49 protein-coding genes (1 of these 49 only partly in view) are annotated in these 57671 nt (G+C 68.2%); 11 read left to right on the top strand and 38 right to left on the bottom strand.

Annotation, left to right across the window (positions count from 1 at the left end):
- Positions 1 to 35 precede the first annotated feature (35 nt).
- Entirely contained in the window at positions 36 to 500 is a 465-nt protein-coding gene (locus G6N32_RS11855; protein WP_115321105.1) for a GNAT family N-acetyltransferase, read from the top strand.
- Here G6N32_RS11855 and G6N32_RS11850 read toward each other — a convergent pair.
- From G6N32_RS11850 to G6N32_RS11825, 6 genes are all read right to left on the bottom strand, one after another.
- A complete protein-coding gene (locus G6N32_RS11850) occupies positions 487 to 951 on the bottom strand; it encodes a PH domain-containing protein (RefSeq protein ID WP_115319767.1) in 465 nt (154 codons plus the stop codon). The two genes, G6N32_RS11855 and G6N32_RS11850, sit on opposite strands and share 14 nt — an antisense overlap.
- Positions 948 to 1427, bottom strand: a complete 480-nt coding sequence (gene ribH / locus G6N32_RS11845) for a 6,7-dimethyl-8-ribityllumazine synthase (RefSeq protein ID WP_115319766.1) — start codon at positions 1425 to 1427, stop codon at positions 948 to 950. Before ribH ends, G6N32_RS11850 begins: the two co-directional genes overlap by 4 nt.
- A gap of 31 nt (positions 1428 to 1458) precedes the next feature.
- Complete coding sequence (locus G6N32_RS11840; protein ID WP_036337931.1) at positions 1459 to 2730, bottom strand: bifunctional 3,4-dihydroxy-2-butanone-4-phosphate synthase/GTP cyclohydrolase II; 1272 nt, start codon at positions 2728 to 2730, stop codon at positions 1459 to 1461.
- A 245-nt stretch (positions 2731 to 2975) separates the two neighbouring features.
- Positions 2976 to 7730, bottom strand: a complete 4755-nt coding sequence (locus G6N32_RS11835) for a beta strand repeat-containing protein (RefSeq protein ID WP_147292021.1) — start codon at positions 7728 to 7730, stop codon at positions 2976 to 2978.
- Between the two features lie 269 nt (positions 7731 to 7999).
- The gene (locus G6N32_RS11830) at positions 8000 to 10540 is read right to left on the bottom strand and encodes an Ig-like domain-containing protein (RefSeq protein WP_147292020.1); all 2541 of its coding nucleotides are present in this window, start codon (positions 10538 to 10540) and stop codon (positions 8000 to 8002) included.
- A 582-nt stretch (positions 10541 to 11122) separates the two neighbouring features.
- On the bottom strand, positions 11123 to 11722 hold the full coding sequence (locus tag G6N32_RS11825) for a riboflavin synthase (protein ID WP_115319761.1): 600 nt from the start codon (positions 11720 to 11722) through the stop codon (positions 11123 to 11125).
- 130 nt (positions 11723 to 11852) lie between these two features.
- On the opposite strand from G6N32_RS11825, the gene G6N32_RS11820 reads away from it, so the two are divergent.
- Positions 11853 to 12551, top strand: coding sequence for an LppX_LprAFG lipoprotein (locus G6N32_RS11820; RefSeq protein WP_170310593.1), 699 nt, complete (start codon positions 11853 to 11855; stop codon positions 12549 to 12551).
- An 11-nt stretch (positions 12552 to 12562) separates the two neighbouring features.
- Positions 12563 to 14119, top strand: coding sequence for an MFS transporter (locus tag G6N32_RS11815; RefSeq protein ID WP_115319759.1), 1557 nt, complete (start codon positions 12563 to 12565; stop codon positions 14117 to 14119).
- On the opposite strand, the gene lysA is transcribed toward G6N32_RS11815, so the two are convergent.
- The 11 genes from lysA to G6N32_RS11760 form a co-directional block, all read right to left on the bottom strand.
- Positions 14120 to 15373 (bottom strand): diaminopimelate decarboxylase, encoded by a 1254-nt coding sequence (lysA, locus tag G6N32_RS11810; RefSeq protein ID WP_115321104.1) that lies wholly within the window; start codon positions 15371 to 15373, stop codon positions 14120 to 14122.
- A complete protein-coding gene (locus G6N32_RS11805; RefSeq protein WP_115319758.1) occupies positions 15373 to 16098 on the bottom strand; it encodes a glucosamine-6-phosphate deaminase in 726 nt (241 codons plus the stop codon). Before G6N32_RS11805 ends, lysA begins: the two co-directional genes overlap by 1 nt.
- The gene (locus tag G6N32_RS11800) at positions 16095 to 17531 is read right to left on the bottom strand and encodes a xylulokinase (protein ID WP_115319757.1); all 1437 of its coding nucleotides are present in this window, start codon (positions 17529 to 17531) and stop codon (positions 16095 to 16097) included. Before G6N32_RS11800 ends, G6N32_RS11805 begins: the two co-directional genes overlap by 4 nt.
- Positions 17528 to 18892: an aspartate aminotransferase family protein gene (locus tag G6N32_RS11795; protein WP_115319756.1), complete on the bottom strand. Its 1365-nt coding sequence runs from the start codon at positions 18890 to 18892 to the stop codon at positions 17528 to 17530. The genes G6N32_RS11800 and G6N32_RS11795 overlap by 4 nt, the downstream gene beginning before the upstream one ends.
- 62 nt (positions 18893 to 18954) lie before the next feature.
- The gene (locus G6N32_RS11790; protein ID WP_115319755.1) at positions 18955 to 20367 is read right to left on the bottom strand and encodes an APC family permease; all 1413 of its coding nucleotides are present in this window, start codon (positions 20365 to 20367) and stop codon (positions 18955 to 18957) included.
- Positions 20367 to 21548 carry a M20 family metallopeptidase gene (locus G6N32_RS11785; protein WP_115319754.1) on the bottom strand — a complete coding sequence of 394 codons (1182 nt, stop codon included), beginning with the start codon at positions 21546 to 21548 and terminating at the stop codon, positions 20367 to 20369. Before G6N32_RS11785 ends, G6N32_RS11790 begins: the two co-directional genes overlap by 1 nt.
- A complete protein-coding gene (locus G6N32_RS11780; protein ID WP_115319753.1) occupies positions 21545 to 22567 on the bottom strand; it encodes an ABC transporter ATP-binding protein in 1023 nt (340 codons plus the stop codon). The genes G6N32_RS11785 and G6N32_RS11780 overlap by 4 nt, the downstream gene beginning before the upstream one ends.
- Positions 22564 to 23535, bottom strand: a complete 972-nt coding sequence (locus tag G6N32_RS11775; protein ID WP_197935826.1) for an ABC transporter ATP-binding protein — start codon at positions 23533 to 23535, stop codon at positions 22564 to 22566. The genes G6N32_RS11780 and G6N32_RS11775 overlap by 4 nt, the downstream gene beginning before the upstream one ends.
- A complete protein-coding gene (locus G6N32_RS28625; protein WP_115319752.1) occupies positions 23532 to 24449 on the bottom strand; it encodes an ABC transporter permease in 918 nt (305 codons plus the stop codon). Before G6N32_RS28625 ends, G6N32_RS11775 begins: the two co-directional genes overlap by 4 nt.
- Complete coding sequence (locus tag G6N32_RS11765) at positions 24446 to 25414, bottom strand: ABC transporter permease (protein ID WP_115319751.1); 969 nt, start codon at positions 25412 to 25414, stop codon at positions 24446 to 24448. Before G6N32_RS11765 ends, G6N32_RS28625 begins: the two co-directional genes overlap by 4 nt.
- A 6-nt stretch (positions 25415 to 25420) precedes the next feature.
- Entirely contained in the window at positions 25421 to 27064 is a 1644-nt protein-coding gene (locus tag G6N32_RS11760; RefSeq protein WP_115319750.1) for an ABC transporter substrate-binding protein, read from the bottom strand.
- 197 nt (positions 27065 to 27261) lie between these two features.
- On the opposite strand from G6N32_RS11760, the gene G6N32_RS11755 reads away from it, so the two are divergent.
- The gene (locus tag G6N32_RS11755; protein ID WP_163789238.1) at positions 27262 to 28095 is read left to right on the top strand and encodes a GntR family transcriptional regulator; all 834 of its coding nucleotides are present in this window, start codon (positions 27262 to 27264) and stop codon (positions 28093 to 28095) included.
- A 29-nt stretch (positions 28096 to 28124) separates the two neighbouring features.
- Positions 28125 to 28679, top strand: a complete 555-nt coding sequence (locus G6N32_RS11750; RefSeq protein WP_115319748.1) for a type 1 glutamine amidotransferase domain-containing protein — start codon at positions 28125 to 28127, stop codon at positions 28677 to 28679.
- Here G6N32_RS11750 and ribD read toward each other — a convergent pair.
- The 8 genes from ribD to G6N32_RS11710 are packed head-to-tail and all read right to left on the bottom strand — an operon-like array spanning position 28676 to position 37897.
- Positions 28676 to 29695 carry a bifunctional diaminohydroxyphosphoribosylaminopyrimidine deaminase/5-amino-6-(5-phosphoribosylamino)uracil reductase RibD gene (ribD, locus tag G6N32_RS11745; RefSeq protein WP_115319747.1) on the bottom strand — a complete coding sequence of 340 codons (1020 nt, stop codon included), beginning with the start codon at positions 29693 to 29695 and terminating at the stop codon, positions 28676 to 28678. The two genes, G6N32_RS11750 and ribD, sit on opposite strands and share 4 nt — an antisense overlap.
- Complete coding sequence (gene rpe, locus G6N32_RS11740) at positions 29692 to 30366, bottom strand: ribulose-phosphate 3-epimerase (protein ID WP_115321101.1); 675 nt, start codon at positions 30364 to 30366, stop codon at positions 29692 to 29694. Before rpe ends, ribD begins: the two co-directional genes overlap by 4 nt.
- Before the next feature lie 8 nt (positions 30367 to 30374).
- On the bottom strand, positions 30375 to 31853 hold the full coding sequence (locus G6N32_RS11735; protein ID WP_232077613.1) for an RsmB/NOP family class I SAM-dependent RNA methyltransferase: 1479 nt from the start codon (positions 31851 to 31853) through the stop codon (positions 30375 to 30377).
- The gene (fmt, locus tag G6N32_RS11730; protein WP_115319746.1) at positions 31850 to 32779 is read right to left on the bottom strand and encodes a methionyl-tRNA formyltransferase; all 930 of its coding nucleotides are present in this window, start codon (positions 32777 to 32779) and stop codon (positions 31850 to 31852) included. Before fmt ends, G6N32_RS11735 begins: the two co-directional genes overlap by 4 nt.
- A gap of 4 nt (positions 32780 to 32783) precedes the next feature.
- Positions 32784 to 33320: a LemA family protein gene (locus G6N32_RS11725; RefSeq protein ID WP_115319745.1), complete on the bottom strand. Its 537-nt coding sequence runs from the start codon at positions 33318 to 33320 to the stop codon at positions 32784 to 32786.
- Positions 33314 to 35116 carry a DUF2207 domain-containing protein gene (locus G6N32_RS11720; protein ID WP_115319744.1) on the bottom strand — a complete coding sequence of 601 codons (1803 nt, stop codon included), beginning with the start codon at positions 35114 to 35116 and terminating at the stop codon, positions 33314 to 33316. The genes G6N32_RS11725 and G6N32_RS11720 overlap by 7 nt, the downstream gene beginning before the upstream one ends.
- A 49-nt stretch (positions 35117 to 35165) precedes the next feature.
- Positions 35166 to 37163 carry a primosomal protein N' gene (locus G6N32_RS11715; protein ID WP_115319743.1) on the bottom strand — a complete coding sequence of 666 codons (1998 nt, stop codon included), beginning with the start codon at positions 37161 to 37163 and terminating at the stop codon, positions 35166 to 35168.
- Between the two features lie 32 nt (positions 37164 to 37195).
- On the bottom strand, positions 37196 to 37897 hold the full coding sequence (locus G6N32_RS11710) for a lysoplasmalogenase (protein WP_232077766.1): 702 nt from the start codon (positions 37895 to 37897) through the stop codon (positions 37196 to 37198).
- On the opposite strand from G6N32_RS11710, the gene G6N32_RS11705 reads away from it, so the two are divergent.
- From G6N32_RS11705 to G6N32_RS11690, 4 genes are all read left to right on the top strand, one after another.
- Complete coding sequence (locus tag G6N32_RS11705; RefSeq protein ID WP_115319742.1) at positions 37896 to 38834, top strand: alpha/beta hydrolase; 939 nt, start codon at positions 37896 to 37898, stop codon at positions 38832 to 38834. The genes G6N32_RS11710 and G6N32_RS11705 overlap by 2 nt on opposite strands.
- 94 nt (positions 38835 to 38928) lie before the next feature.
- Positions 38929 to 39324 carry a hemophore-related protein gene (locus tag G6N32_RS11700; RefSeq protein ID WP_163789237.1) on the top strand — a complete coding sequence of 132 codons (396 nt, stop codon included), beginning with the start codon at positions 38929 to 38931 and terminating at the stop codon, positions 39322 to 39324.
- Between the two features lie 61 nt (positions 39325 to 39385).
- Entirely contained in the window at positions 39386 to 40978 is a 1593-nt protein-coding gene (locus tag G6N32_RS11695; RefSeq protein ID WP_115319740.1) for an adenylate/guanylate cyclase domain-containing protein, read from the top strand.
- A 67-nt stretch (positions 40979 to 41045) separates the two neighbouring features.
- The gene (locus tag G6N32_RS11690; protein WP_115319739.1) at positions 41046 to 41789 is read left to right on the top strand and encodes a 3-oxoacyl-ACP reductase family protein; all 744 of its coding nucleotides are present in this window, start codon (positions 41046 to 41048) and stop codon (positions 41787 to 41789) included.
- A 76-nt stretch (positions 41790 to 41865) separates the two neighbouring features.
- Here the strand turns inward: G6N32_RS11690 and metK are convergent, their stop codons facing one another.
- The 5 genes from metK to mihF form a co-directional block, all read right to left on the bottom strand.
- The gene (gene metK / locus G6N32_RS11685) at positions 41866 to 43074 is read right to left on the bottom strand and encodes a methionine adenosyltransferase (RefSeq protein WP_115319738.1); all 1209 of its coding nucleotides are present in this window, start codon (positions 43072 to 43074) and stop codon (positions 41866 to 41868) included.
- 114 nt (positions 43075 to 43188) lie between these two features.
- Entirely contained in the window at positions 43189 to 44433 is a 1245-nt protein-coding gene (gene coaBC / locus G6N32_RS11680) for a bifunctional phosphopantothenoylcysteine decarboxylase/phosphopantothenate--cysteine ligase CoaBC (protein ID WP_163789234.1), read from the bottom strand.
- A 21-nt stretch (positions 44434 to 44454) separates the two neighbouring features.
- Positions 44455 to 44757, bottom strand: a complete 303-nt coding sequence (gene rpoZ / locus G6N32_RS11675) for a DNA-directed RNA polymerase subunit omega (RefSeq protein ID WP_036338010.1) — start codon at positions 44755 to 44757, stop codon at positions 44455 to 44457.
- An 81-nt stretch (positions 44758 to 44838) separates the two neighbouring features.
- Positions 44839 to 45456, bottom strand: a complete 618-nt coding sequence (gmk, locus tag G6N32_RS11670; protein WP_115319736.1) for a guanylate kinase — start codon at positions 45454 to 45456, stop codon at positions 44839 to 44841.
- Between the two features lie 7 nt (positions 45457 to 45463).
- A complete protein-coding gene (gene mihF, locus G6N32_RS11665) occupies positions 45464 to 45787 on the bottom strand; it encodes an integration host factor, actinobacterial type (protein WP_036338016.1) in 324 nt (107 codons plus the stop codon).
- Positions 45788 to 46256: 469 nt separating this feature from the next.
- Here mihF and G6N32_RS11660 point away from each other — a divergent pair, with 469 nt between their 5' ends.
- Entirely contained in the window at positions 46257 to 46688 is a 432-nt protein-coding gene (locus G6N32_RS11660; protein WP_115319735.1) for a hypothetical protein, read from the top strand.
- A 3-nt stretch (positions 46689 to 46691) separates the two neighbouring features.
- Here G6N32_RS11660 and pyrF read toward each other — a convergent pair whose 3' ends face one another.
- Genes pyrF through pyrR form a run of 7 tightly spaced genes read right to left on the bottom strand, consistent with a single transcriptional unit; the run spans position 46692 to position 55313 of the window.
- On the bottom strand, positions 46692 to 47528 hold the full coding sequence (gene pyrF / locus G6N32_RS11655) for an orotidine-5'-phosphate decarboxylase (RefSeq protein ID WP_172507281.1): 837 nt from the start codon (positions 47526 to 47528) through the stop codon (positions 46692 to 46694).
- Entirely contained in the window at positions 47521 to 50862 is a 3342-nt protein-coding gene (gene carB / locus G6N32_RS11650) for a carbamoyl-phosphate synthase large subunit (protein WP_115319733.1), read from the bottom strand. The genes pyrF and carB overlap by 8 nt, the downstream gene beginning before the upstream one ends.
- Positions 50863 to 51984, bottom strand: a complete 1122-nt coding sequence (gene carA, locus G6N32_RS11645; protein WP_115319732.1) for a glutamine-hydrolyzing carbamoyl-phosphate synthase small subunit — start codon at positions 51982 to 51984, stop codon at positions 50863 to 50865.
- Positions 51981 to 52511 (bottom strand): PH-like domain-containing protein, encoded by a 531-nt coding sequence (locus G6N32_RS11640; protein WP_115319731.1) that lies wholly within the window; start codon positions 52509 to 52511, stop codon positions 51981 to 51983. Before G6N32_RS11640 ends, carA begins: the two co-directional genes overlap by 4 nt.
- Positions 52508 to 53800, bottom strand: coding sequence for a dihydroorotase (locus G6N32_RS11635; RefSeq protein ID WP_115319730.1), 1293 nt, complete (start codon positions 53798 to 53800; stop codon positions 52508 to 52510). The genes G6N32_RS11640 and G6N32_RS11635 overlap by 4 nt, the downstream gene beginning before the upstream one ends.
- Positions 53797 to 54750 (bottom strand): aspartate carbamoyltransferase catalytic subunit, encoded by a 954-nt coding sequence (locus tag G6N32_RS11630; protein WP_115319729.1) that lies wholly within the window; start codon positions 54748 to 54750, stop codon positions 53797 to 53799. Before G6N32_RS11630 ends, G6N32_RS11635 begins: the two co-directional genes overlap by 4 nt.
- Positions 54747 to 55313 carry a bifunctional pyr operon transcriptional regulator/uracil phosphoribosyltransferase PyrR gene (gene pyrR, locus G6N32_RS11625; RefSeq protein WP_115319728.1) on the bottom strand — a complete coding sequence of 189 codons (567 nt, stop codon included), beginning with the start codon at positions 55311 to 55313 and terminating at the stop codon, positions 54747 to 54749. Before pyrR ends, G6N32_RS11630 begins: the two co-directional genes overlap by 4 nt.
- 122 nt (positions 55314 to 55435) lie before the next feature.
- Here pyrR and G6N32_RS11620 point away from each other — a divergent pair, with 122 nt between their 5' ends.
- The gene (locus G6N32_RS11620) at positions 55436 to 56638 is read left to right on the top strand and encodes a serine hydrolase domain-containing protein (RefSeq protein WP_115319727.1); all 1203 of its coding nucleotides are present in this window, start codon (positions 55436 to 55438) and stop codon (positions 56636 to 56638) included.
- A 23-nt stretch (positions 56639 to 56661) separates the two neighbouring features.
- On the opposite strand, the gene G6N32_RS29105 is transcribed toward G6N32_RS11620, so the two are convergent.
- Positions 56662 to 57671 carry the 3' portion of a hypothetical protein gene (locus G6N32_RS29105; RefSeq protein WP_147292019.1) on the bottom strand. Its footprint extends 481 nt past the window's final position, so only the last 1010 of its 1491 coding nucleotides appear in the window; its start codon lies off the right edge, out of view — the gene reads right to left on this strand; it ends in the stop codon at positions 56662 to 56664.

Here is a 57671-nt window from a genome sequence, read left to right as displayed (position 1 = left end):
TAGTCCGAGCGCCGACAGGCACTACCGTCGTGGGCGTGCCAGCAGCGCGCATCACTCGTCTCACCGAGTCGGACTGGGAGCAGTTCGCCGAGCTGAGGCTGCGCGCGCTCACCGAGACGTTCGGGACGACCGACAAGCAGTACCTCGTCGAAGCCCGGTTCACCGCGACCGACTGGCGCCGGCGGCTGCGCGACCACGCTCAGTTCGCGGCGATGCTGGACGGCCGAGCCGTCGGGATGGTGGCCGCCTATCAGGAGAGCGCTCAGGCGGCGTACGTGTACTCCCTGTGGCTCGAACCGGCGGCACGCGGGCACGGCCTGGCCCGCAGGCTGGTGGCCGCCGCGGTGGACTGGGCCCGCCGGCGCGGGGTGCGCACCGCGACCCTGCGGATGGCGCCCGACAACGCAGCCGCGCGAACGGTCTACGAAAGCCTGGGATTCACCGAGGTGCCGAAGTGCGGCGCCACGGGCGAAGTGGTGATGAGACTCACGATCCCGTGAGATCGGGCCGGTACTTGGCGAGCTGCGTCCGGACTGTGTCCATCGCGTGCACCGCGCGTTCGCCGTCTATCGCCTGGATGGCCAGCACCGCGGTGTATTCATAGTCCTCCAGGTCGACCCGGGCCCACCTGGCGCCCTGCGGGAACGACACCCCCACCACGTCACTCCACGGGATCACCCGCTCGAGCAGAATGTTGCGCACGCCGAGTCCGGCCGGTCCGATCCGCAGGCGCGGCATGGCCAGCAGCAGGATCGCGGCAGCCAGAATCACCCCGAGCACAGCCATCGCCACCTGATCAGCGGTCTGCAGGATCGCCCCGGTGTAGCGGATCTTCAGCAGGACACCGACGACGATCCCAGAGGTCGCGACCACGAACGCGGCGGCGTACGCGACATACGGCGTCCGGCGAGGCCGCAGCACGACATCCCAGCGGCTGGTGGTGTCGGTCATGCCCCGCGGAGGTGACGCAACGTCAACGCGGTCGACAACGCGGCAGCGGCGGCTTGGGCGCCCTTGTCCTCGGCGGAATCAGGCAGACCGGCGCGGTCGAGCGCCTGCTCCTCGGTGTTGGTGGTGAGCACCCCGTTGGCCACCGGCGTCGACTCGTCCAGCGACACCCGGGTCAGGCCCTGGGTGACGGCATCGCAGACATAGTCGAAATGCGGTGTCTGCCCGCGGATGACGACGCCCAAGGCGACGACGGCATCGTGGGTGCGCGCGAGTTCCTGTGCGACGACCGGGATTTCGATGGCGCCCAGGACGCGGACGACGGTCGGATCGCAAACTCCGGAGTCGTCGGCCACTCGGCGCGCGCCGTCCAGCAGTGCGTTGCAGATCTTCGAATGCCAGGTGCTGGCCACGATCGCCAGCGACAACTCCGAGGCGTCCATCTCCGGAAGTTCCGGGACGCCGGCGCCTCCGCTCATTCACTCGCTCCGCAAGCGTCGCTCGTGGCGCTCACAGGGCGCCACCGAGATCGCCGGGCACGACCTGGTCGTAGTCGTCGAGGCCGGTCAGGTCGTGACCCATCCGGTCCCGCTTGGTCATCAGATAACGGATGTTCTCGGCGTTGGCCCGCACCGGCAGCGGCACCCGCTCGATGATGTGCAGCCCGTAGCCGTCCAGGCCGACCCGCTTGGCCGGGTTGTTGGTCAGCAGCCGCATCGAGCGCACGCCGAGATCCACCAGGATCTGCGCGCCGATCCCGTAGTCGCGTGCGTCGGCGGGCAGGCCGAGTTCGAGGTTGGCGTCGACGGTGTCGGCGCCGGCGTCCTGCAGCTGGTAGGCCTGCAACTTGTGCATCAGGCCGATGCCGCGGCCCTCGTGGCCGCGCATGTAGAGCACGATCCCGCGACCCTCGCGCGCGACCATCGCCAGCGCGGCGTCCAGCTGGGGGCCGCAGTCGCAGCGCCGCGAACCGAACACGTCACCGGTCAGGCATTCGGAGTGGACTCGCACCAGCACGTCGTGGCCGTCGTTCTCCGGACCGCTGATATCCCCCTTGACCAGGGCGACGTGCTCCACCTCTTCGTACATGCTGGAGTAGCCGACGGCGCGGAACTCACCATGACGGGTGGGGATACGGGCCTCGGCGATGCGCTCGATGTGCTTCTCGTGCTTGCGCCGCCACTCGATCAGGTCGGCGATGGAGATCAGGGCCAGGTCATGCTCGTCGGCGAAAACCCGCAGCTCGTCGGTCTGGGCCATCGAGCCGTCGTCCTTCTGGCTGACGATCTCGCAGATCGCACCCGCAGGCTGCAGACCGGCCAACCGGGCCAGGTCGACAGCGGCTTCGGTGTGGCCGGGGCGGCGCAGCACGCCGCCGTCCTTGGCGCGCAACGGAACCACGTGGCCGGGCTTGGTGAAGTCCTCCGACACGCTGCCCGGGTCGGCGAGCAACCGCATCGTCGTTGCCCGGTCGGCAGCCGAAATACCGGTTCCCACACCGTGTTTGGCGTCGACGGTGACGGTGTAGGCAGTGCCGTGCTTGTCCTGGTTGACCGCATACATCGGCAGCAGGCCCAGCTTGTCGCAGATCTCGCCGGACAGCGGCACACACAAGTAGCCCGAGGTGTAGCGGACCATGAACGCGACCAGCTCCGGCGTCGCCTTCTCGGCGGCGAAGATCAGGTCACCTTCGTTCTCGCGGTCCTCGTCATCGATGACGACGACGGCCTTGCCTGCCGCGATATCGGCAACCGCCCGTTCGACGGTGTCCAGCCTCGTCATCCTTGCCCGCTCACTTCCGCTGTTGTACTACCAGACAGTATGAACCACCTGTGGCAGGTGATTATTGCCCGTCCTGTTGAGCGGTCCGCTCACTCGGTGGGCGAGGGTCCGCGACACCGGTATGCGCAGGCCAGGGCGTGGTGTGACGTGGGCGACAGGACGGCCGCCGCCGGATCAGGCTGGTCGACCACGCGGCCTTCTGCAACGCGCTGCTGCGGTGGGCCTACCGCACGGCGGGGCGCAGATCAGACCTGCTTCTGACCCGGGGTGCTGGTCACCACACCGTTGGAGGTCCTCCAGTACCCGTCGTAGACGGTGATGGTGAAGGAGGAGAGCTTGGTGTAGGTGGCGGTGCCGCCGGCGAGGGTGCCGCTACTGAAGGATCCCCCGCCGGAAATGATGTACCCCGAGCCGGGGTTGGCGTCAGTGGGCGCGGAGCTGAGTTTCGTGGTCGAGATCGTCGGGCCATCGGGATCGGTCGCTTTGATGAACGTCCAGCTATTGCCGACCTTGTTGGCGCTCGTAACCGGGTCCTGGTTTTCGGCGTAGATCGGGACGACGACCTTGACGGTGCTGGTGCCGCCGTAGCCGTCGGTGACGGTGAGGTTGAACCAGTCCGTCTTTTGCGCAGCGCTGGCCCCCATCTTGGCCGCGGCGTTGAAGTAGGCCGCGGTCTGGCTGATCGAGTACGACATCGTGCCGTTGGAGTTGACCGTCACAGTGCCGCCGTTAGCGGTGGTGATGGTGCCGCCGCTGGCCAGGGCGAAGGTCGTGCCGGTGCCATCGAACTTGTTGTTGATCAGCAGTGCGTCGGAGTCGGGGTCGCTGGCGGCGAATGTCATGCCGGTGACCGTCTGGACCCCGGCCGCGTTGGGGTTGGTCTTGGATCCCGGACCGGCCAGCGTGACCGTACCGGAGCTACCGTTGACCGTCACCGTGGGCGCATTGTTGCTCTCCGACGGGGCCACGTTGATCGTCGCGATGATCACGGACTTGCCGGTGGCATCGGTGGCCTTGATCGTGAACGAATCGTCTGTTGTGGTGCTGTGACCCAGGCCCGCGGTCCGGGTGTAGGTGTAGGTGCCGTTGGCGTTGACCACCACGCTGCCCTTGGTCGGGCCGCTGCCCAGGCTGTAGGTCAACCCCAGTCCGGTATCGCCGGCCGGGACGTTCAGCGAACCGGTCGTGACGCCGGCCACCCCGTTGGTGTTGGTCTGCGGCGAGGGCGTGGTCAGGCCGTTGAGCGTGACCGTCGCCGTAGTGACACCACCGTGGTTGTCGCTCACCTGTACCTGGAACGTGTCCGACGTGACACCCGACTTCGGAATGTAGGTGAACGAGGTTCCGGACATCGTGATGATGCCGCCTCCTGTGCCGTACACCGAACCACCTGTCGCGCCGACCAGGGTGTAGGTCAGGCTGTCGCCGTCGCCGTCGGAGCCGCCGTTGATCGTGCCGCGCACCACGCCGAGGCCGCTTGTGTTCGAGCTGGCCACGCCTCCACTCAAAGTCGGTGCGGTGTTTTGCTTTTCGATCGGAATCCCGTAGGTCACCGCGGTGGTGCCACCAAAGGCGTCGCTCACATTGATCGTGAACGTGTCACCCGGATCGCCCGTGACGGCATGGTCGTGCCAGTAGCTGTCCGAGACGCCGAACCACGCGTACTTCTTGATCGTGTAACTGAACGTGCCGTTGGCGTTGACCGTGATGGTCCCGCCCTGCGCGGTGCTGTACGTGCCGGCCGCCCAGGTGACCGCATCACCGTCGGCGTCGGTCGCCTTCAGCGTGCCGGTCGTATCCTGCTGATCGTTCGGGCCGACGACGCGGGTCAGCGACGAACTGCCCACTGTCACACCGTTGCCCACAGGCGCGGTGTTCGCCACCGTCGGGGTGACATTGATGGTCGCGATCGTCACCGTCTTGCCGGTGCCGACCTCCGTCGCGACGATGGTGAACGAATCATTCGGCGTCGTCGTGTGACCCAGACCCGCCGTCCGGGTGTAGCTGTAGGTGCCGTCGGCGTTGACCGTCACGGCGCCCTTCGACGGTCCGGTGCCCAGACTGTATGTGTACAAGCCACTTTCGCTGGCCGGGACATTCAGCTGGCCGGTGACCTTGCCCGGGGTTCCGGTATTGACATTCGTCGTCGGCGACGGCGTCGTGAGCCCACCGAGGTTCACCGTCGCCGTTGTCACGCCGCCGTGGCCGTCGTTGACGAGCACCTGGAACGAATCCGACGTGACGCCGACCTTCGGGGTGTAGGTGAACGAACCGTCCGAATTGATCTTGACGATGCCGCCGCCGGCGCTGTACACCGAGCCGCCCGTCGCACCGATCATGGTGTACGTCAGGCCGTCGCCGTCGCCATCGGAGCCGGCGATGTTGCCGCGCACCACACCCAGGCCCGAGGTGGTCTTGTTGTTGATCGTTCCGCTGTCCACCGTCGGCGGCGCGTTGAGCTTCGCGATCGGGACCGAGTACGTCACCGCGGTGACGCCACCGAAGCCGTCGCTGACGTTGATGGTGAACGTGTCACCGGGATCACCGTCGACGGCGTGAGTGTGCCAGTAGGCGTTGTGAACTCCGAAGGGGGCGAACACATTCTTGTCGTACGTGAATCGCCCGTTCGCGTCGACCACGATGGACCCACCCTGGGTGGTCGTGTAGGTGCCGGCAGCGAACGTCACCGGATCGCCGTCGGCGTCCGTCGCGTTGAGCTGACCCGTCGTGTGCTGCTCGTCGCGCGGACCGCCCAACGCGTTGTAGGTCGGCGCACCGACGGGCGAGTCCGTCGTCAGACCGGCACCCACAGGCGCACTGTTGCCGGTGGTCGCATTGACGTTGACCACGGCGACGGTCACGGTCTTCCCGGAGCTGTCGGTGCCCAGGATCGTGAAAGAGTCCGTCGTGGGCTGCGATCCGGCCGTCGCCGACCTGGTGTAGACGAACGTGCCGTCGGCATTCACAACCACGCTGCCGCGCAACGCATTCGGGCCGGTTCCCAGGCTGTAGTTCATCAGCCCGGCGTCGGCGGCGTTGACGATCATGCCGCCGGTCACCTTGCCGGTCTTGGTGTTGAAGGTGGTCACCGGCGACGCGGAACTCACCGGCACCGTCACGCTGGTCGTGTAGGTATGGCCGAAGCTGTCGGTGCTTGTCAGCTGGAATGAATCCGTCGTCGCGCTCGATGAGCGGTTCGGGATGTAGGTGTACGCACCGGTCGTTGAGTTGAGTTTGACGATGCCGCCGTTGGCGGTGTACGCCGATCCCCCGCTGGCGCCGTTGAGCGAGTAGGTCGTCGGGTTGTCCGGGTTCGCCGGTGATGAGACCACACCGCGCACCACGCCCAGCCCGGAGGTGCTGTTGACCGTGTTGGTCATCGTCCCGATGGCCTGGTTGTAATAGACGGTCACGGTGACCGTTTTTTGGGTTTCGTTGCCGTTCGGCATGTACGGCTTCGAGACGCTGATCTGACCGTCGCCCTGCGCCAGGACGGTCAGGGTGAACGTCAGAGTCTTGGGGGTCGAGGGGCCCAGCGGATTCCAGTCCCACACAGTCCAATTCATCCGCCCGTTGGTGCCGTCGACAACGGTGACGGTGAAGCGGCTGTCGTTGGGTTCGGTGAATCCATACGAGGTGATCGGGTCGCCGTCGGCGTCGTAGAACTGCACATAGCCCGAGACGGTGGTTCCGCTGGCACCGGGGAGATGCTGGCTGGTCTGCTGCATGTCGGTGACGACAGGCTGGTGATCGGTCGCGACGTCCGCGAAGCGCCGGAAGATCGCGACCACGACGACATACATCGCCAGCGATACCGGGTTCGGGGCCTTCCCGAGTGTGATGTCCATGTCGAGAACGGTCTTCGGCGACAGGAAGGCCCCCCTCGCCGCCGCGACGACGCCATCCAAGTCGTTCGCAGTGAGCCCGTTGACCACCGGGTTCGCGGCGATATCCTGCAACGCCCCGGCAAGGCTGATCGCCTCGTCGATCCAATGCGGGATGTCGACCGTCTGCGAGGTGTTGAACAGCACGATCGCGCCTGCGAGGACGGCGGCCGTCACCGACGCCTCCGTGATGATCGAGGGAGCGCCGTCGACCATCTTGAATGGCGGCACGAACTGGTCGATCAGGGTGGCAAGGCCGTTGAGGCCGTAGGAGAACCGGGTGACCACGATCGAGGGCTTGAAGAACTGATTCAAGAAGGTGACCGGAAACTTCAGCCAGCCGTTGACAGGCGTGAGCGGTGCCGCCAGCAGCGCATCGAGTTGCGCCGCCCAGGCGTCGAGCGTGGTCTGGATGTCGTACTGCGCCGGCGTGGTGATCGGACCTGCGCCGTCCTGGACGGCGGTCAGGTCGCCGCTCATCGAATAGGCGGCAGCCGACGGGGCGACGGCGGCCCTCGCGGTGGTCGACTTGCGGACGAGGATCGGCGTCGGCGTTGCGGCGGCTGACGGGGTGTCCCCCGCCGGTGCTGCGGTCGCGGTATCGACGACGGCAGTGGTGGACGTCGCCGGTGTGGTGACGGTGGCAGTGGTGGACGTTGCCGGTGTGGTGACGGTATCGGTGGCAGTGGTTGTCGTGGTGGATGATTCGGGCTCGGCAGTCGTCGTGGTGGTCGCCAGGACGGTGCTGTCCGCCGATGGGGTTCGGCCGGTGGTCGACGACCGGACGGTCACCGAGGAACCCCCGTTGGAGTCCGACGACGTCGGCTGCTTGGCCGCCGAGCGGGTGCGTGCGGGACCGGCGTTCTTGGGTCCACGGGTCGAGTTCGACGAGTGACCGGAATTGCTGCCGGAGTTGCTGGCCGACGAGGATCCGGAATCCGAGCCGCCGTCGGTCGACGCCGCCGCCATACCGTTTCCGACGCTTACCGCCAGACCCAGGCCTACCGCAGCGGCCAGAATGCCGTTGCGTGCTGCACGCTTGCCGCTACCGCCGGCACGCTTCCGATGGCGCCCCGCCAGCTTCCGATGGCGAGCCGCGTGCTTCTTGGAACTCAAGAAATCTCCCGACGCGTGTCCTACGTGACGGTGCTCGCACATTGCTGCGTGGGAGACGTACGCCACTTTGACTGGCCCGCAACGTAACATTGCTTACAGGTTTTTGCCAAAGGTTGTCTCAGTCAAATTTGAGGGAAATTCCTCCACCTGGCGTTTTAGGTCCAAAATGGCCGGAAACGGTTCGCGTGTCGCGCTGAGCATGTGCCTAGCATTAGGAATCTAGCAAATTTGCACACGCGCAAGTCCTGATTGAGGTAATGGACCGGCGGTCAGGCGACCGTGTACGTCCTCGAGTTGCTCGACAAGACGCCGGTCACGACACCGCCCGATACCACGTAGTAGCCGTCGTAGACCGTGATCGTGACGACCGTGCCGCTACTGGCGCCGCTGGTGGACAGGGTCAACCAGAACGAGTCGTAGGTCGCGGTGCCCTGCGTGGAGGTGACGACGTACGTCAGGCTGTCGCTGTCGCCATCGCTCGCGTTGCCCACGCCGGTCCAGTAATTGCCCCACCGGGTCCCGCCCGAGGTGGTGCCCGGTGTGGTGTTGACCGCATAGATCGGCACGGTCGCCGTATAGGTCGTCGAGCCGCCGAAGGGATCGCTGACCGTCGCGGTGAACGTGTCACTGACCGCGTTGCCGGTGGCCCCGACCTTGGCTGCACCGTGGTAGTACGAATAGCCCTTGTCGATGCTGTAACTGAACGTTCCGTTGGCGTTGACGACCACCGTGCCGCCGTTGGCGGTCGTATACGTGCCGGCGGTGTAGGTGAGCGGGTCGCCCTCGGCGTCGCTGGCATGCAGTGTGCCGGTGGTCGTCTGCTTGAGATTGCCGATGCCCAGGATGCGGTTGTCCTGCAGGTTGGACGAGCCGATCGCCGTCGCGCCGGGCGTTGGGGCCGTGTTGACCACCGTCGGCTTGACGGCCAGCGACAGGGTGACGGCACGGCCGCTGGCGTCGGTGGCGATCACGGTGACGACATCGCCGTTGGCCGTCGTACGCCCGACATTCGAGGTGTAGGTGAATGCGCCCGTGGCCGGGTTGAAGGAGGTCACGGTGCCCTTCGTCGGGCTGGCACCAAGGGCATAGCTGGTGAAGATGCCGGCATCACCACTCGGGATAGGAACCGAACCGGTCACGACGTACGGCGTCGAGGTGTTGAGGTTGCCCGGCGTGATAGACGTGGTGTTGGCCACCGTGACCGTCGAGACGGTGGCGCCACCGTGTCCATCGGTGATCTGCACCTGGAAACTCTGCGTCGCACCGGCATTGGCCGACGAGACATAGGTGAAGGCGCCGGTGGTCGAGTTCAGGGTGACGATGCCGCCATTCCCGGCGCCGTTCTTGGTGTAGCCGGAGTTGTTGCTCAGACCGTTGACCGACGACCCGACCAGCGAGTACGTCAAGGTGTCGCCGTCGGAGTCACTGCCGCCGACGCTGCCGCGGACCACGCCCAGACCGTCGGCGGCACCCATCGTCGGAGACGACGTCGGAGGAGTGTTCGATCCGTCGATGATCTGGATCTTGAAGGTCAGGGTGTACTTGACGCCGTCCGCGGACGTCACCGGGATGTTCACGGTGTCGTATCGGTCGTCCGGGTTCTCCGACGTCGCCCGGTGAAAAAACGCCTTGCCGGGAAGCGTGTTCGTGTAGGTGAATCCACCGTCGCTGGTGTTGATGGTGACCAGCCCACCACCTGCTGAGGTGAACGTCCCGAGGAGCGACGTACCGAAGTCCACCGATCTGCCATCGGGATCCACCGCATGGAACGTGCCGGCCGCGTATTCGGAGCGCGAGCTGTCGCCGCCCAAACTCAGTGTGTAGAGCCAACTGTCGTACGTGGTGCTCGTCGTGAACGGCGTCAGGACGGCCATTTCCTGGAACCGCTTGTAAATGGCGACCAACGCGACGTACGCCACGACCGTGAACGGATTCACTTGGGCCGCAGTCCACGTCGGCAGCGTGATGTTCCAGGCCCGGGTGGGGTCGTAGTACGCGCCCCCGTCGCTGAGTCCGAAAGTGGCGATCGCTGCGGCCTGCGCCGCGGCGATCTTCGTTTCGAGACTGGTGGAGTTGGTGAGGTCAGCTCTGGTGACAGTGGCGCCGGTGGTCGTCTTGATGACGTCAATCTCCCACTGAGCCGGGTCGTAGACACCGTTGAGCATGTCCGTCAAGACCGTCGCCGTTCCGACCACGGCAGCGCCCATGATCTTGTACTGCGTGATGATGCCGAAGGTGCCCGCCCCCGGGCTGATGTTGAACGGCGGCACGATCCGATTGAGGAAGTCGCCCCACGCGTTGAGCGTGTCCGAGAACGTATAGCTGGGGATCGCGGGCTTGATGAAAAGACCCAGAATGCTGGACAGATCGGGGACCCACCGGGCCGGGCTGCCCGCGACCGCAGCGGCGACCAATGCGTCGAGCTGATTGTCGAGAGCGTCCAGGTTCTGGTCGGTGACGTAGTTGGTGACCGTGACGAAGTTGTGCGGCAAACCGGGCCAACCGGCGAGGCGGTCGACCGCCCGGGTCAGCACCCCCATGAAGTACCAGGCCGCCGACCCTGTTGCGGGGGTGTCAGCCGCGACGGCCGGCTTGACCGCGGCCGTTGCGGACTTCTCCACTCGCGCTGGGGCGGAAGCGGTTTCGACGGCCGCCTCCGGAGTTTTCACCTCAGCGGCGGTCGGGGTGGTCGAAGTGGACGAACTGTCGGTGGCCGTCTGATCGCCGGTCGCGGGGACGGCCGTAGCGGCTGTGGTCGTGGTGGCTGGGGTCGTCGTGGTGGCTGGGGTCGTCGTGGTGGCTGGGGTCATGGTGCCGGCTACCGCAGAAGACGGTTTGGGAGCTGTTGACGATCGCTTGACCGACGGACGCGTGCGCGCAGATCCGGCCGTAGTGGTTGCACGCGTCGATTTCGAGGAAGTGCCGGCGTCACTGGCTGTACTGGCCTTGGACCCGGAATCCGGCGAACCGCCATCGGTGGCGGCCGAGGCCACTCCTTGCCCCGTCGCGACCGCCAACCCCACCCCCACGGCCGCTGCGAGGATTCCATTGCGAGCCGCGCGCTGCCGATTGCGGGCCACCTGTTTCCGATGGCGGGCCGCCCGCTTCCGGTGGCGACCGACGCGCTTGTGAGAACTCACCGATCCTCCGACTCATCGAGGCGTGCCGACACTTGCGTGAGGCGGCTCACACACTTTGCTTGGGAGAGACGCAGCGATATTCGCTGTCCGCAACCTAACATCGCCCGGCATTTTCGCCAAGGACAATTTCAGAGCCGCAATTAGATGGCTTCTGATCAGCGAATTCGATAGATCAGAGGCGGTTTTTCCTCAGTTGTGTCTAATTGCGCAGCAAATGTCCGTACTGATCAATTGATCAGTCGGCCCGAGGCGTCAGCGCTCGCGGTCGGCGAGCAAACGTTCCACGTATTTCGCGATGACATCGACTTCGAGGTTCACCGGCGTGTCGACCGCCGCGCGACCGAGTGTGGTCAGCGCCAGCGTCGTGGGAATCAGCGAGACCTCGAACCAGTCGTCACCCAACCCGGACACCGTCAGGGAGATGCCGTCGACCGTGATCGAGCCCTTCTCCACCACGTACCGGGACAGCTCCGGTGGCAGCGCGATCCGCACGATCTCCCAGTGCTCGGACGGTGAGCGGGAGATGACGCGGCCGGTCCCGTCGACGTGACCCTGGACGATATGTCCGCCGAGCCGGCTGTTGACCGCCGCAGCGCGTTCCAGGTTCACCGCACTTCCGACGTCGACCGCTGCCAGGCTGGACCGGTTGAGCGTCTCGGCCATCACGTCGGCACTGAACTGTCCGCCGGGCAGCACCTCGACGACGGTCAGACAGACACCGTTGACGGCGATCGAGTCGCCGTGGCGAGCATCGGCGGTCACGACGGGTCCGCGGATCACGAACCGGGCCGAGTCGGCCAGCTCATCCTTGCCGACGATCTCACCCAGTTCTTCGACGATTCCGGTGAACACGCGCCCAATCTAGTCCGGCCGTGACGACACTCGCTTAGGTGCACTAAATCTGCAGTTCACGGCCCATAACGCAGACGGAGTGCAGCCTGGCGCCGCAGGTCCGGTCACCGCGACCCTCTACGATGCACCTATGCCGACGCGCCGCCGAATGTTCGCCGTCCTCACCGCCCTCCTCGCAACAGCAACCCTGTTCGTCGCGGGCTGCTCATCCTCATCCAAGCCCTCAGAGCCCCTACCGGAGGCCGCTGGACTGCTGCAGCAGTCCATTCAGGTCACCAAGGCTCTCAAGAGCGCCCACCTCGAGATCACGGTCGGCGGCAAGATCGAGGGTCTGCCGGTCAAGAAGCTGTCCGGCGATCTGACCAACGTGCCCGCCACCGCGGTGTCCGGGAACTCGACCATCTCGATGGGCGGCTCGGACGTCGACATCCAGCTGGTCGTGCTCGACGGCACCCTCTACGCCGCGCTGACCCCCAACAACTGGCTCGACATGGGCCCGGCCAAGGACATCTACGACCCGTCGGTGGTCCTCAACCCGGACAACGGGCTGGCCAACTGGCTCGCCAGCATCACCGACGCCAAGTCGGAGGCCAGCGAGACCATCAACGGTGTGGACACCATCCGCATCACCGGCAAGGTCAGCGCCGACGCCATGAACAAGCTGATTCCGCTCAAGGCGTCCAGCCCGCTGCCCGCCACCGTGTGGATCCAGAAGGCCGACCCGCATCAGCTGGTCCAGGCCAAGGCCGACACGGGTAACGGCAGCAGCATCCAGATCACGCTGTCGGAGTGGGACAAGCCGGTCACCGTCACCAAGCCCGCCGTCTGACGGGCCCGGTAATGGCTGAGTCTCTGGACACTGCCGCCCACCGGGCGGGGACCTCCGGCCGCAGCCGCCGGATCGTGATCAGCGCGGGTAGCCTCGCCGTTCTGCTCGGGGCGCTCGACACCTATGTCGTCGTCACGATCATGGTCGACATCATGTCGACGGTCGGTATCCCGGTGAACAAGCTGCAGCAGGTCACCCCGATCATCACCTGGTACATGCTGGGCTACATCGCGGCGATGCCGCTGCTGGGCCGGCTGTCCGACCGCTTCGGGCGCAAGCTGATGCTGCAGCTGTCGCTGGTCACGTTCGCGGCCGGCTCGGTGGTGACCGCGCTGTCCACCGACCTGACGATGCTGGTGATCGGTCGGCTTGTCCAGGGTGTCGCCGCAGGTGCCCTGCTGCCCGTGACACTCGCGCTGGCGGCCGACCTGTGGGCTGCCCGCAGCCGCGCCGCGGTGCTCGGCGGCATCGGCGCCGCCCAGGAGCTGGGCAGCGTGCTCGGCCCGCTCTACGGCATCGGCGTGGTGTTGCTGCTGGGCAAGTGGCAGGACGTGTTCTGGATCAACGTGCCGCTCACCGTGATCGCGATGGTGGCGATCCACTTCAGCCTGCCCTCCCATGACCGCAGCGAGAACCCTGAAAAGGTCGATCTGGTCGGCGGCATCCTGCTCGCGATCGCGTTGGGCCTGGCCGTGATCGGGTTGTACAACCCGAACCCCGACGGCAAGACGCTGCTTCCGCCGCACGGCCTGATCCTCGTGATCGGCGCGGTCATCGCAGCCATCGCATTCTTCGTCTGGGAGCGGTTCGCCCGCACCCGGTTGATCGAACCGGCCGGCGTCCGCTTCGTGCCGTTCCTGGCCTCGCTGGGCACCTCGCTGTGCGCGGGTGCGGCGCTGATGGTCACGCTGGTCAACGTCGAACTGTTCGGTCAGGGTGTGCTGGGTAAAGACCAGACGCAGGCCGCGTTCCTGCTGCTGCATTTCCTGATCGCGCTGCCGGTCGGAGCGCTCATCGGCGGCTGGGTCGCCACCCGGATCGGCGACCGGATCGTCGCCGTGGTCGGCATGCTGATCTCCTCGGGCGCATACCTGCTGGTGTCGCACTGGGGCACCAATGTGGCCGGCGCCCGCCACGATTTCGGGTTCGTGTCGCTGCCGGTGATCGACACCGACCTGGCGCTGGCCGGCTTCGGCCTGGGTCTGGTGATCGGCCCGCTGACCTCCGCTGCGCTACGGGTGGTGCCGCCGGCTCAGCACGGCATCGCCTCCTCGCTCGTCGTCGTGGCCCGCATGACCGGCATGCTGATCGGCGTCGCCGCGCTCAGTGCGTGGGGCCTGTACCGGTTCAACCAGATCCTGGCCACGCTGCCGAGTCCGGGCGGCAACAGCCTGGCCGCCAAGATCGCGGGCGAGGCCGAGCGGTACCGCACCGCCTTCGCGATGCAGTACGGCTCGATCTTCTTCGTCACCGTGATCGTGTGCCTGGTCGGCGCCGCGCTGGCGCTGTTCATCGGCGGCAGGCAAGCGCACGCCGAGGAGACGGTCGAGGAGACGGTGGCCGCGTAGCTAGACGTCGCGGGCCAACAGGTCGGCCCAGGTGTCGCGGCGCACCACGACCCGGGCGTCCCCGTTCGCGGCGAACACCACCGGGATGCGGCGCGCACCGTTGTACTGGTTGGACATCGTGTAGCAGTACGCCCCGGTCACCGGGACGGCCAGCAGATCGCCCACCACTGGATTGTCAAGCGGGACACCGTCGATCAGCTGGTCGCCGGATTCGCAGTGCCTGCCGACGACGGTGACGTCCGCGCCCCCGCCCACCCGGTCGACCAGCGTCGCCTCGAACCGTTGGCCGTACAGCGACACCTCCAGGTTGTCCCCCATTCCGCCGTCGACCGCGACATGGGTGACCACTCCGTGTTTGACGGTCGTCACGCGGTAGACCGTGCAGGCTGCGGCCGCGGTCATCGACCGGCCCGGCTCGACGATGATGCGGGCGTCGGCGGGAACCAGGCCGCGGGCCTTCTCGATCATGGCGTGGGCGTAGGCGTCCACCGTCGGCGGGTGATCGGCGTAGGTGTAGCGCACCCCGAGCCCGCCACCGAAGTCGTAGACGTCGAAGCTGCCGAGTTCGGCGACCGGGGCCACGGCTGCGGCGAGCTGGTCGGCGTCGAGTAGCTGCGAGCCGACGTGGGTGTGCACGCCGTCGCAGCGCAGCACCCGGCTGCGGCGGATCCTCTCGATCGCCACCCCGGCATCGGCAGGCAGCAGCCCGAATTTCGAGCCGGCATGCCCGGTCGCCACTGCGGAATGGGTATTCGCCTCGATACCCGGCACGACGCGCACCAGGCAGGGCTGCCTGCGGCCGGGTTCGACGATGCGCTCCAGCCGGTCGATGTCGTCGAAGTTGTCGACGACGATCAGGCCGACGCCGCTGCTGACGGCCATGCCGAGCTCCTCGTCGGTCTTGGCGTTGCCGTGCAACAACATCCGTGCCGGGTCGGCCCCGGCGGCCAATGCGGTGACGATCTCTCCCCCGCCGGCCACGTCGAGCAGCAATCCCTCCTCACTGGCCAGACGCTGAATTGCGGTGCAGGGGAATGCTTTCGACGCGAACGCCACATCCGTGCGGGCCCACCGGCTACGGAACGCCTCGAGGTAGTCCCTGGCCCGCTGCCGCAGGGCGTCTTCGGCGACCACCATCAGCGGGGTGCCGAATTCGGCAGCCAGCGCATCGAGCCGGCAGCCGCCGACGGTCAGGACGCCATCCGAGCGCTGCGAGCCGGGCGGAAACAGACCGAGTACATCGGGATCGTTCATCACGCCATCCTGCTCCATGCCGCGCGGTCCGCGATCACCGTGACATCGCTGTGCTGCTGCAACACCGATGCCGGTACAGACGCGTCGACGGGTCCGCGCAGTGCGGCCGCCAGCGCGTCGGCCTTTGCCCGACCGGCCGCCAGCAGCAGGATGCAGCGGGCCCGACCGATCGTCGCCAGTCCCTGGGTGATCGCCCTGCGCGGGACGTCGTCGACCCGGCCGCCGAAGAACCGGGCATTGTCGTGCCGGGTCTGGTCGGACAGGTCCACCACCCGCGTGGTCGAATCGAGCGGCGAGCCGGGCTCGTTGAACGCCAGGTGCCCATTGGAGCCGATCCCGGCGATCTGGACATCGACACCACCCGTCTCGGCAATCCGCTGCTCGAACGCCTGAGCCACAGCCGCCGGATCGGCGCCATTTCCCTGCGGCACATGAACATTGGCGACCGGGATACCGAGCGGATCGGCGACGCGCGAACGCACGTAGGCCGTGTAGCTGCGTGGGTCACGCTCGTCGAGACCGACGTACTCGTCGAGTGCGAGCACCGTGGCACCGGAGAGGTCGAGCTCGCCGTGACGGCTGCGCGATGCCAACTCGGCGTACACCCGCATCGGGGTACCGCCGGTGGCCACCCCGAGCGTGGGCGCGGCGGACGGCAGCCGCTCCAGCAGGGCGGCGGCCGCGGTGGTCGCGAACATGTCGTCGTCGACGACGGTCACGTTCATCGGTTCACCTTCGCGCTCGCCCGCAGCCGTGCGTCGTCATGGCGGGCCAGGCAGTCGGTCCACCAGCCATGCCGGTCTGGTCGGGGCGCGACGATCCGCGGGGCATCGTCGCGGATGATCGGATTCCCGGTCACGCCCGCGGCGAACAGCGCCGCGCCGATCGCCGAATGGTCGGTCACCGCCGGATCCACCCACACCTCTCGTCCCGTCGCATCCGCGATGTCCTGCCACATCAGCGGGCTCACCGCACTGCCGCCGCCGAGCCGGACCGGACCTGACTGACCCGTCGCCGCGGAAAGCACGTCGATGCACCGGCGCAGTTCGACCACGATGCCGGTCAGCAGTGCCCGGCCGATATGCCCGATGCCCATCCCAAGCCGGAGGCCCTGCAGGGTGCCGGTCAGGCTCGGGTCCCACAAGGCGCCCTGCTCCCCCGGCGATAGATACGGCAAGAACAACGGCGCGTCGGCGAGCGCCACCGTTGCTGCCGCCTCGAGGAGATCGGCCGGTCCATCCAGGCCGAACAGCGCGGCGATGGCGTCGAACGCCGAACCCATTGCCAGCAGATCCATTTCGAGGCCCCAGCCGGACCCGGCCAGCGGGGTGACCAGGTAGCGCATGTCGGGATCGCGGGTCGGCCGATCAGAGACACCCAGCACGACTGCACTGGTACCGGCGATCACCCCCACCTCTCCGTGCGCCCGCGCCCCCACTCCCAGCACACCGAGCACCGAGTCCGCCGCGCCCAGCACCACAGGCAGCTCGCCCGGCACTCCCCACCGCTGCCGCCATCGTTGCGTGAGGGGCAGTGCGGTGGCCGAATCGGCCACCTCGGGCAAGCCCGGCAGACCGGACGCGGCGACCAACTCCGCACTCCAACAACCACGTTCGAGATCGAAGACGGCGCTGCCCGCCGCGGTGCTGGGGTCGGTGAGCAACGCCCCGGTCAGCTGGTGGAACAACACGTCCTTGGCGCCGGCGACGGTCGTCCCTGCGCAGCCGAGCCCCTGAAGCCGGGCGTGCATCGGCGCCAGGTACCGCCCGTCGACCCGCTGTCCGGTGATCCGATAGAGCTCGGCGTCCCCGACCATGGCGCGCAACTGGTCGGCCTGCCGCTCAGCCCGGCCGTCCTCCCAGGTGATCGCCGCCCCCACCGGCTCGAGCATGGTGTCCAGCTCGACCAGTGTGGGCAGCATCGCGCTCAGCCCGATCGCACTCCACCGCCGCGGCGGCACCAAGCCCGCAACGACGTCGCCGGCCGCTCCCAGCGCCTCCCACCAATGGTGCGGATCTTGTTCGGCCGCTTCGTGTTCGGGCCGTCGGGTGGGGTACTCCGACCGCGCCGATGCGATGACCGCACCGTCGTGATCGACTGCGACGACCTTGACCGCCGAGGTGCCGAGGTCGACGCCGATGACTACCGGTGCGGTCACGACCGGGACGCGGCCGTCCGGGTGCGGGCAACGACGGTCAGCGCGTCAGCGGCGGCCTGGAGCGTCTCGTCGATGTCGCGGTCATCGTGAACCAGCGAGACGAACAGATTCTCGAACTGCAGCGGATGGAACAACACCCCGCGAATCACCATCTCCTCATACCACCGGGTGAACAGAGCCTCGTCGGCACGGCTCACCGCGTCGCGCCAGTTGTGGATAGGACCGTCGGCGAACCACAACTGGAACACCGTGCCGAGTCCTTCACAGTAGGCATCCAGGCCGCGCTCGGCGGCCAACTCGCCGAGACCCGCGGCCAGGCGGTGCCCCAGTGCCCGCTGACGCTCATACAACCCCGGTTCGGCCAGCAGGTCCATCGTCGCCGACACCGCGGCGCATTGCACGACGTTGGCGTTGTAGGTACCCGAGTGGGAGTAGATGCCGTCGGCGACCAGGTGCATGGCTTCCGTCGAGCCGCCGACCGCGGCGACCGGGAACCCGCCGCCGAGGCCTTTGGCCAGGGTGGTGAGATCCGGTGTGACGCCGAACCATTCCTGGGCCCCGCCGCGGGCGAACCGGAACCCGGTGATCACCTCGTCGAAGATCAACAGCGCGCCGTGTTTGCGTGTCTCGCTGCGCAGAAGTTCCAGATAACCCGGTTCGGGCAGGATGCACCCGGTGTTGAACACCGCGGGTTCGGTGAGCACCGCGGCGATCTCGTCGCCGCGCCGGTTCATCAGCTCCACGAAGCTGTCGGCGTCGTTCCACGTCAGCACCACGAGAGTGTCTTCCAGTTCGGCCGGGACCCCGGGTCCCATCGCAACCGGTCGTGGATGATCGGCCGGTCCGGCCAGCACCGGGTCGACGTGGTTGGACCAGTACACGGTGTCCTGCCAGCCGTGGTAGTGCCCCTCGAACCGGACCACGATTCGCCGTCCGGTGGTGGCCCTGGCCAGCCGCACCGCCGTGCCCACCGCCTCGGATCCGGAATTGGTGAAGCGGACCTGTTCGATACCCGGTACGGCGGCCACCACCTTTTCGGCGGCCTCGATCTCCAGCTCGTACGGCAACCCGAAGCACGTACCGAGATCGCGGACGGCCTCGGTGACAGCGCTGGTCACCACCGGATGGCGATGCCCGAGGATCATCGGCCCCAGCCCCAGCAGATAGTCGATGTAGGTGTTGCCGTCCACGTCGGTCAGGCGCGATCGGCTGCCGTGCGCCATCACGATCGGATAGGGCTTCCACCCGTTGCGCGGCAGCCGGGCCGTCGAGCCCGCACCGCCGGGAATCGTTCGCTTGGCCCGTTCGTACAGCGCCTTGGTGACCGGGGTCCGGGCCGCATAAGCATCGGTGAAGTGCATCAGGACATCTCTTTCATCGTTGAAGGTCGTGGTAAGTGCAGTGGCCGGCTCATGCCGGCGGGTCAGTGCGGATTTCGCGGCGCGGTGTAGAACGGCGCCTTTCCGACCGTGGCCGAGACGGCGGACAGCAATAGCCCGACCAGCGCGAGGCCGACGCCGAACCCGAGTTCGATTCCGTTCAGCGACCCCGAGGTGATCGAGTAGACGACGACGAACGCCATGAACGCCGCGCCCAGACCCGGCATCAGTCCACCGATCACGAAATCCTGTACCGAGGAGACGATCTGGCGCCGGTAGCACCAGATGGCGGTCACCGCGGTCAGCAGATAGAAGATCGCCGCCATCAAGCCGAGCGTGCTCACGATGTTGGCCAGCGCCTCGCCCACCGCGCCGATAAGCGTTGAGCCCCAGAGGAATGCGATGTTGAGCAGGCCGAACAGAATTGTCGCGTTCAACGGCGTGCCATACTTGCCGCTCACGTCTGCCAGCCAGGATGGCACGACGCGGTCTCGTCCCATGGCGAATCCGATCCTGGAGGCACTGACGATCGCCGCAAGCAACGACGCGAGGGTGCCACCGAGTACCGCGACGATCATCACGTTCGCCCAGAAGCCGCCACCGATCCGTTCACCAACGAACGCAAGGATGTTGGCTGCGTGATCTTGCATGTCCTGCATCGGCGCGATCCCCTGGAAAGCCAGCACCGACACCGAGTAGATGACGAACAGCAGGACAACGCTGGTCACGGCGGCTCGCCCGGCAGTGCGACCGGAAGCTTCCTCACCGACGTAGGCAGCGGTGTCCCAGCCTGAATAGAGGAAGATCGCCAGCAGCACGCCCGATATCAACGACTTGAAGCCGCCCGCCCCCTCGACGGTGAACCACGAGATGCCAGGCTTGACCACGTCGCCGTTGCCGCGCGCGATGAATATCACGGCCAGGACGGCGAACCCGATGAGCAGCGCGTATTCGAAGATCGCCCAACTCAATTGGAACCGGGCTGACAGGGCCACGCCCAATGCGGCCACTGCGGTGACGATCAGGTCGAACACGGTCCCCACGGCAGCCACCGCGACCGGGCTGTCGGCGGCGTGATCGGAGAAGAAGCTGAGCAGGTAGCTTCCGAGCGGGATGGTCAGGCTCGTCGTGCCGACCGTGTAGTACAGCAACATGATCCAGCCGGCGAAGAACCCGGCATGCGGGTTGAGCACCCGGCCCACCCAGGTATACGTCGCCCCCGCACTCGGTTGCCAGGCATGTAGGCGTTGGTAACCGAGTGCGATGCCCAGCATCGGGACGAAGCAGATGAGAATCGGCACGAAGCCGGCGTAGGCGACGGTCGCCAGGATCGCGGCCAGCGAGACGGCCACGCTCTGAATGGGTCCCGAACTGGCCAGCGCCATCACCACGACGTCCACTGCGCGCAGCGCTCCCGACCGCAGTCCCCCAGCCGGGGCAGCCGTGTCCTGGGCCATCAGGAGTCGCCGTCCGTGCGACCGATGAGCGTCACGAGAGTCTGGCGCAGGATCTCGGCGGTCGCGATCATGTCCGGAATGGACACCCACTCCTGGGCCGCGTGGTAGTTGCCGCCTTCCGGCCCGAACAGGACCGTGGGGATGCCGGCACCTTGGAACAACGCGGCGTCGGTCCACGCGTTGAGACCGGTCACCGGTGAGCGGACGCCGTTGACGGCTTCCGTTGCGTCGCCGAGTGCGTTCAGCAGCTCCTCGTTGCCCGCACCGGTGAAGGGGTCGCGGTCCAGGCGGACGACGACCTCGCCGCGAAAGCGCGGTTCGGATTCCGTGACCTCGGCGAAGATCGCCTCGATCTCGGCGACTCGGTCGGCCAGTGTCTCGCCCGGCTGGGTGCCGATCTCGATGCCCAGCACGGCCTGGTTGGGATAGGTGGCGTAGTCGGTGCCGCCGCGGATCGTTCCGGTGTGGAACACGGTGCGGCCGTTCTTGGGATCGGGGTTGGGTTTCCAGCGTGTCTCGTCGAGCCGGTGCAGGCGGGTCACCACCTCGGCCATGTGCACGATGGCGTCGACGCCCTTGTCGGGCGCCGAACCGTGCGCAGGCTCGCCGTGCACCACGATGTCGATCCAGCCGAACCCCTGATGTTCGCCGTAGATGGTGTGGGAACCGTCGGGTTCGAGGTTGATCGCCAGGTCGATCTCGGCGGCATGATGGGCGACCAGGTGCTCGGTGCCGATGCTGACACCCTCCTCGTCGATCACCAGGGCTACCAGCACGTTGCCTGCCAATTCTGTTCCGGAGCGCACCAATTCGCGTACCGCGAGCATCGCGGCGGCGCACCCGCCCTTGTCGTCGGCCACACCGAGTCCGATCATCCGGTCACCGTCGACGACGGGGTGCAGTGCGCTGTCGGCCCAGTTCGCGTAGCCGACGGTGTCGCTGTGTGCGGACAGGCAGATCGTCGGGCCCGGCGCGCTGCCCCGCAACCAGGCCAGCACGTTGGGGCGGCCGGGTTCCACCTCCTCCAGCGTCGCCTCCAGCCCGAGGTCGGCCAGCCAGTCGCGCATGAAGCGGGCGACGTCACCCTCGCCGGCCCCTCCCGGGATCAGCCAGGGCGTCACGGAGTCGATTCGAACCATCGCCTCGAGTAGCTCGATCGCTTCCTCACGAGTGACGGTCATGTGGTGTTCTCCTTCGGTGTTGGTGATTCTGTGACGTCTGAAAAATGGCACGCCACTTGGTGTTCCGGCGTGGCATCGGTGAGCAGCGGTTGCTCGGCACGGCAGCGTTCGGGTTCACCGAGCTGCCGGTAGAGCGGACAGCGCGGCGCGAACCGGCAACCCGGTGCGGTGGCGGTGGCGTTGGGCGGCTCACCGGTCAACAGCGCGCGGGCCGCCCGCCTGCCGCCACCTGCTTTGGGCATGACGTCCACCAGCGCACGGGTGTACGGATGCCGGGGTGTACCGATCACATCGGCGGCGCGACCCTGCTCGACCACCCGGCCCAGGTAGAGGACGGCAACCCGATCCGCGAAAACCCCGGCCAGTGCGAGATCGTGGGTGATGAAAAGGATTGCCACGTCGAGGCGTTCGCGCATATCCAGTAGCACCCGGATAACCCCGGCACGCAACGAGACATCGAGCATGGACACCGGCTCGTCGGCCACCAGCAGCCGGGGCTGCAGCGCGAGTGCGGCCGCGATCGCGACCCGCTGGCGCTGCCCACCGGACAGTTGGAAGATGCGGCGCTCCGCGATCGCCGCGGCCGGTGTCAGCCCACACATCTCCAGTGCCGCCAGCGCCACCCCGCGTCGCGCCGCGGCATCCAGGTCACGTCGATGGATCGCCAGCCCCTCGCTGACGAGGTCGACCGCGGTCGCGTTGACCGGCAGGCTTTCGAACGGGTCCTGGAAGATCATCTGGAACTCGCGGCGCTGTCGGCGCAGCGCGGCGCCGCGGGCGTGGGTGATGTCCACACCGCCGACCGACACCGTGCCCGAACTGGGGTCGACCAGCCGCATGAGGGTGCGCGCGACAGTGGTTTTCCCGCAGCCGGATTCACCGACCAGTGCCACGATCTCACCCTCGTGGACGGACAGGTCGACACCGTCGACGGCACGTGCGGTCAGCCGTCGCCGACCGTGCCGGACCGGAAAGTGCACATGCAGGTCGCGTACCTCGGCGACCACCGGCTTGGTCATGCGCGGGCCTCCACCATATGGCATGCCGCGAGGTGAGCGGCAGCGCCGGCAACCTGGTGCAGCGCGGGGTCGTCGGTCGCGCACCGTGCCAGCTTTTCGACACACCGGTCATTGAATCGGCAGCCCGCGGGCGGGTGTGCGAGATCGGGTGGACTGCCGGGTATTCCGCTGATCGACGCCTGCCCGGCGTCCAGGCGCGGATAGCAGTCCAGCAGTCGGCGGGTGTAGGGATGCGCAGGCCGCGAGTCCGAGCTCAAGATGTCCTCGGCACGACCACGTTCGACGATGCGCCCGGCGTACATCACCGCGACCCGGTCGCAGAGTTCGGACAGCACGGTCAGGTCGTGGGAGATGATCAGCATCGACAAACCCAGTTCGTCGGCCAGACCGCGGATCAACTCCAGGATCTGGGCCTGGGTCATGACGTCGAGCGCGGTCGTGGGTTCGTCGGCGATCACCAGGTCCGGGCGGCAGGCCAGCGCCATGGCGATCATCGCGCGCTGCTTCATGCCGCCGGAGAGCTGGTGGGGATAGTCGGCCGCCCGCCCGGAGGAGATCCCCACCTGCGTCAGCAACTCGGCAACACGGCGCCGCACCGCTTTGCGGTCGGCCTCCGGTTCGTGCGCCCGGATCGCCTCGCGCACCTGATCGCCGATCGTCATCACCGGGTTGAAGCCGTTCATCGCGCCCTGGAAGACCAGTGACAGCCTCCGCCAGCGCAGTGCCCGGAGTCCGGCCTCGTCGACGGTGCTCAGATCCGTGCCTGCGAAGGTCATCTCGTCGGCGGCCGCAACAGCGCCGGGCGGCAGAAGACGCGCCACGGCGAGCGCCAATGTGCTTTTCCCACAGCCGGACTCGCCGGCCAGCCCGACCACCTCACCGGCGGACACGTCCAGGTCGACACCGTCCACCGCGCGCACGCCACCGCGGTAGGTGACGCTCAGGTTGCGAACGCTCAACAGGCTCATTCGGCCACCGCCAGCCGAGGGTTGAGGATGCGTTCCAGACTCTGCCCGACGAGCGAGAACGCCAGCACCACCAGCACGATGCCGACGCCCGGTGGCAGGAAGTACCACCAGAAGCCGTTGCCCACAGCACCGGCGGCGAAAGCGTTGTGCAGGATCTGGCCCCACGAGGTTCGGGTCGGATCGCCGAGGCCGAGGAAGGACAGCGTGGCCTCGGCGAGGATCGACCCGGCGATGACAAGAACGGCGTTGGCGATCACCAACGCCAGCACCCCGGGCAGGATCAATCGCCACAGGATGCCCGCCGAGGACAGACCGACGGTCTTGGCGCGGGCCACCACTTCGCGTTCCCGCAGCGCCAGCGCCTGAGAGCGGACGATGCGCGCCGTACTCGGCCAACTGGTGATCGCGATGACCAGAACGATCATCGGCAGGCTCTGCCCGATGATCGCACCGAGCGCGATCATCAACGGCAGGTTGGGCAGCACCAGGAAGAAGTCGGTGATCCGCATCAGCACGGCGTCTATGAAGCCGGTGAACCAGCCCGCCAGTACCCCGACCAGGGTTCCGATGAGCACGGTGATGACGGTGGCGATCAGCCCGATCTCCAGTGACACCGATGTTCCGGCCAGTACCTGCCGCAACACGTCGCGACCGAGTTCGTCGGTGCCCAGCCAGTGGGCGGCACTGGGCCGCAACAGGATTCCCGCGCGGGTGTCGGCGACGTCGGTGCGGTCGTAGGGCGCCAGCAGCGGACCGAGGATCGCGACGACCATAACCGCGAGAACGGTCAGCAGTCCGGTGCGGCCCATCGGGTCGGCGAAGAGTTGGTGTAGCACTCCGCGCCAGCCGCCCGGCACGTGTGCCGCGGCGGGTTCCTCGGGTTCGAGGGTGGGGTCCATCAGCGGTCCGGTCATGTCAGCCGCACCCGTGGGTCGAGCATCCGGTAGACCAGGTCACTGGCGAAGTTGGCCAGCACGACCACTACCGCGAAGATCAGGAAGCAGGCTTCCATCACGGGGTAGTCGCGCCGGATCACCGACAGATAGATGAGCTGCCCCATACCGGGCCAGGAGAAGACCGTCTCCACCTGGATGGTGCCGCCGACGGTGGCGCTGGCGTACAGCGTCGTGGCGGTCACGACGGGCAGCAGCGCATTACGCACGCCGTGTCGCCAGAGCACCCGCCGCGGTGTCAGGCCCTTGGCCCGGGCAGTGGTCATGTAATCCTCGGACAGTGTCGCCAGCAGTGAGCTGCGGGTGATCAGGACGAACTGGGCGATGTCGACCAGAACCATGGCGACCGTCGGCAGGACGAGATGCCGTGCCAGGTCAGCCATTCGGGTGAACACCGTGGGGTACAGCGCGTCGGCGGTGTACATGCCTGCGATCGGAAACCAGCCGAGTGACACAGCGAAGACGAAGATCAGCAGCATGCCCACCCAGAACGTGGGCAGACTCCAGAACACCAGCGATCCGATGACCAGCCCGGAGTCGGTGCGTGAGTTGCGCCGGGAGGCGGCGAACACCCCGATCAGGACGCCGAGGAGGATCACCAGCAGCGTCGAGACGGTGACCAGGATCAGGGTGTTGGCAAGGGCTTTCACCACGATCGGGCCGACCGACGCCTGGTAGGTGTAGGAGAAGCCGAGGTCACCCTTGAGCAGGTTCTGCAGATAGGTCACGAACTGCGAGGCCATCGGCTGGTCCAGGCCGTAGTAGGTGCGCAGCCTGGCGATCGCCTCGGCGTCGAGGTGTTGACCACGCGCGATGTGGGTCACCGGGTCTCCCGGCATCAGGTGGAAGAGAACGAAATTCGCCGCAACCACCGCTACGAGCGTGAGCACCAGGTACGAGATCTTTTGGCTCAGATACCGAAGCATCGATGCTCAGGCCGGCTTCACGTCGAGGTAGTTCACCCGCGGGAAGTTGAGGATCATGCCGCCGTTCATCGGCTGCCAGCCCGTCCAGGTATTGGTCCGGGTGCCGGTCAGCTTCTTCTGGTACCACATCACGATGTACGGGCAGGCGGCATAGTGAATCGCCTGCATCTCCTGCACCAGTGCGACCCGGGCGCCGCGGTCGATGGTCGTCGATTGCTGGTGGTAGAGATCGTCGTAGCGCGGGTCGGTCCAGAACGTGTCGTTGTTGCCACCGATCTGGTCGGTGGTGGCGATGCCCAGAAGGTAGGACGGGTCGTAGAACGAGGAATCCCAGCCCCAGATCATGACGTCCCAGTCCGGCGTTTCGGCGTTGTAGACCGTCGCGGTCATGCTGTCGGCGTCGGTACTGGACAGCTTGAGGTCGACACCGACAGCCTTGGCGGCCGTGATGAACAGGTCGGCGGCTTTCATGTCGACGGTGGTATCGGCGATCACCAACAGCCGGAACTCAAGCGGCGCACCGTCTTTGGACTCTCGAATACCATCGCCGTTGCGGTCGGTGTAGCCGGCCTTGTCGAGCAGCTCTTTGGCCTTGCCCGGATTGTTGTCCAGTACCGCGTCGGGCGCTGGGACGAAGTGGAAGTCGCCGAAGGCAGGTGGCAGCAGATCGGTGCCGGGTTCTCCGTAGCCGGCCAGCGCGAGCTCCACGAACTGTTGCCGGTTGACGGCACAGGCCAGCGCCTGACGGACCACCTGGTCCTTCAGGATGGGATTGCCCTTCGATCCCGGCGCGGTCGAACAGTTGAAGCCGATCATGTGGAACGAGAACGATTCCATGGCAGTGGTTTTGACATCCGCGGCGTTCTGCAGTCCGGTATAGATCGTCGGCGGCACCTCGGGGACGATGTCGATATCTCCGGTGCGCAGCGCCTGCGTGACCACGTCGTCGGAGCCGAACTTGGTCCAGGTGACCTTCTGCGCCGCCGGTTTGGTGCCCCACCACGAGTCGTTTCGGATGACGGTGGCAACGCTGCCCTTGTCCCACGACACGAAACTGAACGGTCCGGTTCCGACCGGTTTGTCGTTGGCGTACTTGGGCAGGTCGTCTTTGGCGACGCCCTCCCACAGGTGCTTGGGCGCGATCGGCATGATGACGCCGGGCTGCAGTGTCTGCGGCTGCGAATACGTGAGCCGAACCTGGTTGTCGCCGACCTTGACCACGTCGGTGAGGTCCTTGAGATAGGCCCCATACGTGCCATAGTCGTTGTCGCGCACCATCAGGAAGGTGAAGACGACGTCGTCGGCACTGAAATCCTTGCCGTCGTGCCACTTCACCCCCGATCGCAGCGTGTAGGTGAAGGTTTTACCGCCGTCGGTCGTCTGCATGTCGGTGGCCAGCGACGGTTGGATGTTGAGCTGCGCGTCGTAACCCATCAACCGGTCGTAGACGAGTTGCAGAACGTCGTCGGACTGAGTGGAGTCGGCGGTGAACGGGTTCAGCGAGTCGATGTCGGTGGTGGAACCGACCCGCAGCACGGTGCTGCTGGCCGTCTGAGGCGCACACGACGCGAGCGCGGCCGCGCCGCCGAATGCGGCCGCCACCACCGCCGAGGTCCGCAGAAACTTCCGACGATCCATCGCTGAAGCCATGACAATCCCTTCCGATCCCACTCTGTATACAGAGTAGTATGAGTGAAGATGATTGCCGGATAATTGCGCAAATGTTTCGGAAACTTTTCCGATGGTCCGCAAGAAATTCCAGCTCTTCCAGCATGATTATGGAAGTACCGGGGTAACTGCATACTGAGTGCGTAAACCTCATGGTTTCAGGACGGGAGGACGTGAGGATGCCGACGGCGAAGCGAGCCGACACCGCGGGGGCGTCCACCGAACGCAAGCTCCGCTACCAGCACGTCTATGACCTGGTGCTCGGGATCATGGCCGAGCGTGGGTTGCAACCCGGTGATCGACTGCCGTCGACCACCGAGCTGGCCGAGATCGCCGGCGTCAGTGGGATCAGCGTGCGGCGTGCTCTCGACGAGCTCGAACGGGCCGGCAAGATCACCCGACGGCAAGGTCTGGGCACGTTCGTCGCCGAGCCGCGCATCGCCAGCGACCCGACACGTCCGGGAGAGCTGCTGCACACTCTGCTGGACAACGAACTCGGGTTACCCACGGTCAGAACGGCTCTGATCTCGATCGGTGTCGGTCTGCCCAGCATGACGATCGCGACCGCTCTGGGCGTCGACCCGGGCCAACCGGTCTGGGAGATCTGGCGCAAACGCGAGATCGGCGGCACGGACAAGATCCTCGAACGTGCCGTCCTGCCGCTGGACCGGGTACCGGCGATCGACCACGAGCTGCTGGCCGACGGCGGGTCGCTATATCGCTTCATCGAGGAGCGCTACCAACTCACCGACGAATACACCGAGCAGGCATTCGAAGTCGACACCCCCAGCAGCTGGGAGGCCGAACATCTCGAGATGCCGGACGGTGACCCGATCGTGCGAGTCCGTGGGGTCAGCTTCGACGCCGACGGGCGGGCCTTCGACTGCTTCGAACAGTGCTACCGCGCTACGAAGTTCACGTTCTACACCGCGGGGCAGACCCGCCACCGCATTCTGGGCCCGACGGAGCTGTCGAACTGGTCGGTGGCACCACTGACCAACCCGGGGTATTGACCGCGCGGTCGGCGGGTACCCGACTGACCATGAGCAACGAACTTTCCGGCAAGAAGATCGCATTCCTGGTCGCCCCCGAGGGCACCGAGCAGGTCGAATTGGCCAAGCCGTGGGAGGCCGTCAAGCAGGCTGGTGGCACCCCGGAACTGGTGTCGACCGAGGTCGGCAAGGTCCAGGCGTTCAACCACCTCACCCCGGCCGACACCTTCGAGGCGGACAAGGCGGCCGACTCCGTCTCGGCGTCCGACTACGACGGTCTGGTGCTGCCCGGCGGAGTGGCCAACCCTGATCTGCTGCGCACCAACTCATCGGCGGTCGACTTCGTCAAGGGCTTCTTCGGTGCGGGCAAGCCGGTGGGCGTGATCTGCCACGGGCCGTGGACCCTCATCGAGGCCGACGTGGTCGAGGGCCGTCAGATCACCTCCTGGCCGAGCGTGCAGACCGATCTGCGCAACGCCGGGGCCGAGTGGGTCGACCAGGAGGTCGTGGTGTGCACCAGCGGCCCGAACACGCTGGTCTCCAGTCGCAAGCCGGACGATCTGCCGGCGTTCTGCGCGACACTGGTCGACACGTTCGCCGGCTAGCCGGGCACCAGGCTCAGCAGCAGGTCCGGCCCGATCCGGTCGACGCCGTCGTAGCGCCAGCGCAGCGCGCGGGCGATGCTGGGCACGCCGACGTCGTCGACGGCGGTGACCGGACCGCCCAACAGGATCGGGCCGACATAGGCCAGGATCCGGTCGATGACCCCGGCCCGCAGGAAGGCGCCGGCCAGCGTCGGCCCGCCCTCGAGGAGCACATCCGTGCGGTCGGAAAGCGCCTGGATCACCTCATGCGGATCGTGGGTGCGGATCACCATCGTGTGCGAATCCTCGTTCAGCACATTGGCTTCCGGAGAGATCTCCCGCATACCGACCACCACACGCAGGGGCTGGCGCTCGGCGAGGCCGCCGCCCGGCAGCCGGGCGGTCAGCGTCGGGTCGTCGATGTCCACCGTGCCGGTGCCGACGACGATCGCATCGCATGCGGCGCGGCGCACGTGCAGGTCCGCGCGGGCGGCATCACTGGTGATCCACTGCGAGGATCCGTCCGCGGCAGCGCTGCGGCCATCCACGCTGGTGGCGAATTTCCAGGTGACGTGTGGGCGTCCGGCGCGCTGCTTGTGCAGCCACTCCCGCAATGGGCCGGCGGCCACCTCCTCGGCGCACACCCCGCCGACGACGTCGATTCCTGCGCCTCGCAGGCGATCAGCTCCTCCGGCGGCCATCGGGTTCGGATCGGCGACGGCGTACACCACGGTGGCCACCCGGGCCTCGATCAAGGCATCGACGCAGGGCGGGGTGCGCCCGTGGTGGTTGCACGGTTCCAGCGTCACGACGGCGGTGCCGCCGGCCGCCCGCTCCCCCGCTTCGCGCAGCGCGACCACCTCGGCGTGCGGGCCACCGGTCGGCGCTGTTCCTCCGGCGCCGACGACTTCACCCTCGGCACTCAGAATGACCGCTCCCACAGGCGGATTCGGATACGTCGAGCCTTTTACCCGCTGCGCCTGATCGATGGCCAGCCGCATCGCGGCGTCGACCTCCGCCGACGTGGGTGCGGTCATATGCGCAGATGCTGCGACGCGGTCGCGGCCCGCCTGCGCAATGCCTCGACCGCAGCGGCCGGGTCACCGGCGCCGTAGACCGCCGACCCGGCGACGAAGCAGTCGACGCCGGCCTCGGCGGCTTGCTCGATAGTGTCCGCGTTGATGCCGCCGTCGATCTCCACCAGGATCGTCAGCTCGCCCGAGTCGACCAGCCGGCGCGCGGTCGCGACCTTGGACAGCACCTCGGCGATGAAGCTCTGGCCGCCGAAGCCCGGCTCGACCGACATCACCAGCAGCGTGTCGAAGTCGCGCAGGATGTCCAGGTACGGCTCCAGCGGGGTGCCCGGCTTGACCGACAGGCCGGCCTTGGCTCCTGCGGCGCGAATGTCGCGGGCCACCGCGACCGGGTTGTCGGTCGCCTCGGCGTGGAACGTCACGTTGTACGCGCCGGCCTCGGCGTAGCCGGGCGCCCAGCGGTCCGGGTCGTCGATCATCAGATGGCAGTCCATCGGGATGTCGGTCGCCGCCAGCAGGCTCTCCACCACCGGCAGACCCAACGTGAGGTTGGGGACGAAGTGGCCGTCCATCACGTCGACGTGCAGCCAGTCGGCGCCCTCGACCGCGGCGGCCTCCTCGGCCAGGCGCGCGAAGTCGGCGGACAGGATCGACGGGGCGATCAGGGGTCGCATGGCAGCCATTAAACAGTCTTCTGCAGAGCGGCCGCGAACATGGCGTCGGTGCCGTGCCGGTGCGGCCACAGCTGCACGTGCGGACCGTCGCCGAGTTGGTCGGCCGGGGCGAACAGTGGCCGGGTGTCCAGCGCGGTGACCGGATGGCGGCGCAGCGCATCGGAGACCACCCCGACGGTCTCGGCCAAGTGCGGGGAACAGGTCGCATAGAGCACCACGCCGCCCGGGCGGACGAGGGCGATCGCGGCAGCCAGCAGCTCGCGCTGCAGCTTGGCCAGCACCGGTACGTCGGCCGGGGTGCGGCGCCAGCGGGCCTCCGGGCGGCGACGCAACGCTCCCAGCCCGGTGCAGGGCGCGTCGACCAGTACCCGGTCGAAACTGCCCGGCTGCAGCGACGACTCGCGGCCGTCGACGCGCAGCACCTCGACGGGCAGGCCGCGGGTGTTCTGCTCGACCAGGTCGGCCCGGCGCGAGGCCGGCTCGATCGCGGTGACGGTGCCGCCCTGCTGCGCGGCGATCGCCGCGATCAGCGCGGTCTTGCCACCCGGACCCGAGCACAGGTCCAGCCAGCGGCCACCGTCGTCGCCGACCAGCGGGGCCAGCGTCAGCGCCCGGGCCACCAGCTGACTGCCCTCGTCCTGCACCAGAGCCTTGTCCTCGCGCACCGCGGCCAGCCGGCCCGGGTCACCGCCGCCGAGGTATACCGCGTAGGGCGAGTAGCGGCCGACGGTGCCCTCGACCGCGGCGGCCAGCTCGTCGGCGGTCAGCACGCCGGGGCGGGCCGCCAGGTGCACACCGGGTCGGGTGTTGTCGGCGGCCAGGGCCGCGTCCAGCTCGCCGGCATGGGCGCCGAGCGCATCAGCGAACGACTGGGCGATCCAACGTGGGTGGGCGTTGACGAACGCCAGGTGACCGACCGGATCGGTGTCCTTGGGCGGGGCCAGTTCGGCCACCCAGCCGGCCTCGTCGCGGCCGGAGATCGTACGTAGCACACCGTTGACGAAACCTGCCCGGACACTGTCGAATTCGATACCTGCCTGCTCGACGGTGGTGGACACCGCGGCATGCCCGGCCACATTGGTGCGCAACAGCTGATAGCTGCCGAGGCGCAGCAGGTCCAGAAGTACCGGATCGATCTGATCGATGGGGCGTCCCGCGGCGGCCGCGATCACGGCGTCCAGCAGGCCCAGGGTGCGGCAACTGCCGTAGGCGAGTTCGGTGGCGAACGCCGCGTCGCGGCCGTGGATACCGCGTTCGGCCAGCATCGCGGGCAACACCAGGTTGGCGTAGGCATCGCGCTCCGACACCGCGCGCAACACGTCGAACGCCGCCTGACGGGCCGGGTCCAGCGGGGTGCGCCGCGGCCGGCGCGGTGGGCGCTGCTGGGCGCGATCCCGGCCAGGGGGTGCCCCGGTGCGGTCACGCTTCTGAAAACCCTTGCCGCCCTGCGGTTTACCGCGTCCTGCCCGCTCCGGTCGCTCAGTCATGACGCCCGCACCGTCTCGTCGAGCCGCGCACCGCGTGCCCAGTCCGCCGCGTTCATGAGCTTCTTGCCGGGCGGCTGCACCTGGCCGAGCAGCACCGGCTGCGACCCGGTACCCACCCGAACCCCGGACCGGTCCACCGTCATCTCCCCGGGCGGCAACGGGGCCGCCGCCTCGTCGACGCTGACCGGGCCGACCTTGACCCGCAGGTCGCCGATCATCGTCCACGCACCGGGGTTGGGGGTGACCGCCCGGATGCGGCGGTCGACGACATGAGCAGGGAGTTCCCAGGAGATTCGGGCCTGCTCGACGGTGATCTTCGGCGCGACGCTGACCCCGTCGGCGGGCTGCGGCACCGGGGTCAGGGTTCCGTCGCCGATGCCGTCCAGCGTCGCTTCCAACAGACCTGCGCCCGACACTGCCAGCCGGTCCAGCAGGTCACCGGAGGTGTCGGTGGGTCGCACCGTTTCGGTCACCACGCCGTACACCGGCCCGGAGTCCAGGCTCGGTTCGATCAGGAAAGTCGTTGCGCCGGTGACGGAGTCGCCGGCCGCGATAGCCGCTTGCACGGGCGCCGCGCCGCGCCAGGCGGGCAGCAGCGAGAAGTGCAGGTTGATCCAGCCGTGCGGGGGAACGGCGAGCAGCGCCTCGGACAGCAGCGCGCCGTAGGCCACCACCGCGCAGCACTCCGGCGCCAGCTCGGCCAGCTCGGCGATGAACTCCGGCGAGTTGGGCCGCGCCGGGCGCAGCACCGGGATGCCCGCCTGGTCGGCCAGCCTGGCCACCGGTGACGGCGCGGGTTTGCCGCGGCGTCCGGCGGCCGCGTCCGGACGGGTGAGCACGGCGATCACCTCATGGCGTGGTGAGTCGATCAGCCGCTGCAGCGACGGCAGGGCCGGTTCTGGTGTGCCGGCGAAAACGATTCGCATGCCTCTACTTTGGCACCTGGTAGAACTCGCGCTGCGACACCCCGGCCATCCCCGCCACGAACATCGTCGGAATCGTGGTGATCAGCCGGTTCGAGGTGGCCACCGCATCGTTGTAGTACTGCCGGGCGAACGCCAGCTTGTCCTCGGTGTCGGCGAGGTTCTGCTGCAGGTTGAGGAAGTTGCTCGAGGAGTTCAGTTGGGGGTAGGTCTGACCCAGCGCCAGCACCTGACCGACCGCACTGTCGAACTCCTTTTCAGCCGAACTCCGTTGCGCCACAGATTTTCCCGTGGTCGCAGCGGCCAGTGCGGTCTGGGCGTCGGCGACGTGATCCAGGATCGCCTTCTCATGGGCCGCGAAACTCTGAACGGTCTGCACCAGGCTGGGGATCAGCGACGCCCGCCGGGTGAGCTGAACGTCGATGCCGCCCAGCGCCTCGTCTACCCGGACGTCGGCGGCGCGAACCTTGTTGTAGCCCAGCACAAATCCGATCAGCACCAGCACCGCGAGCACCAGCACCACGATCAGCACGAAGCTCACCACGATCCGCCTCCTCCCCCGCCACCGCCGCCGCCTCCGCCACCGCCGCCCCCACCGCCGCCACTGCTGGACGACGACGAGGACTGCGAGGCGGTGTAGGCGCCGATCGACGACGACAACGCCGACTCGAAGCTGTCGAAACTAGCACCCCCGCCGCTCGCGGCATGCCAACCGGTGCCCGACGACGAGTGATACCAGTCCGGCTGCGGATCGACCTGGCCGGTCGCGGTCTGGTACTTGCGGGCCCACAGCGCGGCCACCCCGCCGGCCACGGCGAACGGGATGTAGGCGGTGTAGAGGTCCTTGCGGGCGGCGAAGTCGAAGCGCGACTCGGCCGAGTCGGTGGCCAGCATCCGGTGGAAGCCGCCCACCTGCGACCACAGTTCGCGCCCCGCGGCCGTGCGCCTGCTGCCCACGCCGTCGGTCCAGGATCTGGACGACTGCAGGAAGAACAGCGCGAACGGCAGGCCCCACAGGGTGAACGGTGCCCAGACGAAGGCGCAGACAGCCAGCACGAGGGCCAGGAAGTTGAAGAACCGCAGCCAGAGCTCCTTGGAACGTTTGACCATCAGCCCGTCGAACGCCCATTTCTTGACCGACGCGGCCATGTCCTCCTTGGCCTTGGCCAGCTTCTTGCCTGCCGTCACGGTGCCGTTGGCGTCGAAGCGGGCGTCCGGGCCGATGACCTTCAGCGCCCCGCCGACGTCGATGCTGACCGGGTCGACGTCGGCCCACGCCGCGGCCGGTGCACTGCCGGTGATGGTCCACTTCTTGTCGCTGACCTGGTGCAGTGTGATCAGCTTGCGTTCGGCCAGGTAGAACAGCGTCGCGGTCAGCCCGTTGGCCGGCACCTTCTCGGTGCGGATGTATTCGCATTGCACCGGCCCCAGGCCGGGCGGCGGCGCGTACTGCAGCGGGAACCCCGGTGGGGGCTCGACCGTCGTCCGCCACCACAGGAAGGCGCCGAGCGCGGCGGCCACCGACGTCCCAAGCAGCCACAGCACAAGCGGCAGGGAGCGGCCCAGGACCGGGTCCCACCGGTAGGACCACGGCAACTCGGCGCGCGGTGGGGTGGGCACGTCCACTCCGGCGCGCACGGTCACCGGCGTCCGCGGATCCAGGTTGCTGGCCGCCAGGCGGATCCGGTCACCACTGACGGTGAGGTCGTCGCACGCACGGCCGACGCCGTAGCCGACCGAGCACTGGGCGCCGCTGACGCCACCGGGCAGCGTGACCGAGATGTCGGCCCGCTCGATGACGTTGTTCCAGCCCGGGGCAACGACATTCCAGAAGAACGCCGACCGCGACGACGGGTCACCGGTCGACGACGCGAATTTCTTGCCTGCGCCGGTGTCACCGGGGTCGAGGACGCCGTCGATGCTGTACCGGATCCGGTAGACGTGGGTGCCGTAGTCGAGGTAACTGTTCGGATCGCCGATCTTGGCCACCCGGAACCGCTTTCCGTCCTCCCACGACAGTGCGTAGGGCACCGGGCGGTCGTCGAGGAGGATCTCGCTGACGTGAGGTGGCTGACGGACCCGCGGACTGTTGACGTTTGCCACGTCCCAGTACCGGAAGATGCCGTGCCGCCCGCTGGGGAACCGGCCGGTGATGATCTCGGTGGCGTCCAGCCTGCCGTTGGCGTCGACGACGAACTCGGCCTGGTAATCGGTGATGACCACCGGATCCGACGGCGGGCTGCCCTGCGAACCGCCGGTGAGCACCAGCGGCCACAACAACCCAATGACGATGAGCAGCAAAACGATCGAGAGCCGGATGATCCGGCCGGTCCATTTCATCTCGCCTCCCCCGTTTCGTCGGGTTCACGCCCCCTTGTTTCGCCGGGCTTCACCCTATGTGCAAAGGATCGATCTGTACCCGAACTGCCTCGTGGTCGTGCCGGGCGCTGGCGATCGCGATGGCGCTGCGCAGTGAGGCGGCCAGAGCCAGACCCTCATCCCGGCCGACCCGCACCAGCATGCGGATGACGGGTTCGCCGGGGGCGGTGGCGGGTGGGCGGCGGACTCCCGGCGGCAGATCGACGGGCCCGAGCTGGTCGGCGTCCTCGGGCAGTTCGGCATGGTCGAGCAGCGCGCCGACCGCGGCCGCCCCGCCGTCGATGGCGGCCATGTGGACGCACGGCGGCAGCCCGACCTCGGCGCGGGCCTCCACCTCGGCTTCGGCGTGACCGACCGGATCCCACTTGATCAGCGCCTGCACGGTCGGGATGGCTGATTCGGCGACCACGGCCACCACGCCGCCGTCGCCGCGGGGCCGGACCTGCGCGGCGGCGCCCATCCAGCGTCGAAGGGTGTCCTCGGCTGCCCGCAGATCCTGGCGGCCCAATAGTGCCCAGCTGTCCAGCAGCAGCGCGGCGCCGTAGCCGCCCTGCACCCGGGGTTCGGCGCCGGGGGTGGCCACGACGAGGGCCGGCCCCGGCTCGATCTCGGTGTGCACGGCGTCGCCCGCCGAGGTGATCACCGTGGTGCCCGGGAAGGCCCGGCCCATCTCCTCGGCGGTCCGGCGCGCGCCGACGATGACGGCCCGGATCGCGTCCGAGCCGCAGCGCCGGCAGCGCAGTGCGGTGTCCATCCGGCCACACCAGCGGCACACCGCCCCGGCGGCGTCTCGCTCGGACAGCGACAGCGGCCCCATGCAGTGCCGGCAGCGGGCGATCGTCCGGCATCGGGCGCAGGCCACCGACGGCACATATCCCCGCCGCGGCACCTGGATCAGGACCGGCGCCTCGCGTTCGAGGGCGCCCCGCGCAGCGCGCAGGGCCAGCGACGGCAGCCGGGCCGAGCGGGCGGCCGGATCGCGCTCCTCGGCGTAACCCTCGTCGTCGAGGGCCACCACCCGCGGCGCAGCCGCGCGGACCAGCGGGCGGGCCGCCACCAGATCGTGCGCCCAGCCGCTGCGGACCAGCGCCTGCGCCTCGGCGGTGCGGGCGTAGCCGCCGATCACCGCCGCGCAGCGCAACTGATGTGCGCGCAGCATCGCCACTTCGCGGGCGTGCGGGTACGGGGCACGGGGTTCGGCCAGGGTGTCGTCGCCGTCGTCCCAGACGATCACCAGACCGAGACGCTCGACCGGGGCGAACACCGCGCTGCGGGTGCCGATGACCAGGCGGGCATGGCCGCGCAACGCCGACAGCCAGCGCCGGTAGCGCGCCGACGGTCCGAGCCCGGCGGACAGCGCGACGACGGCGGCCGGGTCGATCCGCGCGGTGGCGGCCTGCCAGAGCGCGTCGATGTCGCGCTGGTCGGGAACCACCGCGAGCACCCCGTAGCCCCCGCTGACCGCCGCCGCGGCAGCTTCGGCGATCCGGTCGCACCACTGCTCACCGGGCAGTGCCTGCCAGACCGCGCGGGCGGCCCGGCCTTCGTTCAGGGCGGTCAGGAACTGGTCGCCGCGGCCGTAGCGGGCCCAGCCGGCCGGGTCCACCGGCTCGACCACCGGCAGCAGCGGCGCCTCGGCCTGCATCTTCTCGGCGCGGGCGTGGCGCGGCGGAATGGCCAGCCGCAGCACATCCGGGCGGGTGCCCGCGTAACGGGCGGCGACGGCGTCGACCAGCCTGCGGACTTCCGGGGTGAGCACCGGCTCGGCCGAGATCACCCGGTCCAGCCAGCCCAATTGGCCGACGTGGTCGGTATCGGACCGTCGCTCGAGTACGAAGGCGTCGACCAGCCGGCCGTGGAAGCGGACCCGCACCCGCACCCCGGGCTGCGCGTCGTCGGACTGTTCGGCCGACACCAGATAGTCGAACTCACGGTCCAGGTGCGGCACCGACAACATCGGCAGCACCCGGGCGATGGGTTCGTGCTCGGCGGCGCGCCGGATCGGCATCGTCGAAGACTATCGACGACTCCGACAAACGGTCAGTCGCCGGCCCCGCGACCGAAGAACAAGCCCGCAGTGATCAGCACCATCGATGTCGCATACGCCCACCAGATCGGCACTTCCAACGCGTTCGAGCGCAGCACGAACCGGCCGATTCCGATCATCCCGTCCGACACCGCGAAACACACCGCCCCCAGCGCCGTCCACGGCGTGGGCAGCTGGGCCAACAATGCCGAGCACACCATCGCGGCCAGCACGGCCATATAGACGAGGACAGGAATGGTCAGTCCGTCGGCCACCAGACTCGGCCAGAACCAGATCAGCAAACTCACGCAGGCGATGACCACAACCGCCGAGGCGGCCAGGCGCGGCCGGCTGGCACCGCGAAGCGGCAGCAGCGCGCCCAGAAAGCAGAGGTGAGCCACCAGGAACGAGCCGAGGCCCAGCACGAACGACGGCTGCCACCACGGCATCGCGAGGAAGAAGTCGCCGCCGGCCGAGAACAGCAGCGCCGCGACCAGCCAGCGCCGCTCCCGCACGGGCGGATGCCACAGCGCGGCCACTGCCAGCAGCACGGCCATCAGTGCTTTGACGGCGGGCTGGCCGGGGAATCGGCCGGTGAGTTCGGCGTTCTCGGGCAACCGCAGCGCCGCGACGGCCAGGAAGACGCCGTAGCCGACCGCGACCGCGGCACCGGCCGCCCACCAGGTTGTCAGCCTGCGTAAGTACGGTGATTTCATGCCCAGTTCGGACAGACCGCCGGTGGATGCCATCCTGCAGAAGGTACTGGAAGCCGTGCCATTCCAATTGACCGTTGACGGCGGAATCGAGGAGGCGCGCCGCCGCCTGCGCGACCTGCCGCGCGGCGCGGTGCACCCGGACCTGCGGGTGGAGAACCACCAGATCGACGGGCCCGCAGGCCCGATCCCGGTCCGGGTCTACTGGCCCGATGACGTCGAGCGCCCTCCGGTGACGATGTACTTCCACGGCGGCGGCTTCGCCGTCGGCGACCTGGACACCCATGACGGCACGGCCCGCGAACACGCCGTCGCCGCAGGCACGCTGGTGGTGTCGGTCGACTATCGGCTGGCCCCGGAACACCCCTACCCGGCCGCGGTCGACGACGTCTGGGCTGCCACCCGGTGGGTGGCCGACAACGCCGACCGCTTCGGCGCGGACGGCTCGCGGCTGGCGGTGGCCGGCGACTCCGCCGGCGGCACGCTGTCCGCGGTCGTGGCCCAGCTGGCCCGGGACAACGACGGCCCGCCGATCGCATTCCAGCTGCTCTGGTACCCGTCGACGATGTGGGACAACTCGCTGCCGTCGTTCGCCGAGAACGCTGACGCACCCGTGCTCGACAACGCTGCCATCGAGGCGTTCACCAGGTGGTATGCCGGCCATGTGGACCTGAGCGACCCGCCCGCCGGCCTGGCGCCGGGCCGGGCGGCCGACCTCTCCGGTCTGCCGCCGGCCTACATCGCCGTCGCCGGCCACGACCCGCTGCGCGACGACGGCGCCCGCTACGCCGAGCTGCTGGCGGCCGCGGGTGTAACAGTCGACCTGCATTTGGCCGACACATTGGTGCACGGCTACCTCGGTTACGCCGGGGTGGTGCCGGCCGCCACTGCGGCGGCCGACCGTGGATTAGCCGCTCTGCGCGCAGCGTTGCACGCCTGAGCGGACGAAAACGCACGGCTAGCAGCAAACCTTGTCGGGACCGTCCGGACAGGCCAGAATGGCACCAATCGCCACAATCGGGAGGATCTACCCCATGAACATTGCTGAAGCCGCCGGAGCCCGGCGCACGCTCGGCATCTGTCTCGGCGCTGTCGCGGTCGGTCTGGCATCGGCCGTTATCGCCGCTCCGGCCGCCATGGCGGCACCGGACTGCAGCAAGCCCGCCGTCGATGCCCAGGTTGCGCAGTCGCAGGGCGCGATCCAGGGCTACCTCAACACGCACCCGGACGGGCAGCGGATGCTGATGACCGCGGCGCTGCAGCCGCGCGCTCAGGCCTCCGCCACCCTGCAGGCCTATGCGCAGTCGAACCCGCAGGAATACCAGGAGTTCACCGCGCTCCTGGCTCCGCTGGGCACGCTGCAGAAGCAGTGCGGCGTCCAGGTCATCCCGCCGCAGTATCAGTGGGCGTTCGACCAGTTCGTCGGCTGATCAACTCCGCCTCACCAGTACAGCCCGGCCGTTATGACTCGACGGCCGGGCTGACTGTTTGATGCCCGCACCACGAACTCACCGAGTCCTGGAGTGGCTCACCCAGCAGAGCACCCAGTCCCCGGCCACACCGGAGTACGGCTCCTGGTTGCTGGGGCGAGTCTCGGAAAGCCAGCGCCGCCGGCGCATTCGAATCCAGGTCATCCTCACGGTCTTCGTGGTGGTCGCCAACCTCATCGGGGTCGCCGTTGCGATGTCGGTGATCACCGTCGCCATCCCGGTGCCCAACATCTTCGCCGGCCGCGCCCACCTGATCACGACCGTGGTGGCTCCGGCCTACGTGGTCGTCGCGGTGATCGTCGGCTGGGTGTGGGCCACCCGCCGCATCCTGGACGCCTTGCGGTGGTCGATCGAAGACCGCCCGCCGACCCCGCGCGATCAGCGCAACACCTTTCGCGCCCCGTGGCAGTTGACCGTTATCCCGTTGGTGCTCTGGGGTGTTGGCGCAGCGTTGCTGACCACTCTGTACGGCATGGTCGACACGGGTTACATCCCCAAGATGCTGTTCGGGATCACGTTCAGCGGGATCGTGGTGTCGGCGAGCTGTTACTTCTTCACCGAGTTCGCATTGCGTCCGGTCGCGGCGCAAGCCCTGGAGACCGGTACGCCCGACCACCGTGGCGGCCCGGGAGTGCTGGGCCGGACGATCATGGCCTGGGTGCTGGGCTCCTGTGTGCCCGTCATCGGGATCGCGCTGGCGGCGGGTTTCACCCTGACCCTGCGCAACATGACGGTGACCCAGCTTTCGGTGGCGGTGTTGCTCTTGGCCGCTGCTGCAGCGATTTTCGGCTTCATCCTCATCCTGATCGCCTCCTGGTTGATCGCCACACCGGTTCAGGTCGTGCGCGCCGCGATGCAGCGCGTCGAGGACGGTGATCTCGACACCCACGTGGTGGTGTTCGACGGCACCGAGCTCGGTGAACTGCAGCGCGGTTTCAACCGAATGGTCGAGGGTCTACGCGAACGCGACCGGGTCCGGGACCTGTTCGGACGACATGTCGGCCGCGATGTCGCGCTGGCCGCCGAAAAGCGCAACATCAACCTCGGCGGCGAAGAGTGTTCGGCCGCTGTGTTGTTCGTCGACATCGTCGGATCCACTCAGGTGGTGGGCAGCCGACCGCCCGTGGAGGTCGTCGAGCTGCTCAATGAATTCTTCGGCGTCGTGGTCGACGAGGTCGAGCGCTGCGGCGGTCTGATCAACAAGTTCGAAGGCGACGGCGCGCTGGCGGTGTTCGGCGCGCCGGTGGCTCAGGAACATCCCGAGACCAACGCCCTCGCGGCCGCGCGGGCGATCGCGGATCGCCTCCGCCGCGACGTGCCCGACATCTCGGTGGGCATCGGGGTGGCTTCCGGCATCGTGGTTGCCGGCAACATCGGGTCCCATCACCGGTTCGAGTACACCGTCATCGGCGATCCCGTGCACGAGGCGTCCCGGCTGTGCGAACTGGCCAAGAAGACCGGCGCCGGCGTGCTCGCGTCCGCTCCCACCCTGGAAGCGGCCGAGGCCGCCGAGCAACGGTTCTGGACACTGGGCGACGAGGTGGTGCTGCGCGGCCGCTCGTCGCCGACCCGGCTTGCCGCTCCCGCGGAATGATCTCGGCCGTCCGCTACTTGTTCTGGTTTGGCATTCCAATAGCTGGACAACGCAACGGAGGAACCCCATGACCACACCCCTGGCCGGCCGGCGCGCACTGGTCACCGGCGGCTCGCGCGGAATCGGCGCCGAGATCGTGCGCCGCCTGGTCGCCGACGGCGCCGCGGTGGCGTTCACCTACCAATCGTCGGCGCAGACGGCGCAAGAGCTGGCCGACGAGCTGGTCGCCGCGGGGGGCAAGGTCGTCGCGATCCAAGCCGACAGCGCCGACCCGGCCGCGGTCACCGCCGCGGTCGACGAGACCGTCGCGGCCCTGGGCGGGCTGGACATCCTGGTCAACAACGCCGGTATCGCGTCCGCCGGACTCATCGAGGACTTTCCACTCGAGGAGTTCGACCGGTTGCTCGCGGTCAATGTGCGCGGTGTTTACGCCGCGATCCAGCGCGCGGTCCCGCATCTGGGCGAGGGCGGGCGGATCATCACGATCGGCAGCGTCAACGCCGACCGGGTGCCGATGAACGGGCTGGCGGTGTACGCGTTGACGAAGGCGGCCGTCGCCGGCCTGACCCGCGGTCTGGTACGCGAGCTCGGGCCGCGCGGCATCACGATCAACACCATCCAGCCGGGGCCGGTGGCCACCGACATGAATCCCGAGGTCGGCGGATTCTCCGACGAGGTGCGGCCCTTCATCGCCGTCGGGCGCTACGGGCAGCCGCGCGATATCGCCAGTGCGGTCGCCTATCTGGCGTCACCGGAGGCCGGTTACGTCACCGGTGTCACCTGGAACGTCGACGGCGGTTTCGTCATCTAGGTCATCCAGCGCCGAAACCGACGTGTGGCAGGCATCGTCCGGGACGAGGCCTGCCACACGTCGATCTCGAGGAGAGTTAGACCGAGTTCTTCAGGTCGTCGACCTTGTCGAGGCGCTCCCACGGCAGGTCGACGTCGGTCCGTCCGAAGTGGCCGTAGGCGGCGGTCGGCGCGTAGATCGGGCGCAGCAGGTCCAGGTCGCGGACGATCGCGCCCGGGCGCAGGTCGAACACCGCGGTGATGGCCTTCTCGATGCGGGCCGGGTCGACGGTCTCGGAGCCGAAGGTCTCGACGAACAGGCCCACCGGGGCGGCCTTGCCGATGGCGTAGGCGACCTGCACCTCGACCCGCTCGGCCAGACCGGCGGCGACGACGTTCTTGGCCACCCAGCGCATCGCGTACGCCGCCGAGCGGTCCACCTTTGACGGGTCCTTGCCGGAGAACGCACCGCCGCCGTGACGGGCCCAGCCGCCGTAGGTGTCGACGATGATCTTGCGACCGGTCAGGCCGGCGTCACCCATCGGGCCGCCGAGCACGAACTTGCCGGTCGGGTTGACCAGCAGCCGGAAGTCCGAGGTGTCCATCGTGTCGTGGCCGAGCTCGGCCAGCACGGTGTTGACTACCTTTTCCCGGATGTCCGGGGCCAGGGTGTTCTCCAGGTCGATGCCGGCGGCGTGCTGCGTGGACAAGACGACGGTGTCCAGCCGAACCGGGGTGGTGCCCTCGTACTGCACGGTGACCTGGGTCTTGCCGTCGGGGCGCAGGTAGTCCAGCACGCCGCTCTTGCGTACCTCGGTCAACCGGCGGGCCAGCCGGTGCGCCAGGGCGATCGGCAGCGGCATGAGCTCCGGGGTGTCCTTGATGGCGTAGCCGAACATCAGCCCCTGGTCGCCGGCGCCCTGCAGGTCCAGCGGGTCGCCGGCACCCTCGACGCGGGTCTCGTGAGCGGTGTCCACACCCTGGGCGATGTCGGGCGACTGGCGACCGATACCGATGTTGACGCCGGCGGTCTCGCCGTCGAAGCCCTTTTCCGAGGAGTCGTAGCCGATGTCCAGGATGCGCTTGCGCACGGTGTCGTTGATGTCGGCGAACGCTTCCTTGGCCGACGTGGTCACCTCGCCGATGACGTGCACCTGGCCGGTGGTGACGGCGGTTTCCACCGCGACGCGGGACTTCGGGTCCGCGGCAAGCAGCGAGTCGAGGATCGAGTCGCTGATGGCGTCACAGATCTTGTCGGGGTGTCCTTCGGTGACCGACTCGCTGGTAAACAGCCGACCTGTGCTCACAGTGTTTTCCTTTCAAGAACTTAGTTCGGCGAATCATATATTCGCCCCTACAGACCAAACCGGCACGGTACGTCCCGCGCAAGGCTTATGCGCACATTTCTTCCTCTTGCGACGCTAGGCCTCGCGCCGCAGGAGCATCGCGATCGCGTCCACGATACGGCTTGCCATCAGCGTCTTCGACCCGTGCTCCAACGCGAACTCGGTGCCATCGGCGCTCAACAACCATCCGTCGTTGTTGTCCACCTCGAATGCCCGCCCCTCGCCGACCGCATTGACGACGAGCAGATCACAGCCTTTGCGAGCCAGTTTGGCCCTGGCGTGGAACAGCACGTCACCATTGGCGTCACCGGTTTCGGCGGCGAATCCGACGATCGCGCGCATATTCGGCAGCTGCCCGTCGGTACGCTGACGCACCGCCCCGGCCAGCACGTCGTCGGTTCGCACCAACTCGATAGCAGGCGCATCCACCACATCGGGCTTCTTCTTGATCTTGCTGGCCTCCACGCGGGCGGGCCGGAAGTCGGCGACGGCGGCGGCCATCACGAGAACGTGGGCGTCCGGCGCGTGCTTGGTGACGGCCTCGTGCAGCTGCTCGGCGGACGTGATGTGCAGGACGTGTACGCCGGCCGGGTCGGCGAGCCCGGCGGTGTTGCCGGCGATCAGCGTCACGTCGGCACCACGCTGGGCGGCGACCCTGGCCACCGCGTAACCCTGCTTGCCCGAACTGCGGTTGCCGATGAAGCGGACCGGGTCGATCGCTTCGCGGGTGCCGCCCGCGCTCACCAGCAGTTTGACACCGCTCAGGTCGAAAGGCATGGCGTCGGCACGGGCCAGCAGAAGTTCGGCGAACGTGGTGATCTCCTCCGGCTCGGGCAGCCGCCCGGGGCCGGTGTCGGCGCCGGTGAGTCGCCCGGAAGCCGGTTCAAGCACGACCGACCCGCGCCGGCGCAACGTCTCCACATTGGCAACGGTGGCCGGGTGCAACCACATCTCGGTGTGCATGGCCGGCGCGAACAGCACCGGGCAGCGGGCGGTGAGCAGCGTCGCGGTCAGTAGGTCGTCAGCGCGGCCGGCGACAGCGCGGGCCAGCAGGTCCGCGGTGGCCGGGGCGACGACGACGAGGTCGGCTTCCTGCCCGAGGCGGACGTGCGGGACTTCGTCGACGTCTTCGAAGACGCCGGTGTGGACCGGATGCCCGGACAGAGCCTCGAACGTCGCAGCGCCGACGAACCGCAATGCCGATTCGGTGGGGATGACGCGGACGTCGTGGCCGGCCTCGCTGAGCTGGCGGACGACCGAACACGCCTTGTATGCGGCGATGCCTCCGGCGACGCCGACGATGATCCGCTTGCGGTTCATCAACTGGCCCGGGCTGCTGGGCTACTCGCCTTCGGTGTGCTCGAGCAGGTCGCCGTGGATCTCGCGCATCGAGATCGACAGCGGCTTCTCCTGCAGGCCGGGCTCGACGAGCGGGCCGACGTATTCGAGGATGCCGTCGCCGAGCTGGTTGTAGTAGTCGTTGATCTGCCGGGCACGCTTGGCCGCATAGATCACCAGCGCGTACTTGCTCGACACCCGGTCCAGCAACTCGTCGATGGGCGGGTTGGTGATGCCCAACGGTGTGTCATAGGCGGTTGCGGCACCCGGGGCCGGATCGTAGTGATCCGTGCTGGCTTGCGTCACGTAGAACTTCTTCCTGGCGGATTGAGGGTCTGACTCGGTCTGGTGAGGCGGTGTCTCACGCCGGCTTCGGGGGCCCGACTGTCACGAATCTTCGCGGCCCACCAGCAAGGATACCAATTCGGCGCAGGCCGACTCCAATTGGCTGTTCACGACGACCACGTCGAACCTGCCCTGAGCTGCGAGCTCGGCCCGGGCGGTGGCCAGGCGACGCTCGACCTGCTCCTGAGTTTCGGTACCCCGACCGGCCAATCGCTGTTCGAGCGCTTCCCAGCTGGGTGGCGCCAGGAACACGGTCAAGGCCTCCGGCATCGCCCGTTTGACGGCGTCGGCGCCGGCCAGGTCAACCTCGATCAGAACCGGGTGACCGGTCTCGGCGGCCTCGGCCACCGGCGCGGCCAGTGTGCCGGAGCGCTGCAGACCGTTGTGGATCTCGGCCCATTCGAGCAGCTCACCATCATCGATCAACTGCTGGAAACGTGCGGGGGTGACGAAGTGGTAGTCGACCCCGTCCACCTCGCCCGGGCGCTGGGCCCGGGTGGTGGCCGACACACTGAAGTGCAGGTCGGGCACCTGCTCGCGCAGGCGGCGGACGATCGTCGACTTCCCCACCCCGGACGGCCCGGACAGCACCACCACTCGGCCATGGCCACGGTGGTCAGGCGTATCGCCCGTGCTGTCCGGCCCTCCGCCGGCATTCACCGACTGTCTAGTCAGCGGTGAAGTCGAACTTTTCCAGCAATGCCTTGCGCTGCCGATCGCCGAGTCCGCGCAGGCGGCGGGTCGGAGCGATCTCGAGCTCGGTCATGATTTCCTGCGCCTTGACCTTGCCCACCTTGGGCAGGGCTTCCAGCAGCGCGGAAACCTTCATCTTGCCGAGGACCTCGTCGGTCTCAGCGTCCTTGAGCACCTGCTTGAGGTTGGTGCCACCACGCTTGAGCCGATCCTTGAGCTCAGCTCGTGCGCGACGCGCGGCAGCAGCCTTCTCCAACGCGGCTGCACGCTGCTCGTCGGTCAACTGGGGAAGGGCCACGGGTTCCTCCGTCTCATCACCATCATTGTTTTGCCTGGGCCGGGTACTTCAGCCAGCGACGCCGACCGTACCCACGCTCTCTGACGAAATCTAACCCCACCCCCTGCTTACCGGTGCAAAGCCGCAGGATATGGCACAAGATCACCTTGTTCGGACAGGTGTCGGGACAGCCGTCCGCCTGCTCGGTGGCGGCCCGCAGATATTCGCGAGCGGGCCGGAAAATGCGGCGCCACCTGCAGGTTCTCCACTGCCGGGCGGTTCGCCACAGACCGGACACCCGTCTGACGGGGTGGGCCGGGGCCGAATTTCACCTCACAGGCAGGTCACGGCGTGTCGGGCGTGTCGAGACGACCCCGTCCGCGCGCTTATCGCATACACAGCTGCGCGACAGATTTTGCATAGCCCAGCTACCTAACGTGGTGGATGTCGGGGTGTTCAGCGAGAAATTCGACCCTCGAAGGGGCGTGCCATGTCCATCACACATTCCACCCGGGCTGCCGCACTGGCAGTCGGGATCACCATCGCGGGGCTGACGGTGGGAGCGGCGCCCGCGCTCGCCGATCCCGGTCCGGGCCCCGGACCGGGCCAGTGCGGTTTCCAAGGCTGCCAGGGACCCGGCCAGCGTGGCGTGGACGGACCCGGAGGCGATCGCCGCGGCCCCGGCCCGGCTGACTGGCGCGGCGGCCCTGGTGGCGGGCCTGGCGGCCCGCAATGGCGCGGCGGCGACGACCGCGGCTGGCGGCCCGGCCCGCCGCCGCCCGACCTCGGTTGGCGCGGAATCGACCAGGGCCGCTGGGATCATCAGCCGTTCAACTACAACGGCAACTGGGTCAACCCGGTCTTCGACCAGGGCTACCGAGCCTGGGGCTTCTGGCTCTTCGGGGTGTGGATCCCGCTGTAAGGCTCAGGCGAGGTACGTCACTGCATCGCGCAGCTGCTCGGCCGCCGCCCGGATCGCGGCAACGTCCGGACCGGCGCGCAGGACCTCCCGGCTCACCGCGGGCAGTACCTGCCCGGGTAGGGCGCCCCCGAGACCGCCGAGCGTCTCGGGGCGTCCGCCCTGGGCGCCGACGCCGGGCACCAAAACCGGCCCGCCGAGCTCGCTGAGGTCGGGCACCACGTCCAGCGTGGCGCCGACCACGACGCCGACCGACCCCAACCGCGGGCGGTCGGCGCGGTTGATCGCGGCCGCCTCATCGACTATCGACTGCGCGACGGTGCGCTGCCCGGCCATCGCGCACTGCACAGAGGCACCCTCGGGGTTGGACGTCGCCGCCAGTACGAACACGCCGCGGCCAGTGCTCGCGGCCAGCTCCAAAAGCGGTTGCAGAGAACCGAACCCGAGATAGGGCGATGCGGTGACGGCGTCGGCAGCCAGCGGACCGTCACCGGCCCACGCCTGGGCGTACGCCGCCATCGTCGACCCGATATCGCCGCGCTTGGCGTCGGCGAGCACCAGCACACCCGCCTCCCGCAATGCCGCGATCGTGGCCTCGAGGACGGCGAAACCCGCTGAGCCGTAAGCCTCGAAGAACGCCACCTGCGGTTTGACGATCGCGAATCCGGCGTAGGCCTGCACGCAGATCTCGCTGAACCGGGCCAGTCCGTCGGCACTGACCGGCAGGTCCCAGGCGCGCAGCAGCTCCGGGTGCGGGTCGATGCCCAGGCACAGCGGACCGCGCGCGGCGATCGCGTCGGCCAGCCGGGCGCCGAAGGCCTCTGATCGGCCCATCTCAGTCATGACCCAGCGCGGCGTGCAGTTCCTGCAGTGAGCGCACGTCGATGTCATCGCGGATGCCGGCCTCGATGCCCTGGACCGCCGCGGACGCGCCCTGCACCGTGGTGATGCACGGGACGTTCATCGACACCGCGGCCGACCGGATCTCGTATCCGTCGATGCGTGGCCCGGAGTTGCCGTACGGGGTGTTGATCACCATGTTGACATCGCCGGCCAGGATGGCGTCCACCGCCGACATGGCGGGGCGGCCGTCTCCCGGCTCCTCGAAATGCTTGCGCACGACGTCGCACGGAATCCCGTTGCGCCGCAACATCTCCGCGGTGCCTTCGGTGGCCAGCACGCGGAAGCCGAGGTCCGCGAGGCGCTTGACCGGGAAGACCAGCGAGCGCTTGTCCCGGTTGGCCACCGACACGAAGATCGTGCCGGTGCTGGGCAGCGATCCGTAGGCGGCGGTCTGGCTCTTGGCGAACGCGCTCCCGAAGTCGCGGTCGATCCCCATCACCTCGCCGGTCGACTTCATCTCCGGCCCGAGCAGCGAGTCGATACCCGTGCCGTCGGCCTTGCGGAACCGGTGGAACGGCAGGACCGCCTCCTTGACTGCGATCGGGGCGTTCGGCGCCGGGGTGGCGCCGTCGCCGGTCGCGGCCAGCACGCCTTCCGAGCGGAGCTGGGAAATGCTGGCGCCCAGCATGACTCGTGCGCAGGCCTTGGCCAGCGGTACCGCGGTGGCCTTGGAGACGAATGGCACCGTGCGGCTGGCCCGCGGGTTGGCCTCCAGGACGTAGAGGACATCGTCTTTCAGCGCGTACTGCACGTTGAGCAGGCCGACCACCCCCACACCGTGCGCGATCGCCTCGGTGGCCCGCCGTACCGCCTCGATGTCGCTGCGGCCCAGCGTCACCGGGGGCAGGGCGCACGCCGAGTCACCGGAATGGATGCCTGCCTCTTCGATGTGCTCCATCACGCCGCCGATGTAGACCTCGGTGCCGTCGCAGAGCGCGTCGACGTCGATCTCGATCGCGTCTTCGAGGAACCGGTCGACCAGGACCGGGTGTTCGGGTGAGAGCTGCGTGGCGCGGGTGATGTAGCCGTGCAACGTCTTCTCGTCGTACACGATCTCCATCCCGCGCCCGCCCAGCACGTAGGACGGCCGCACCAGCACCGGATAGCCGATCCTGGCCGCGATCTCGCGGGCCTGCTCGAAGCTGGTGGCGGTGCCGAACTTCGGTGCGGGCAGGCCGGCTTGGTGCAGCACCTGCCCGAATCTGCCGCGGTCCTCGGCCAGATCGATGGCCTCGGGCCGGGTCCCGACGATCGGCACCCCGGCGTCGGCCAGCCGCTGCGCCAGACCCAGCGGCGTCTGCCCTCCGAGCTGCACGATCACCCCGACCACACCCGGGCCGCCCTGCCCGGATTGCGACTCGGCGTGGTACACCTCGAGGACGTCCTCGAAGGTGAGCGGTTCGAAGTACAGCCGGTCGGCGGTGTCGTAGTCGGTGGACACCGTCTCGGGGTTGCAGTTGACCATCACGGTCTCGAAGCCGGCCTCGCTCAGCGTGGTCGCAGCGTGTACGCAGCTGTAGTCGAACTCGATGCCCTGTCCGATGCGGTTCGGCCCGGACCCGAGGATCAACACCTTCGGCCGCTCGGTCTGCGGGGCCACCTCGGTCTCGGCCGCGGGGTCCAGCTCGTAGCTGGAGTAGTGGTAAGGGGTCTTGGCCTCGAACTCGGCCGCACAGGTGTCGACGGTCTTGAACACCGGATGGATGCCGAGACGCTGCCGGAGCGCGCGGACCCCGGCCTCCCCGGCCAATTCGGTGCGCAGCGAGGAGATCTGGCGATCCGAGAGTCCGCTGTGCTTGGCCCGGCGCAGCAGGTCCTCGTCGAGGACCGGGGCGTCGAGCAACTCCTGGCGCAACGCCACCAGGCCGGCGATCTGATCAACGAACCACGGGTCTACGCCGGAGGCCGCCGCGGTCTCTTCCACACTGGCGCCGAGGCGCAGCGCCAGCTCGATGTCATAGAGCCTGCCCTCGGTCGGGGTGCGCAGCCGGTCCAGTACGTCGACCACCGAGCCGTCATCGTCGCGGCCGGTCCAGAACCCGGCACGGGTGGTTTCCAGTGACCGCATCACCTTGCCGAGCGCCTCGACGAAGTTGCGGCCCAACGACATCGCCTCGCCGACCGACTTCATCGTGGTGGTCAGCGTCGGGTCGGCGCCGGGGAACTTCTCGAACGCGAACCGCGGCGCCTTGACCACCACGTAGTCCAGCGTCGGCTCGAAACAGGCCGGGGTCTCCTTGGTGATGTCGTTGACGATCTCGTCGAGGGTGTAGCCGATCGCCAGCTTGGCGGCGATCTTGGCGATCGGGAAGCCGGTCGCCTTCGACGCCAGCGCGCTGGACCGCGACACCCGCGGGTTCATCTCGATGACGATGAGCCTGCCGTCTTTCGGGTCCACCGCGAACTGGATGTTGCAGCCACCGGTGTCGACGCCGACCTCACGCAGGATCGCGATTCCCAGATCCCGCATGACCTGGTACTCGCGGTCGGTGAGCGTCATCGCCGGAGCCACGGTCACCGAGTCGCCGGTGTGCACGCCCATCGGGTCGAAATTCTCGATCGAGCACACCACCACCACGTTGTCGTGGTGGTCGCGCATCAGCTCGAGCTCGAATTCCTTCCAGCCGTAGATGGATTCCTCGATCAGCACGTTCGCGGTGGGCGATGCGGCCAGGCCGTCGCCGGCCATCCGCTCGACGTCCTCGACCGAGTACGCCATACCCGAACCCAGGCCGCCCATCGTGAACGACGGCCGCACGACCACCGGCAGTCCGAGCTCCGCGACGGTCTCGCGGACCTCGGCCATCGTGTAGCAGACCCGTGACTTCGCGGACTCGCCACCGACTTTCGCAACGATGTCCTTGAACTTCTGCCGGTCCTCGCCGCGCTGGATGGCGTCGAAGTCGGCGCCGATCATCTCGACGTCGTAGCGCTCCAGCGCGCCGTTCTCGTACAGCGCGACCGCGGTGTTCAGCGCGGTCTGTCCGCCCAGCGTGGCCAGCACGGCGTCGATCTTGTTGCCGCGCGCCGCCTGCTGGGCGATCACCTTCTCGACGAACGCCGGGGTGATCGGTTCGACGTAGGTATGGTCGGCATACTCCGGGTCGGTCATGATCGTCGCCGGATTGGAGTTGATCAGGGTGACCTCGAGACCCTCGGCGCGCAGCACCCGGCAGGCCTGGGTGCCGGAGTAGTCGAACTCGGCTGCCTGCCCGATCAGGATCGGGCCGGAGCCGATGACCAGGATGTGCTTCAGGTCGTCGCGACGTGGCATCTACTTCTCCCCCGCCATCAGGTCGATGAATTGGTCGAACAGGTAGTTCGCGTCATGTGGCCCCGCCGCGGCCTCCGGGTGGTACTGCACCGAGAAGGCCCGTCCGTCAACGAGTTTGATGCCCTCGACGACGCCGTCGTTGGCACACGTGTGGCTGACGATGGCCGGCCCGAAGTCGGTGTCGAACCGTTCGCCGGCTTCGCCTTCCAGCGCGAAGCCGTGGTTCTGTGCGGTGATCGCGACGGTGCCGGTCTGGTGGTCGATCACCGGCACGTTGATGCCGCGGTGCCCGAACACCATCTTGTAGGTGGACCGGCCCAGCGCCCGGCCGAGGATCTGGTTGCCGAAGCAGATGCCGAACAGCGGGATGCCGGCGCCGAGCACCGCGCGGGTGACCTCCACGATGTGGTCGGCGGTCGCCGGGTCGCCGGGCCCGTTGGACAGGAAGACCCCGTCCGGCCGCAGGTCGGCGATCTGCTCGAATGTTGCCCCGGCGGGCAGCACGTGGGTGGCGATGCCGCGCTTGGCGAAGTTGCGCGGGGTGTTGGTCTTGATGCCGAGGTCGATGGCCGCGACCGTAAATCGTTGCTCCCCTTCAGATTCGACCGTGTACACCGCTTCGGTCGACACCTGGCCGGCCAGGTCGGCGCCCAGCATCGAGGGCTGATTGCGAACCCGGCTCAGCAGTTCCTCGGTGTCGGCGAGCGCGGGCCCGGAGAACACGCCGGCCTTCATCGAGCCGCGGGTGCGCAGGTGGCGCACCACCGCGCGGGTGTCGATGCCGGCGATTCCGACGATGCCCTGCCGGGCGAGTTCGTCGTCGAGTGTCCCGGTGGCGCGCCAGTTCGAGGCGCGTGGCGACGGGTCGCGCACGACGTAGCCGGCCACCCAGATCTTGTCGCCACGGCTTTCGGCGTCCTCGTGGTTCCAGCCGGTGTTGCCGATCTGCGGCGCGGTGGCTACGACGATCTGGCGGTGATAGCTGGGATCGGTGAGGGTCTCTTGATAGCCCGACATCCCGGTGGAGAACACCGCTTCGCCGAGAGTTTCTCCGACAGCACCGAATTCAGTACCGGTGTAGACCCGCCCGTCCTCCAGTACCAGATGGGCTTTACCCGTCACGCTGCTTCTCCTGTTGTCGTCCACCGGGCGTAGTCGCGGCGGTCGTCGCCGCGAAAGCCCGTATCGATCTCGGTGCCTGATGGCAGCCGCCACCGGATCGCCAGGATTCCTGCCGGCGATTCGGATTTGTTGCGGCCACCGGGGATGACCTTTCCCGCCAGTCCGCGCTCGGTGCGGATGGCGGTGATGGCGTCGTGCGGGATCCAGATCGGCGTCGCGCCGGAACGCTCGAGCAGGATGCCTTCCGGATAGCCGGTCAGCACCGCCTTGGACCGGTAGCCCAGGTCGCCGGCGGCGATGCGTTCGAGCCAGTTCGGTGCCAGCGTACTGCCGATATAGAGGCCGCGGGTAGGCGCGATGGTGGCCGAGCCGAGCAGGTCGGGAAGGGGCGGCAGCTCGCCGAGCAGATCCATCTGCCGCCGGGCCCGCCGCTTCCAGCCGCGCAACATCCGGCCGATCAGCACACCGATGATGACGACGATCACGAACGCGAAGACGAACGAACCGATCGCCGTGCCGGTATTCATGCTGGGCTCTTCCCATCCCGCGCCGTGACCACACCGCGCAGCAGGGTCGCGGTGACCGTCGCCGGCAACGTCATCGCGGCGAACGGGGTGTTGGCCGAGCGGCTGGCCAACTCGGCGCCCTCCACCACCCAGGTGGCGTCGGGGTCGACGACGACCAGGTTGGCCGGCTCGCCCACCTCCAGCGGGCGGCCCTGGTCGTCGAGCCCGACGATGCGGGCCGGGTTCTCGCTCATCACCCGTGCGACGCCGCGCCAGTCCAGCAGGCCGGTCGCCACCATGGTCTCGACGACCACCGACAGCGCGGTCTGCAGGCCGAGCATCCCGGGCCGGGCTCTGGAGAACTCGCAGCACTTCTCGTGCTCGGCGTGCGGGGCGTGATCGGTGGCCACACAGTCGAGCACACCGTCGGCCAGCGCCTGGCGCAGGGCTTGGGCGTCGGTGGCCTCACGCAGCGGCGGGTTGACCCGGTTCACGCCGTCGTAGTTGACCAGCCTGCTGTCGTCGAGCAGCAGGTGATGCGGGGTGACCTCGGCGGTGATCGAAATACCCTGCTGTTTGGCCCATTTGATGATCTCGACCGTCCCGGCGGTGGACGCGTGGCAGATGTGGACGCGGGCACCGGCGTCCCGGGCCAGCAGCGCGTCACGGGCGACGATCGATTCCTCGGCGGCCCGCGGCCAGCCGGCCAGGCCGAGTCGCGCGGCATTGGGGCCTTCGTGCGCGACGGCACCGACGGTGAGGCGGGGCTCCTCGGCGTGCTGGGCGATCAGCACGCCCAGGCCGGTGGCGTACTCCAGCGCCCGGCGCATCACCAGCGGATCGTCCACGCACACACCGTCGTCGGAGAACAACTTGACCTGGGCGAGCCCGCCGGCCATCAGGCCCATCTCGGTGAGTTGTTTGCCCTGCAGCCCCACCGTGACCGCTCCCACCGGGTGCACATCGACCAGGCCGACCTGCTGGCCGCGCCGCCACACGTGGTCGGTCACCACCGGGCTGTCGGCCACCGGGTCGGTATTGGCCATCGCGAACACCGCGGTGTACCCGCCCAGAGCCGCTGCAGCCGAACCGGTTTCGATGTCCTCGGCGTACTCGCGACCCGGCTCACGCAGGTGGGTGTGCAGGTCGACGAAGCCTGGCAGCAGCACCTGCCCGGTGGCGTCGATGACGTCGGCATCGTCGGGGACGGCGAGCTTCGGGCCGATGTCGGCGATCTGGCCGTCAGCGGCAAGGACGTCGACCTGATCGCCTTCGCCGTAGAGCTGCACACCTCGGATTAACACGCTCATACCGACACCGCCTCGTCCGTGCCGACCAGCAGATGGAACAACACCGCCATCCGGACATGCACACCATTGGAAACCTGTTGCAGCACCGCTGATTGCGACGAATCCGCCACGGCGTAGGAAATCTCCATACCGCGCAGCATCGGCCCGGGGTGCAGCACCACGGCATGGCCGGGCAGCACGGCCTGCCTGCGATCGGACAGCCCGTACCGGATGGAGTACTCCCGCTCGGAGGGGAAGAATCCGCCGTTCATCCGTTCGGCCTGCACCCGCAGCATCATCACCGCGTCGGCGGCGGGCAGCTCGGCGTCGAGGTCGTGCGACACCGTCACCGGCCAGTCGGAGACCCCCACCGGCAGCAGCGTGGGCGGTGACACCAGCACCACCTCGGCGCCCAACGTGGACAGCAGCGACACGTTCGACCGCGCCACCCGGCTGTGCAGGATGTCGCCGACGATCACCACCCGGCGGCCTTCGATGTCACCGAGGCGCTGGCGCAGCGTCAAGGCATCGAGCAAGGCCTGCGTCGGATGCTCGTGAGTACCGTCCCCGGCGTTGATGACCGACGGACCGGTGCCGTCGTCCTCGAGCGTCCATTCAGCCAGCTGCTGGGCGGCGCCGGAGGCCGGGTGGCGGATGATCAGCGCGTCGGCGCCCGCGGCGCGCAGCGTCAGCGCGGTGTCCCGCAACGATTCGCCCTTGGCCACCGAGGACCCCGAGGCACTGACGTTGATCACGTCGGCGCTCATCCACTTGCCCGCCACCTCGAACGACACCCGGGTGCGGGTGGAGTTCTCGTAGAACATCGTGATGATCGTGCGCCCACGCAGGGTCGGCAGCTTCTTGACCTCACGTCCGAGCAGCGCCTGCCGGAACCGGTCGGCGTTGTCCAGGATCGCGGTGGCCTCGTCGCGGGTCAGGTCGCCCGCCGACAACAGATGCCTGATCGTCATCTGGCCGGCCCTCCCTGCGGTGCGATCCAGATACCTTCCACGCCGTCGTCCTCGACCAGCCGCACCTTGACGTTCTCGCTGCGTGAGGTGGGCACGTTCTTGCCGACATAGTCGGCCCGCAGCGGCAGCTCGCGGTGCCCGCGGTCGACCAGGACCGCCAGCTGCACCACGGTGGGGCGGCCGATGTCGCGCAGGGCGTCCAGCGCCGAACGGATCGACCGCCCGGTGTAGAGCACGTCGTCGACGAGGATCACCAGAGCGCCGTCGATTCCGCCCGCCGGGATGGAGGTTTCCTCCAGGGCGCGGGGCGGCTTGAAGTCCAGGTCGTCGCGGTAGAGCGTGATGTCCAGGCCGCCGCGCTCCACGCTGACGCCGGAGAACTCATGGATCTTGGCAGCCAGCCGGTTGGCGAGGGTGACGCCCCGGGTCGGAATGCCGAGGAGGATGACGCGGGGCGCATCGGGGCCGTCGAGGGCGGTCTTCTCGATGATCTGGTGGGCGATGCGGGAAACGGTTCTACCGACGTCCGCATCGGACATCAATTCGCGGTCGGTGGAGCCCACGAGCTTTCCGGACCTCCTTCTCCGCCTCTCTGGACGGATCGTTAAAGGATGTCGAACTGTCGGGCAGCCTAACACCCCTTGCCGGCGGATCCCGAAACACGCCCGTCAGTAGAGTTCTTACGGTGAACCTCGGGGACAACCGCACCTCCGTCGTGCAGGCAGTCGATTCCGGACTTCTGGCCGGAGCCGTCACCCTGGCCTGGCAGCGGGGAAACATGCTGCAGGTCAACGAGATCGGGTATCGCGACGTCGAAGCCGGTCTGCCGATGCAGCGCGACACGATCTTCCGGGTCGCCTCGATGACCAAGCCGGTGACGGTCGCGGCCGCGATGGCACTCGTCGAAGAGGGCAAGCTCACACTGACCGATCCGGTCACTCGCTGGCTGCCCGAGCTGGCCGACATGCAGGTCCTCGCGGACCCGGCCGGTCCATTGGACCGCACCGTGCCCGCGCGCCGGGCGATCACGATCGACGACCTGATGACCCACCGCAGCGGGCTGGCCTACGTGTTCTCGGTGGCCGGACCGATCAGCCGCGCCTACGGCCGGGTGTCGCTGCGCCAGGACCAGGATCACTGGCTCGCCGAGATCGCCCGGCTGCCGCTGGTGCATCAGCCCGGTGAGCGGCTCACCTACAGCCAGGCCACCGACGTGCTCGGCATCGCGATCTCCCGCATCGAGGGCAAACCGCTGCACACGGTCCTCGCCGAGCGGATCTTCGAGCCCCTCGGCATGTCCGACACCGGCTTCTTCATCTCTCCCGACAAGCGCGCCCGGGCCGCCACGATGTATCGCCTCGATCCGGAAGCCGGCCTGCAGCACGACGCCATGGGGCCCATCCCGGTGACCGAGCCGCGGTTCTGTCAGGGCGGGGCCGGTCTGGTCACCACTGTCGACGACTATCTGCGGTTTGCCCGCATGCTGCTGGGCGGCGGTGACGTCGACGGGGTTCGGGTCCTGTCGGCGGAGTCGGTGCATTCGATGCGTACCGACCGGCTCACCGCGGAGCAGAAGCAGTTCCCCTTCCTGGGTCTTCCGTTCTGGGTGGGGCGCGGCTTCGGCTTGAACCTGTCGGTGGTGACCGATCCGGCGAAATCCGCACAGTTGTACGGCCCCGGTGGGCTGGGCACGTTCAGCTGGCCCGGCGCGTACGGAACCTGGTGGCAGGCCGACCCGGCCAATGACCTGATCCTGATCTACCTGATCCAGAACTATCCGAACATGAGCGCGCCGGCCGAGGCGGTGGCCGGTAACACCTCACTGGCCAAGCTGCAGTCGGTGCAGCCGAAGTTCGTCAAGCGGACCTACGGCGCGCTGGGTCTGTAGCCGGCCCGCCGCGGCCCGGCTGGTCAGCCTCTCTTGCCCTTCGCAGCCGATTTCGGGGCCTTCGCGGCCGAATCCGGGCCGTTGGCAGCCGATTTCGAGGCTTTGGCGGACGGCTTGGAGGCTTTGGCGGTCGTTCCGGTGATGTTCCCGTCGACGTCGTTGTCGGACGACCCGCTCGTCCCCGGTCTGCCGGTGCTGCCCAATGGGCCGCCCTTGCCCCCGGCACCGCCGGCGCCGCCGCTCGCTTCGCCCGTGCCCCAGGTCGCCGATCCGCCGCCATCACCGCCGTTACCACCGCTCGACAGGGCAGCGCCGCTGCCGCCGGCACCACCGTCGCCGCCGAAAGCTCCCCCGTCGTCGGAGTACGCGCCGCCGCCGTCGCCGCCGTGTCCACCGGCACCGATGCCGACCTTTCCGCCCGCGCCGCCGGGACCGCCGACGCCTTGAGCGACGTTGTACGCGTCTCCATAACCGCCGTCGCCACCGTTGCCCGACGCCCCATAAGCGGCGTCACCGCCCCGGCCGCCTTCGCCGCCGAATGCGACGTCGGCAACGTCGTCGCTGGTCGCCTCCGCGTCGCCGCCTTTGCCGCCCTTGCCGCCGGAACCGATCGTGCCGGCGCCACCGGCGCCGCCGTCGCCGGCAACGGCATTGCCGCTCTCGGTGATGGCCTTCCCGCCGGCACCGCCTCGGCCACCAGAGCCGAACACACCGCCCTTGCCGCCCACACCGCCGTCGGCGCCGAACGCGTCTCCGATCGCCCGGATGTCCGCACCGCCGGCGCCGCCCGAGCCGCCGTACCCGAACAAGGCCGCGCCCGCACCACCGGCGCCACCGTCTACCGCCGCCGACAGCTGGTTGCCATCGTCGTCGTACACGGCATCGGCACCGTCACCGCCGTCACCGCCGATCCCCATGAACAGACCGGCGTTACCGCCGCGGCCACCGTTGGCGCCATTGCCGCCGTTGCCGAACAGGATTCCGCCGTTGCCGCCGTTGCACGCCGCACCCGTGCAGTCCGCCGGTGCGTCGA

The sequence above is a fragment of the Mycolicibacterium aichiense genome, from assembly GCF_010726245.1.
Taxonomy (GTDB): domain Bacteria; phylum Actinomycetota; class Actinomycetes; order Mycobacteriales; family Mycobacteriaceae; genus Mycobacterium; species Mycobacterium aichiense.
Note: the sequence above shows the minus strand (reverse complement) of the source record. Positions and strands in the feature narration are given on the sequence as shown.

Bases quoted from the DNA above. Each gene is read 5' to 3' on its own strand.
- G6N32_RS11850 (WP_115319767.1), bottom strand. From the start codon at position 951: ATGACCGACACCACCAGCCGCTGGGATGTCGTGCTGCGGCCTCGCCGG.
- ribH (WP_115319766.1), bottom strand. From the start codon at position 1,427: ATGAGCGGAGGCGCCGGCGTCCCGGAACTTCCGGAGATGGACGCCTCG.
- G6N32_RS11840 (WP_036337931.1), bottom strand. From the start codon at position 2,730: ATGACGAGGCTGGACACCGTCGAACGGGCGGTTGCCGATATCGCGGCA.
- G6N32_RS11830 (WP_147292020.1), bottom strand. From the start codon at position 10,540: ATGACCCCAGCCACCACGACGACCCCAGCCACCACGACGACCCCAGCC.
- G6N32_RS11820 (WP_170310593.1), top strand. From the start codon at position 11,853: ATGCCGACGCGCCGCCGAATGTTCGCCGTCCTCACCGCCCTCCTCGCA.
- G6N32_RS11815 (WP_115319759.1), top strand. From the start codon at position 12,563: ATGGCTGAGTCTCTGGACACTGCCGCCCACCGGGCGGGGACCTCCGGC.
- lysA (WP_115321104.1), bottom strand. From the start codon at position 15,373: ATGAACGATCCCGATGTACTCGGTCTGTTTCCGCCCGGCTCGCAGCGC.
- G6N32_RS11805 (WP_115319758.1), bottom strand. From the start codon at position 16,098: ATGAACGTGACCGTCGTCGACGACGACATGTTCGCGACCACCGCGGCC.
- G6N32_RS11795 (WP_115319756.1), bottom strand. From the start codon at position 18,892: ATGCACTTCACCGATGCTTATGCGGCCCGGACCCCGGTCACCAAGGCG.
- G6N32_RS11790 (WP_115319755.1), bottom strand. From the start codon at position 20,367: ATGGCCCAGGACACGGCTGCCCCGGCTGGGGGACTGCGGTCGGGAGCG.
- G6N32_RS11785 (WP_115319754.1), bottom strand. From the start codon at position 21,548: ATGACCGTCACTCGTGAGGAAGCGATCGAGCTACTCGAGGCGATGGTT.
- G6N32_RS11780 (WP_115319753.1), bottom strand. From the start codon at position 22,567: ATGACCAAGCCGGTGGTCGCCGAGGTACGCGACCTGCATGTGCACTTT.
- G6N32_RS11775 (WP_197935826.1), bottom strand. From the start codon at position 23,535: ATGAGCCTGTTGAGCGTTCGCAACCTGAGCGTCACCTACCGCGGTGGC.
- G6N32_RS28625 (WP_115319752.1), bottom strand. From the start codon at position 24,449: ATGACCGGACCGCTGATGGACCCCACCCTCGAACCCGAGGAACCCGCC.
- G6N32_RS11765 (WP_115319751.1), bottom strand. From the start codon at position 25,414: ATGCTTCGGTATCTGAGCCAAAAGATCTCGTACCTGGTGCTCACGCTC.
- G6N32_RS11760 (WP_115319750.1), bottom strand. From the start codon at position 27,064: ATGGCTTCAGCGATGGATCGTCGGAAGTTTCTGCGGACCTCGGCGGTG.
- G6N32_RS11755 (WP_163789238.1), top strand. From the start codon at position 27,262: ATGCCGACGGCGAAGCGAGCCGACACCGCGGGGGCGTCCACCGAACGC.
- G6N32_RS11750 (WP_115319748.1), top strand. From the start codon at position 28,125: ATGAGCAACGAACTTTCCGGCAAGAAGATCGCATTCCTGGTCGCCCCC.
- ribD (WP_115319747.1), bottom strand. From the start codon at position 29,695: ATGACCGCACCCACGTCGGCGGAGGTCGACGCCGCGATGCGGCTGGCC.
- rpe (WP_115321101.1), bottom strand. From the start codon at position 30,366: ATGCGACCCCTGATCGCCCCGTCGATCCTGTCCGCCGACTTCGCGCGC.
- G6N32_RS11735 (WP_232077613.1), bottom strand. From the start codon at position 31,853: ATGACTGAGCGACCGGAGCGGGCAGGACGCGGTAAACCGCAGGGCGGC.
- fmt (WP_115319746.1), bottom strand. From the start codon at position 32,779: ATGCGAATCGTTTTCGCCGGCACACCAGAACCGGCCCTGCCGTCGCTG.
- G6N32_RS11720 (WP_115319744.1), bottom strand. From the start codon at position 35,116: ATGAAATGGACCGGCCGGATCATCCGGCTCTCGATCGTTTTGCTGCTC.
- G6N32_RS11715 (WP_115319743.1), bottom strand. From the start codon at position 37,163: ATGCCGATCCGGCGCGCCGCCGAGCACGAACCCATCGCCCGGGTGCTG.
- G6N32_RS11705 (WP_115319742.1), top strand. From the start codon at position 37,896: ATGCCCAGTTCGGACAGACCGCCGGTGGATGCCATCCTGCAGAAGGTA.
- G6N32_RS11710 (WP_232077766.1), bottom strand. From the start codon at position 37,897: ATGAAATCACCGTACTTACGCAGGCTGACAACCTGGTGGGCGGCCGGT.
- G6N32_RS11700 (WP_163789237.1), top strand. From the start codon at position 38,929: ATGAACATTGCTGAAGCCGCCGGAGCCCGGCGCACGCTCGGCATCTGT.
- G6N32_RS11695 (WP_115319740.1), top strand. From the start codon at position 39,386: ATGCCCGCACCACGAACTCACCGAGTCCTGGAGTGGCTCACCCAGCAG.
- G6N32_RS11690 (WP_115319739.1), top strand. From the start codon at position 41,046: ATGACCACACCCCTGGCCGGCCGGCGCGCACTGGTCACCGGCGGCTCG.
- coaBC (WP_163789234.1), bottom strand. From the start codon at position 44,433: ATGAACCGCAAGCGGATCATCGTCGGCGTCGCCGGAGGCATCGCCGCA.
- G6N32_RS11660 (WP_115319735.1), top strand. From the start codon at position 46,257: ATGTCCATCACACATTCCACCCGGGCTGCCGCACTGGCAGTCGGGATC.
- pyrF (WP_172507281.1), bottom strand. From the start codon at position 47,528: ATGACTGAGATGGGCCGATCAGAGGCCTTCGGCGCCCGGCTGGCCGAC.
- carB (WP_115319733.1), bottom strand. From the start codon at position 50,862: ATGCCACGTCGCGACGACCTGAAGCACATCCTGGTCATCGGCTCCGGC.
- G6N32_RS11640 (WP_115319731.1), bottom strand. From the start codon at position 52,511: ATGAATACCGGCACGGCGATCGGTTCGTTCGTCTTCGCGTTCGTGATC.
- G6N32_RS11635 (WP_115319730.1), bottom strand. From the start codon at position 53,800: ATGAGCGTGTTAATCCGAGGTGTGCAGCTCTACGGCGAAGGCGATCAG.
- G6N32_RS11630 (WP_115319729.1), bottom strand. From the start codon at position 54,750: ATGACGATCAGGCATCTGTTGTCGGCGGGCGACCTGACCCGCGACGAG.